Raw genomic sequence first — 57,407 nt, 5'->3', positions numbered from 1 at the left:
GGATTGACCTGCTTCAGCCGGATCGCCGCCGCAAGACCGGCAGGCCCCGCCCCGACGATGACAACGTCGAACTCCATGCTCTCGCGTTCGGGCAGATCAATCATCTCGGCCATGTGTCTTTCAAAGTGCTTTTTCGAATTCAGGCAACGCTTCGAACAGATCGGCAACCAGGCCGTAGTCGGCGACCTGGAAAATCGGTGCCTCTTCGTCCTTGTTGATCGCGACGATAACCTTCGAGTCCTTCATGCCGGCGAGATGCTGGATCGCCCCGGAGATGCCGCAGGCGATGTAGAGATCGGGTGCGACCACCTTGCCGGTCTGACCGACCTGCCAGTCGTTCGGCGCGTAGCCGGCATCGACGGCAGCGCGCGAGGCGCCGACGGCAGCACCGAGCTTGTCGGCAACCGGCAGGATCACTTGCCTGAACTTTTCCGAGGAACCGAGCGCGCGACCACCGGAGATGATGATCTTGGCCGAGGTCAGTTCCGGGCGGTCGGACGACGACAGCGCGTCGGCGACGAAGGAGGAAACACCCGGGTTGGCGGCAGCCGCGACGCTTTCGATCGCGGCCGAACCGCCTTCAGCGGCGGATGCGAAGGAGGCGGTGCGCACGGTGATGACGCGCTTGGCTTCCGTCGTCTGCACCGTCTGGATGGCGTTGCCGGCATAGATCGGGCGTTTGAAGGTATCGGCAGAGACCACCTCGATGATTTCCGAGACCTGGGCGACGTCGAGCAGCGCTGCGACGCGCGGCAGGACGTTCTTGCCGACCGAGGTCGCGGCTGCGACGATCGTGTCGTAGTTGCCGGCGAGCGAGACGATGAGGGCTGCCAGCGGCTCTGCGAGGTTGTTGGCAAGCGAGGCGTCGTCGGCGACTAGCACCTTGGAGACGCCAGCGAGCTTGGCGGCCTGCTCGGCCGCGACCTTGGCGCCGGCACCGGCAACGAGGATGTGCACATCGCCTCCAGTCCCACTGACGATCTTGGAGGCTGCGGTCAGCGCCTTGGCGGTCTGGTCGGAAAGGTGGTTGCTGGCGTGGTCAGCCAGAAGAAGAATGGCCATGATGATGTCTCCCTTTCCTGAACTTAGAGCACGCCGGCTTCGACTTTAAGCTTTTCGACGAGCTCGGCGACCGACTTGACCTTGATGCCGGCCTTGCGGCCCGACGGCTCCTCGGTCTTCAGCACCTTGAGGCGGCCAGCGGTGTCGACGCCGAAGTCCGCAGGGGTGTGTCTGTCGAGCGGCTTCTTCTTCGCCTTCATGATGTTCGGCAGCGAGGCGTAGCGCGGTTCGTTGAGGCGCAGGTCGGTGGTGACAACTGCCGGCAGCTTGATGTCGATGGTCTGCAGACCGCCGTCGACTTCGCGCGTCACCCTTGCTGTGCCCTCTGGTGCCTTGCCATCGCCGATCTCGACCTTGGAGGCAAAGGTGCCCTGGGCCCAGCCGAGCAAAGCCGACAGCATCTGGCCGGTCTGGTTGCTGTCATCATCGATCGCCTGCTTGCCGACGATGATCAGGCCCGGCTGTTCGGCCTCGGCAACGCCCTTGACGATCTTGGCCACAGCGAGCGGCTCGACCTGGTCTTCGGTCTCAACCAGGATGGCGCGGTCAGCGCCCATGGCAAGGGCCGTGCGCAGCGTCTCTTCGGCCTTGGCCGGACCAACGGAAACGACGACGACTTCCTCCGCCTTGCCGGCTTCCTTCAGCCTGAGCGCCTCTTCGACCGAGATTTCGTCGAAGGGGTTTATCGACATCTTCACGTTGGCGAGCTCGACGCCCGAACCGTCTGCCTTCACGCGGATCTTGACGTTGTAGTCAACGACACGTTTGACGGTGACCAGGATCTTCATGCATGCCTCCCATATCGTCAGCAGAACGTGCGGAAGCGTTCGACCATCACGTCGAGGACTTCGCCTGGGTCCCGCTTCCACCAGTTGTTTGCAGAAAAAATCTCCACTTCGCAGGGACCGGTATAGCCCGCGTCTTCGACGCTCCGCCGCAAAGCCCTTAGATCGGCTACCCCATCGCCCATCATGCCGCGATCGAGCAACACATCGCGCGTGTCGGGAAGCCAGTCGCAGAGGTGATAGCCGAAAATGCGGTCGGCGCCCGCACGCTGCAAGTGTGCCGCGATCTCACTGTCCCACCACACATGGTAGACATCTATGGCGACGCCGAGGTTGGCCGCGCCGACTGCCTCGCAGATATCGACGGCTTCGCGCAGTGTCGTCAGGCAGGAACGGTTTCCTGCATAAACGGGATTGAGCGGCTCAAGTGCCAGCTTGACGTTTCGGCCCGCGGCATAGGGCGCGATCTCGCCGACACGGTCGGCGACGATCTTCAGGCTCTCGCCGGTGCCCTTGGTGCCCGGATGCACGCCGCCCACCACGATCGTCAGCACCGATGCTCCAAGGCCCGCAGCCATGTCGATCGAGGCCTTCGCCTCGTCGATGACCCTTTGTCGATCGACGGCTTCCGTGCCGACAAGAAACGGCGTCCGGCAGAGACCGGCAACCGAAAGGCCGCTTGCGCGCACTCGTTCGCCAATTTCAATCGCCCGCGAACCGATTTCGCGGCGCCAGAAAACGATCGAGCCGAAGCCGCGCTCGGCGCAAGCATCGATGATACGGTCAGGCGACCACCCTGCCCCGTGACCTTCGAGATTGTGTCCCAGGCTTGCGGTGTTGAGCGCAAGGGCGGAATGGTCCGTCTTGAATTCACGCATGGCTACACTCCATAGAGCGCAAGCAGCTTCTTCATCCGGTCCGCGGCGAGCGTCGGATCGCGCAACAGGCCGCACTGGTCAGCGAGCCGGAAGAGCTCGACGAAATGCGGCAGCGGGCGCATGGCCTGCGCACCGTTCAACATCACGAAGTGATCCTGGAAGCCGTTTAGCCAGGCAAGGAAGACGACGCCGGTCTTGTAGTACTGTGTCGGCGCCCGGAAGATCAGCCGTGCGAGCGGAACAGTCGGATCGAGCGTCGCGCGGAAGCCTGCGCGGTCTCCTTCACCAAGCCGCTCCACCGCGTAAGCCGCAGCCGGCGCCAGGGGATCGAAGATACCGAGCAAGGCGTGCGAGAAACCTTCACTGTCGCCCTCAATCAGTTCAGGGTAGTTGAAATCGTCGCCCGTATACATCTTCACGCCGGCCGGCAGCCGGCGGCGCATGACGATCTCCTTGTCCTTATCGAGGAGAGAGATCTTTATGCCGTCGACCTTGGCCGTATTCTCGTCGATGACGGCAAGTGCGGTTTGCATAGCCGGTTCGAAATCTCTGCCGCCCCAATAACCGGCGAGCTGCGGATCGAACATCTCGCCGAGCCAGTGCAGGATCACAGGCGCGTCGCAGGCGGCCAGCACATCGCAGTAGACCTTGATGTAATCTTCGGGTCGCTGCGCGACCCGCACCAAGGCGCGAGACGCCATGAGGATAAGGCGCCCGCCGACCTTCTGGATCGCCTCAACTTGCTCCAGGTAGGCTCTTCGAACGTCATCGATGCTGGTGACGGTCGCTGGATCGAGGTGGTCCGTACCGCAGCCATTGGCGACAAGGGCGTCCGGCAGCTCCTCACGCGTGCGACGGATGAGTTCCAGGGCGCCTGGCCAGTCGAGGCCCATGCCGCGTTGCGCCGTATCCATCGCCTCGGCGATCCCGAGCCCCAAGCTGGCAAGATAGCGGCGGAACTCCATCGTCTTTGCCCAGTCAATCGCGGCTCTACCGGACGGGTCATTGGCGGCGAATGGGTCGGCGACCACGTGAGCTGCGGAATAGACAACGCGCGCCGGGTTCTTGCCAAGTGTCGCAGCCGCGATCGGCTTGCCACTCAGGGCATAGTCAGACAGGCGGCCATCGGTATCGGGAAGCGCGATTTTCATGGGAACCTCAAAAGCGCGGGACGAGCATGCCGGCATCGGCCGGGATCGTCATTCCGGTGGTGTAGGGAAGACGTCCCGTCGCAAGCGATGCGATCAGGGCGCCGACTTCTTCAGGTCTTCCGACACGCGGAAAGAGCGTGAGCCCCCGTTCCGCCCGCTCGCGATAGGCATCGATGACGGGTGCCGTCATCTCCGTTGCAATCAGACCCGGCTGGACGTCGTAGACGGCGACCTCCTCCCGTCCGAGCCGGACGGCCAGCGCCTTCGAGACCATCGCGGCGGCGGCTTTCGACGCGCAGTATTCCGACCGCTGTTCGGCCACGGCGACAGCGTTCGACGAGGTGACGTTGATGATCGCGTGGAAGAGCGGCCCTTTGCTGCGGGCAAGCAGCCGCCGCGCAAAAGCCTGGCTCAGAAAGAACATGCCTTTGGTATTGACGGCGAAGCAACGGTCCCAGCTGTCCTCCGACACCTCCAGCATGTCGCCACGCCGGAGAACACCGACACCCGCATTGTTGACAAGCGTGGTGATCGGACCGAGTTCAGCCTCAATAGCCGCAAGTGCCGCGCCGTGGCCAGCGATCGCGCTGACATCGAACGCCGCAGCCATGACCGGAACCCCGTGGGTGGCTAGGCGCTCGACCGCCGAGGGCAGCTCTGCATCGCCCGGCGGTCCGTTGACCGCGACAGCGAAGCCTTCGCGCGCCAGAGCTTCAGCTGCAGCAAGCCCGATACCGCGCGACGAACCGGTCACGAGCGCGACCGGGCGAAGGTCAGACCCGGTCATGCCCGTGCGCCCTTCTTCAGCAGTTCGCGCGCGATTATCATGCGCTGGATCTGGTTCGTGCCCTCATAGATCTGCGTGATCTTGGCATCGCGGTAGAGGCGCTCGACCTCAAAGCCGCGAATGTAGCCGGAGCCACCGAAGACCTGCACCGCATCTGCCGTCCGCTGTACGGCGACATCGCCGGCAAAACACTTGGCGATCGAACACGCTTTCGTGGCGTCCGCGCCGCTGTCGATCTTGGAGGCGGCCGAGTGGACGAGCAGGCGCGCAGCCTCGATATCCTTCGCCATGTCGGCCAGCAGCCACTGCACGCCCTGGAAATCGGCAATGGCCTTGCCGAACTGCTTGCGTGTTCCGGCATAGTCCAGAGCCGCCTCGAGGCCCGCCTGAGCGATACCGACCGCGAGCGACGCGATGCCGACACGACCCTTGTCGAGCACCGACATCATCATGTGGAAGCCGCGCCCTTCCGTGCCCAAGAGAGCATCGGCCGAAAGCTTGACGTCGGCGAAGTTCAGCGCGCCGACCTGGCTCGCCCGCTGGCCCATCTTGTGTTCCTTGGGCCCCTTCTCGACGCCCGCCGCGTGCAGGTCGACGATGAAGATCGACATGCCGCGGTTTCCCGCCTCCTTATCGGTGCGTGCCAGCACGAAGCCGTAATCGGCGACCGGCGCATTGTGGATCCAGATCTTGCCGCCATTGAGCCGCCAGCCGTTACCATCGCGTTCAGCCGTTGTGCGGATGCCCGAAACATCGGTACCGGCCTCCGGCTCGGTGATGCAATAGGCGACCTTGGCGCGCATACCGAGGATATCCGGAAGCATGGCCTGCTGGCTTTCGGTCCCGTGGCGGACGAGCAAGGTCGAGATGAGCTCGATCAGGCCGCACTGATCGGCAACCGAAGCGTAGCCACGGCTGAGCTCTTCCATCACCAGCGCGTAGGTGAGCGTATCGAACCCTGGCCCACCAAGCGCTTCCGGCACGCCAATACCGAAAAGCCCCAGCTTTGCCATTTCGTCGTAAAGCCCTGCGGGGAAGCGCTCCTCACGATCGAGCTCCTCGGCCATCGGGCGGATCATTTCGTCGGCAAAGGCACGCGCCATCTCGCGCACCTGCTCCTGCGTTTCGGTGAGATACATCTGCCTCGCCTCATCTCTAGTAACTATCTAGTTACATATATTCTGAGGCCAGATGTCGTCAAGACGAAAAACTTGGAGACCGGAAAGGATGCTGCTTGCACAGCTGGTTAGGGGCATGCATAGTATTCACCATTCAGTTACTTAAGGAGGAAAACATGCACCCTGGCCAAAAGCGAAAATTCGGGCGGACCGATCTGGAGGTAACCGCGTTCGGCTTCGGAACAGCACCGCTCGGAAACATCTTTCGCGAGATCGACGAGGCGACCTCGGAAGCGATGTTCGCACGCGCCTGGGAGGCCGGCGTCCGCTTCTTCGACACCGCACCGATGTACGGCCACGGCCTTGCCGAACTGCGCACGGGGCACGCGCTACGCTGGAAGGAGCGCGACGAATTCGTTCTTGCCTCCAAGGTCGGACGACTTCTGCGTCCGGCGCGACGCAATACCATCGATTTTGCCCCTTGGACGAATGCCGCACCCTTCACCATGCATTTCGACTACAGCTATGACGGCACCATGCGCGCCTTCGAAGACAGTCTGCAGCGGCTGGGGCTGGAGCACATGGACATGTGCTTCATCCACGACATCGACGTCTTCACGCGCGGCAGCGAGCAGCCGGAAGTATTCGAACAGGCTATGGACGGCGCCTGGCGGGCGCTGGAAAAGCTGCGAGCGGAAAAGGTCGTCAAGGCGATCGGCGTCGGCGTCAACGAATGGCAGGTCTGCCATGAAGCCTTGCTGCGTCACGACTTCGACTGCTTCCTGCTTGCCGGACGCTACACGCTCCTGGAACAGGAAGCGCTCGATACCTTCCTACCGCTCTGCCAGGAGCGCGGCGCAGCCGTCGTCGTGGGCGGTGGCTTCAACTCGGGCATTCTGGCAACCGGCGCCAAGGAAGGCGCCAAGTACAACTATGCGCCGGCACCGCGCGAGATCCTGGAGAAGGTTACAAAGATCGAGGCCGTCTGTGCCGACCATGACGTGCCGCTGGCCGCGGCCGCGCTGCAGTTCGTCGTCGCACATCCCGCCGTCCCATCCTTCATGGCCGGCACGCGCACGCTCGCGCAACTCGAACAAAACCTCGCCTGGTTCTCGCATCCGATCCCGTCAGACTTCTGGGCGGACCTCAAGCGCAAGGGCCTGCTGCGAGAAGACGCACCCGTTCCAGCCTGAGCAGCAACCGCACCCGCGCCGGCGACGGCGCGGGCTCTCTTATCGGATCAGGATTGCCCGGAAGTCGTTCACGTTGGTTCCGGTCGGCCCAGGCACGAACAGATCGCCCAGGTGATGGAAGGCTGTCCAGGCATCGTTGTCGGCGAGCAAGGTCGAAGGATCGCGTCCCAGTTTCCGCAAGCGTTCCATGCTCTGCCCATCGGCAAAAGCACCGGCATTGTCTTCGGAGCCATCGATCCCGTCGGTATCGGCAGCGATTGCCGAAAAGCCAATTCCTTCAGCCGCAAGGGCAAGGGACAGCAGAAACTCCGTGTTGCGCCCGCCTTTACCACTTCCCTTGATCGTAACGGTGGTTTCTCCGCCCGAAAGAATAACGATAGGGCGCGCGAAAGGGCGGCCGCGAGCAGCGACTTCACGCGCGATTGCCGCGTGAACGCGGGCAACGTCTCGGGCCTCGCCCTCGATGGAATCCGACAGGATAACGGCGGGCACGCCAAGTGACGCGGCGCGCTCAGCAGCGGCCTCCAGTGAAAGACTGGCCGAGGCGATCACCCGAACCTCGTTGCCGGCGAAGACCGGATCGCCCGGCAACGGTGCCAGGCCTTCGTTGCCTTCCAACCACGCGGCGACCCGCGCCGGAAGGTCAATGCCCCAGGTCTTGACCAGTGTACGCGCGTACGCGCGATCCGCCGTGTCGGGGATGGTCGGTCCACTGGCAACCTGCGCCGGGTCGTCACCCGGCACATCCGACACCACCAACGTCACGACCTTTGCCGGATGACAGGCGGCGCCAAGGCGCCCGCCCTTGATGCCCGAAACCTGTTTGCGAATGGCGTTCATGACCGAGATCGGCGCGCCACTCGAAAGCAGCGCTTCGTTCAGCATCGCTTCGTCTTCCAGTGTCAGCGGACCCGGCGGAGACGGCAGCAGGGCCGAACCACCGCCGCATATCAACGCGATAACGAGGTCGTCTTCCGTAAGATGCCGCACAGCTTCGAACAGCGCATTGGTGGCCTCCAGTCCAGCGGCATCTGGTACGGGGTGAGCGGCCTCGAGTACGCGGATGCGCTCGCACGGGACGGCATATCCATAGCGCGTCACGACAACACCTTCGAGTGGACCATGCCAGAGCCTCTCGAAAGCGGCGGCGAGTTGCGCCGCGCCCTTGCCCGCACCAATGACCACAGTCCGTCCCCGCGGCTCGCTCGGGAGATTGGCGCGCAGGGCATTCTCCGGATCTGCGGCTTCGATCGCCGCGTGAAAGAAGGTTGTTAGGAGTTCTTTGTCGTCAGGTTCCATGAGACACCGCCATGAAGGGCCGGGTTGCCGGGCTGGCGAACGGCACAGGTCTATCTGTCAAACTGGGGCGAACGCTTCTGGCGATAGGCCGCCAGGCCCTCCGTCAAGTCGCTCGAAGCCGCTGCCACAGCACCCGCAAGCGCTTCGACCACGCGTTCACTTTCCTCACCTTCCGCAGCATTGATCAACATCTTGGTGAGTTCCGTCGCACGGGGTGAACGTTGCAGCACGCGCGCGGCGGCGGCATCAGCCGCAGCAAGCCCCTCGCCCCTTGTCACGACCTTGTCGACGAGCCCAAGCGCCAGTGCCTCCTCGGCGCCGTAGACTTCGCCGAAGAGCGCCATGCGTCGCACCAGCTGCGCACCGAACCGCCGGGAAGAGCGCTGCGTGCCTGACCAACCGGGGATGATACCGAGGCCCGGCTCCGGTTGGCCGATCTTCACATGGGCCTCCGCGATGCGCAGATCGGCGCAGGCTGCGAGCTCCAGTCCACCGCCGAGCGCGTGGCCGTTCAGCACGGCGATCAGCGGCACGGAAAGGCGCGCCAATGCATCGAAGGCGTCGTGGCCGTCACGCAGCCAACGGCGAGAGAACACATCTGGGTCGAGACTGCTCCACGCGTCGATGTCGCCACCGGCGCAGAAGGATCTCTCGCCTTCGCCAGAGAGGATGGCAACGCGTGCATCCGAACGTTCGATGGTGCGACACGCCTGCATAAGCGCTTCCACCATGTCGGCGTCGATCGCGTTCAGCTTTTCCAGGCGACGGAGCGTCAGCCGCGCGACGCGGTCATGAACGACGAGTTCAATCCGCGGATCGCTCACAGCACGAGGCCCATGGCTTCGGGGCGAAACAACGCGCTGTCCATCCTCTTGAGCGCATTGGAAACGCGAAGGGGCGTAGCGGCTTGGTCAAGGACATCCCGTTGAAGGTCGAGACCCGGGGCGACCTCGGTGACAATCAGCCCTTCGCTGTCGAGGCGGATGACACAACGTTCCGTAACGTAGCTGATCTCCTGCCCTTGGGCCCGAGCGCGCTTGCCGGAGAAACTCACCTGGTCCACCTTCGGCACGAACTTGGCGATACGGCCTTCCTTGTCGATGACCAAACGGCCATCCTCGACACGCATCTTCGCACCGGCATTGAAGTTGCCGGAGAAAACGATCTTCTTCGCACGAGACGTGATGTCGACGAAGCCGCCGGCACCGGCCGTGCGGTGCGGGGTGGCCGCAAGACGGCTGACGTTGACCGAACCATCGGCATCGATTTCGAGGAAGGACAAGAGCGAGCAGTCGAAGCCACCCGCCTGGAAATAACAGAACTGGTGCGGCGAGGCGACGAAGGCCTCGGCGTTGGAAGCACAGCCGAACTTGAAGTCGAGCAATGGAACACCCCCAACGGCCCCCTGTTCGATCACCCAGGTGACCTTGCCGTGATTTCCTTCCTCGATCAGGATGCGCGGCACGTTCGCCGAAATGCCGAAGCCGATGTTAACCGCCCAGCCATCCTGAAGCTCCTGCGCCACCCGGCGAGCGATGACCTTGCCGACGTCAAGCGTCGGCATACGGAAGGTTTCAAGGGGTCGGAAAAGCTCGCCCGAAATAGCCGGATCATAAGGCGTCGCAGTCGTTTGCAACTGATCCGGCGCCTCGACGATGATGTCTACGAGAATGCCGGGAACCCGCACGTCGTGGGGACGCAACGTCCCGCTTGCCGCTACTCGTTTGACCTGCGCGATCACCAGGCCGCCGGAATTGCGGGCGGCGAGCGCCATTTCCATCGCCCCGAGCGTCGCGCCCTCCTGTTCAAAGGTCAGGTTGCCCTTCTCGTCGGCGGTCGTTGCCCGGATGATCGCCACATCGGGGCGGATGGCCGGGAAATGCAGCCAGTCCTCGCCCTCAAATGACACGCGCTTGACGATGGGCTCGGCGCGCGCCCGGGCGTTCATGGCACAGCCGTCCTGCTCAGGATCCACGAAGGTCTCCATGCCGACTTTCGTCAACACGCCTGGACGCTTGGCAGCCCCTTCGCGCAGCATGTCGAAGACGATGCCGGAGGGCACGTTAAAGGCGGCGAGTTCCTCCTTCAGGATCATCTGCCAGATGAGCGGCGGCTCGGCATTGCTCGGCCCCGAGGGATAGGAACCGCCGATGATCTTCACCAGCATCCCAGGCTTGGCGATGTGATCGACGCCGCGGGTGCCGAAGAAGTCGCCAGCGGCGATCGGATGAATGGAGGTAAGCCCGCGCGGATGGCCCTCGCTATCGAAGCGTTCGCCGAGCGCCTTCAACACGGCATCGGGGCAGCACAGACCCGAGGAAGAGTTCACGGCGACGACCGAGCCATCCTTGATGAGCCGGACCGCCTCCTGCGCGCTCTTCACCTTCTTCATCGCCTGACCCTCCGTTTTTCATTGCCTGAAGTAACTAACTAGTTATATGTTAATTACGGACAAGACAAGCCGGTAAGCGCGATTTTCGGGCCGCCGGCAAATGACGCCGGCTCATCACCAAACAAGGGGGAGGCATGAACATCTACTTCCAGAAGACCTTTCAGCGCGGCTTCGGCACCTATCCGCTGAAGGGGAGCGAACTTCGAAGCGCAATCGACGCCGCAATCGACGTCGGCTATCGGGCATTCGACACGGCGCAGATGTATGCCAACGAGGCCGACACAGGCGAGGCGCTGGCCGAATGTGGTGTTCCCCGTCACGAGCTTTGTATCACCACCAAAGTGCATCCCGACAATTACACGGAAGAGAAGTTCGTCTCTTCGGTCGAGGCGAGCCTTGAAGCGCTCAAGATCGATTGCGTCGACATTCTTCTGTTGCACTGGCCGCCGGCGAACGGAGAGATCGCGCCCTCCCTTCGTTTGCTTCGATCCGCGTTCGCGAAAGGGCTGGCGACGTCGATCGGCGTGTCAAATTACACGGCGGCCATGATGCGAGAGGCGCGGTCCATCGTCGATGTTCCGCTTGTGACCAACCAGGTGGAATTCCACCCGCTTCTCAACCAGGAAAAATTGCTCGCGGCTGCCGCGGAAACAGGCATCCCGATCTCTTCCTACGCATCGATTGCACGTGGCGAGATCTTCAAGCACCGCCTTTTCGCCGACATCGGCGAGACCTACGGCAAGTCCGCGGCACAGGTGGCGCTACGCTGGATTCTCCAGAAAGGCGTGCCGCTCAACACCATGTCCACGAAACCGGAAAACATCCGCGCGAACTTCGAGATCATGGATTTCACCCTCTCGTCGATCGACATGAGCAGGATCGACGCGACGACGGCCACCGGCTACCGCATCATCAAGCCAGGGCAACTGCCCTGGGTTCCGGAATGGGACTGACGTAAGAAGGGCGGCTCCAGAGCCGCCCTTTCTCGTTGTCGATCAACGACTATCAGGCATTGCCGCGGATCATGTCCGCGGCTTTTTCGCCGATCATGATCGTCGCCGCATTGGTGTTGGAGCCCACCAGGCTCGGCATGGTGGAACTGTCGCAGATGCGAATGCCATCGAGGCTATGCACGCGCAACTGCGGATCGACCACCGACATCTCGTCGCGCCCCATCTTGCAGGTGCAGGTCGGATGATAGGACGTGCGGCCGTATTGGCGGGCATAGGCGACGTAATCCGCTTCCGTACGGACATCGCGGCTCGGGAAGTGCGTCACCTTGATGTATTTCTGAAGCGACGGCTGGGCGAAAATCTCCTGGCTGATCTTCACCCCTTCAACCGAGACCTTCACGTCTTCGGAGTGGGCAAGGAAGTTCGGATCGATGATCGGAAGATCACGCGGATCCGCCGAACGCAGGGTCACAGTCCCACGAGACTTGGGACGCAGCGTGTAGGAGTTGAGCGTGATGCCTGAAGAACCCTTGGGCACGCTGGGCACACCGGCTTCCGCGCCTGCACCTGCAAGGAAATGGAACTGCAGATCCGGATAGGGGCTACTCTTGTCACCGTACCAGAATGCCCCGCCCTCCACCACGTTGGAGGTGATGGGACCGGACTTGAACAGGGTATATTGAAGGCCCGCCCAGATCGACCAATGCAGCTTGTTGTACTTGTCGAGACTGTCGTGGTCCTTCAGCTCCGCAACGATGTCGACACCGAAATGATCCTGCAGGTTCTCGCCAACGCCGGCCAGGTCCTGGATGATGTCGATACCATGTCTGCGAAGCGTTTCGGCCGGGCCGACACCTGAAAGCATCATCAGCTTCGGCGTGCCGATTGCGCCCGAAGTCAGCAGAACCTCACTATCCGCCCGTGCAGTCACCCGCTTGCCATCGACCTGATAGTCGACGCCGACGGCACGTCGTCCTTCGAAGACGACGCGAAGCACGAGCGCTCCGGTGATGACCGTGAGGTTCTTGCGCTTTAGAGCCGGTCGCAGGTAGCCGACCGCCGCAGAGCAGCGGCGATTGTCCCGCGTCGTGGTCTGGTAGACGCCGGAACCTTCCTGAACCGGGCCATTGAAATCCGGGTTGTAGGGTATGCCGCGTTCCTGGCAGCTTTGCACGAAGGCACGCGTCATGCGCTGCGGGTCGGGAATGTTCGATACCCCGAGCGGACCATCCGTTCCGTGCCATTTACCCGAGAGGATCGAATTGCCCTCGGAACGCAGGAAATACTTCTGGATGTCCTTGAAGCCCCATCCTTCGGCACCCTCTTCGACCCAACGGTCGTAATCACCTGGATGCCCGCGCGTAAATACCTCGGCATTGATCGACGAGCCGCCACCAAGCACTTTTGCCTGAGCGTAGAGGATTTCGCGGTTGTTGGCGTGCTTCTGGGGCGCCGTCTTCAGCCCCCAGGTCAACGGGCCGGCGGTCATCTTGGCAAAGCCGACGGGCATGTGGATCAGCGGGTGGCTGTCGCGCCCGCCCGCCTCGATGAGGCAGACGCGCGCCGACGGATTTTCGGAAAGCCGCGCCGCCAGTACGCAACCGGCGGAGCCACCGCCGACGATCACATAGTCATAGCCTTTCGACATCATGCGATCCAATGCGAACGCTTGCCGATCTCGACGTGAACGGACTTCACCTGCGTGTATTCCTCCACCCCGTACATGCCGGCCTCGCGGCCCCAGCCGGACTGCTTGAAACCGCCGAGCGGCATTTCGGGGCCCCCCGCCATGATCGTGTTGACCCAGAATCGGCCTGCACGCACCTTCCGCGTCACTGTCAGCGCCTTGTCGATGTTCTTTGTCCACACGCTCGCCGCAAGACCGTAGACCGTATCGTTTGCGAGCTGAATGGCCTCCTCCACCGTATCGAAATGCATTGAGCACAGAACCGGACCGAAAATCTCGTCTCGCGCGATCGCCATGTCGCGGGAAACGCCGGAAAAGAGTGTCGGCGCGATATATTGGCCACGGCCAAGGTCGATCGGCTCGCCGCCGGTGAGGAGCTTGGCGCCCGCAGCCTTGCCCTTGGCGATATAGTCTAGGATCGTGGCATTCTGGGCGTCGGTGGTGATGGCGCCGACCTGGGTGCCATCATCAAGTGGGTCGCCGACGCGAATCTTTGCCATCTTCTCGACCAGCAGTTTCTCGAACTGTGCAGCGACCGAACGCTCGACGATCAGGCGCGACGACGAGACGCAGCACTGCCCGGTATTGAAGCTGATGCCGAAGGCAGCGCCGTCAGCCGCGTCCTCGAGATCGGAATCGGCAAAGACGATGATGGGGTTCTTGCCACCGAGTTCGAGGCCAAGCTTCTTGAAGTTGCTGTCGGCAGCTGCGTGGACGCAGGAGCGGCCCACAGCCGTCGATCCCGTGAAGGAGAGCATGTCGACATCGGGATGTTCGGCAAGCGCCTGACCGATCGAGCGGCCCGAACCGGTGACGACATTGTAGACGCCGGCAGGCAGGCCGGCTTCAGCCAGTACCTCGGCCAAAAGCAGCGTGGTCACAGAGGTGACTTCGGATGGCTTCACCACCATCGTGCAACCGGAAGCCAGGATGAAAGGCACACGCTCGCACAGGATCAGGAACGGGAAATTCCACGGCGTGATCAGGCCGATGACACCGATCGGCTCGCGCAGGACCATGCCGAACAGATCGTCACCGAGCGAATTGAAGCTGTCGCCGTGCAGAAGGCGCGCAGCACCGGCGCCGACCTCGAAGCAGGCTATGCAATGGTCAATCTCACCGCGTGCCTGCGAGATCGGCTTACCGTTTTCGAGCGTCTCCCAGTAAGCGATCTCGTCCCTGCGACGTCGCAGGATTTCGGCGACGCGCAAGAGCACGCCGGCGCGCGCGGCACCGGAAAGACCGGACCAGCGGCGGTCTTCGAAAGCGTGGCGCGCCGCGGCGACGGCGGCGTTTAGATCATCGACCGTGCAACGAACGGTGCGGGTCACCGGCGTGCCATGGCCCGGCGACGTGCGCTCGAAGTGGTCGGTTCCTTCCTTCCACTGCCCGTCGACGAAGAAGCCGAAGCTGCGCGCTGCGGTCGGGGGAGCAAGAAATGTGTTCGTCTGGTCCATCTGGTACCTCCACTTCGATAGTTTACGCCGCGATGGCGATCTGGGTCTTCAGGTGTTGCGGCCGCTCGGCGATCGTTTCGAAGGCCTCCTGGATGGCCTCCAGCGGATAACTTGCCTTTGTGAAATCCTGCGTTCGGAACCGGCCATGCGACAGAAGCGTGAGCGCGTCGTGCATGTCCTCACCCATGCCGGCAACAGAGCCTTTGAGGCTGCCTTCTTCCAACACGGTCCGCAGACTGTCGAGGGCAACGGTCTCTCCGGGTGGCGTGATGCCGAAAAAGGCGACATGGCCGCCGCGGCGCATGAGATCGAACGCCTGTTCGTAGAGCTTTCGACTGCCCACACTTTCGATTACCAGATCCGCCCCGCGTCCGCCGGTCATCTTGTGAACCACTGCCTTCAGTTCGGCGGGATCCGAGACGGCCGCATCGGCCCCAGCCTCGGCCGCCATCCGGCAACGTTCTGGCGAAAGATCAGCAACAATGATGGGCGCTGCGCCAACGAGCCGCATCATCTGCACGTGCAGGTTTCCAATCGGTCCTGCACCGAAGATGAGCACCGACTGGCCGAATGTTGCTTGCGCCTTGCGCGCCGCGCGAACGACACAGGCGACCGGCTCCGTGAGCGCAAGCACAGCATCGGCGATGTCAGCCTCAACCGGGATCGCCAGTCTTGCAGGTACGGCGACATATTCGGCAAAGGCGCCATCCCGGCCGATACCCACCTGCGTGACCTCGGCGCAGTTGAGAACCTCGTTGCGACGGCACCAAAAGCAGCTGCCGCAACCGATGTTGATATCGACCACCACCCGCGTTCCGACCGTAAGATGGCGAACGTTAGCACCACGCTCGGCAATCGTGCCGCAGAACTCGTGGCCGGGAACCAGCGGAAGCCGATCGGCAGCGTAGTGGCCGTTGAAGATGTGAATATCGGTGCCGCATATGCCGGTGCGTGCCACCCGGACGAGCACATCGTCCGGCCCGATGATCGGCATGGCGACCTCTCGGACCTCGAAACGTCTCGGGGCGGTCAGAACGGCGGCGCGCATGGTCGTCATGACTGCCCCCTACTTCACGGTGCGCAGTTTGGCGCGGTCGATCGTCAGTGCAATAGCGACGATCAATACGATGCCGAAGACGATCTGCTGGCGGGTCGCGTCGATCTCGAAATAGAGCATCGAAGCACGAATGACCGCAACGATGAGGGTGCCGACGACGGTGTTCATCACGCCGCCGACACCGCCCGTCAAAGGCGTACCGCCGACCAGCACGGCAACGATTGCCGGCAGCAGGAACCCATTGGCGATCGTTGGCGCGCCGCCGGAGAGCTTTACGGCGAAGAGTAGGCCGGCGATCGAAGCAAGCGCACCGGAGATGGCGAAGGCGAGAATCTTGTAGCGCGCGACGTCGAGACCGGACGCGGCGGCGGCAAGTTCGCCAGCACCGACCGCCTTCAGAACGCGGCCGAGCGTCGTGCGCCGCTCGATGAAGAGGCAGAGAGCCACAAGCCCAGCGGCAATCAGGAGCTCATTGGGAACGCCCCAGGTATGACCGATCATCCAGCCGAAGGTTTCGTTGCGCTGGACGGCATCCATGTTGAGTGCGCGCTGACCGGAAAGCCATTGCGCGACCGAGAAGGCAACGCCTCCCACGGCAAGCGTGGAGATGAACGACGGCACGTAAAGCCGTGTCGTCACGAATCCGGACAGCATGCCAAGCAGAAATCCTGCAGCAATACAAAGCACGGCAACCCAGGCACCGAGCGAGGCGAGGTAGATGGAGGCGATTACGGTCACCATGTTCGCCATCGACTGGGCCGACAGATCGATGCCACCAATATAGATGGCGAAGGTGAGCCCGAGCGCCATGATGAAAAGCGGCACGATATCGCCGGCGATCCCAAGCAGGTTTGTTGGTCGAAGGAAACCGGGATCCGTGATGCCGACGATTGCGACGAGCACCAGGAGCGTTATCCAGGGAAGGTGCGGTTTGAGGCGCTGAATATCCATTGGTCCCTCAGATCATGTAATGCAGAAGGTCATAGGGCGTGGGCTTGGAACCCGGCTCGCAGGCAAACTGCTTCTGAATGCGCCCGTCCTTGACGACGATGATGGTGTGCGAGAGGCCAATCGCCTCTTCCAGCGTATCGGCGACCAGCACGATACCGACGCCGGCCGCATTCATGGCGCGGATCATGTCGTAGACATCCTCCTTGGCGCCAATGTCCAGGCCGCGCGTCGGATGGTCGAGAAGCATGATGTCGGAGCCGGCCGATCGCCACTTGGCCAGAACCACCTTCTGCTGGTTGCCACCTGAAAGATTGCCGCAATCCGCTAATTCGGAATGCGCCTTGATCGACAGTTTCTTGATCCATTCGCGGGCAAGCGCCCGCTCCTCCCCGACGCGCAGCACGCCACCCTTCGAGCGGCTCTTCATCTGCGAAAGGGTCATGTTTTCGTAGACGTTCATCCCGGCGACGATGCCCTCGATCTTGCGCTCGCGGGGAACATAGCCGACGCCGCGGGCGACCGACTGTCGCGGAGAAAGATCGGTCGCGTCCTCGCCCTTGATGCTGAGACGACCCGTGGTCGGCGTCAGCATGCCGTAGATCGTCCTGAGGATTGCCTCGCGACCGGAACCTTCCGTTCCGACCAGGCAGAGCACTTCGCCGGCGTGCAGCTTGAGCGAGATATCCTGGATGCGGCCGGGAAGGCCGACACCGTCCAACTCGGCGAGCACCTTCGAAGCGTCGAACGGCTTTTGCAGATGCTCACGGTAATATTGCTTGTCGACATTGCGGCCGACCATCTTGTGCTGGATGGCCTCGGCTGGGGCGGCGCCACGATCAACGACATCCACGACCTCGCCGTCTTTCATCACGTAGATCCGGTCGGATAGCTCCATCACCTCGTCCATGCGGTGCGAAACGAAGATGAAGGAAGCTCGCGCCACCAGTTCCCGCACGAGCTTGAAAAGCAGCTCCACCTCTTCCTTCGACAGGACCGAAGTCGGCTCGTCGAGCAGGATGACGAGGTCACCTTCCACCCGCTCCTCCAGCGTCAGCACCTTGGCAAGTTCGACGAGTTGGCGTTGCGCAAAAGAAAGCTTCGACGTCACCATTGCCGGGTCGATATCGAGTTTCACCTTGGCAAGCTGCGCCTTCGCCGCTTTCGCCATGGCCTTCCAGTCGACGACACCGAAGCGGGTGAACTGCCGCTCGTAGCCGAGAAAGATGTTTTCCATGACAGTCAGGTTCGGGATCAGGGACTGTTCCTGGAACACCATCCCGATCCCCTTCTCCATCGCCTGGCGCGGATTGGCGAAGCGAACGGGCGTTCCATTGATCAGCACACGCCCGCCATCCGGCTGGTAGGCACCGTAGATGACCTTCATCAAGGTGGATTTGCCGGCGCCGTTTTCCCCCACAAGCCCGACGATTTCGCCGCGCTTGATGTGGAAATCGATCGCCTTCAACGCATGTACGCCCGGGAATTTCTTGTCGACGGCCTTGAGCTCGTACATGGCGTGCCTCACTTGACGAAGGAAAGCATCTTGCGATCGGTCGAAAGCACGACGGCAAGAATGACGAGCAGGCCGAGCATGCCGTCCTGAATGAAGTCGGGCAGCCCAATGACGACCATCCCGTTGTCGATGACGTTAACGATGAGCACCCCGACGAGTGCATTCCAGACACCGCCGATGCCGCCCCAGAGGGCCACACCACCGACGACGACCGACGTGATCGAGACGAACATGAAATTCGCGCCGGTCACCGATTCCGCCTGACCGATACGGGCCACCACGAGGATCGCGGCAATCGCATAAAAGATGCCGGCAAGCGCGAAGCCCGTGACCCGGACACGGGTGACATTGAGACCGGATGCGTGAGCGAGATCCTCGCCGCCGCCGACGGCATAGAAGTTACGGCCCAACGTCGTATGGGTCTGAATGAACCAGGCGACGAGGAGGAAGAAGGCGGCGATATAGACCATCAGCGGGAAGCCGAGCCAGCGCACGGTCAAGAGCCCGCGGAACGTTGCATCGCTTACCTTCACGATGTCGCCACCAGTCAAAAGGATCGCAGCGCCCGTGCCGACGAAGCCCATGGCAAGGCTTGCCATGAAAGACGGTATCTTGAGCTTCACATGGACCAGTCCGTTGAGCAGTCCAATGAGGCCGCCGAGAAGGAGTACCAGCGGAATGGCGACCCAACCGGAAGGGGCGAGCGAGCCGCCGAGGTAGGCAAAGATGAATGCAAAGGCCACGGCCGTCAGGGAGACCGTTCCTTCCATGGAAAGGTCGATCGATCCCATGACGATGATGAAGGTAACGCCGACGGCGACCATGAGCGCCGGGGCCGCCGCAATCGCGATGCGGGCGAAATTCCGCTGGGAAAAGAATGTAGGGTTGAGCGCGGTAAAAAAGATCACGAGCGCAATCAGCACCAGGAGCGGCGCCCATTTAATCAAGGTTTCGCGCGATAGGCGACGTGTCACGTCAGACACCCCTCTTTTTGAAGGTCACAAGGGGAGGAAGCGGCAGCCTCCAGGCTGCCGCCTTACCGGTCGAAGGTCAGTACTGGATCTGCCCGTTCGACGGGCCCCAGAAATCCTTCCAGTCGTAGGTCGGGACTGAGTCGAGGTATTTGGCCTTGAACTCGGCAGCGTCCTTGGCGGTGACCAGGATCGTCGGACCGTAGAACTCGCGGTGTTCCTTGGGCTCCTCGGACGGCTTGAAGCTGCCAATTGCCGCATGATAGGCGAGTGCTGCACTGATGCCGCCACCCCAGTGTGGGTTGGTGAAAACGGTCGCCAACAGTTTTCCGTCCAGCACCATCTGCACTGCTTCCGGATTGCCGTCGTAGGAAACGATCGGCATGTCCTCGATGCCTTCGGCGCGCAACGCCTCGATGACGCCATAGGCGATGTTGTCGTTGGCGCAGTGGACGCCCTTGATCTTGTCGCCGTAGCGGGTCAGGAACGATGCCATGAGGGCTGCACCCTTCTGTGTATCCCAGTCGGCCGGCTGCGCATCGAGCAATTCAATGTTCGGGAAATCCTTGAGCGCATTCTTGAGGCCGTTCAGGCGTTCGACCGCAGGGTTGTTGGCGGCGATGCCGCCGAGATGAACCACGCCGCCTTCGCCGCCCATGGCTTCAAATAGAATGCGCGCCGTCTGCTCGGCCGGCTTTTCGTCCGACCAGGTCATGTGGGAGACGTAGTTGTCGCCGAAATCCCAGGGATGCAGGTCGTCGGTCTTGTTCCAGATCGTCGAAATATAGGCGCCGGCGGCCTGAGCCGCCTCGACGACGGGTCTTGCATTGGGGCTGTCGTTGGCATCGCAGGCGATCGCGCAATTGCCGTTGTTCTTGGCGAGAAACGCCTTGATGTCTGAGAGCGATTTCTCGGTCGACCCCTCGTTGATCAGACTGACGAGCGCGCTTTTCGGCTTGCCGAGGGATTCTACGAAGGCCTCACCGCCCGAGACGACCGAATTCCAATAGGCAGACGCCCTGTCGCGATAGCTCCACGCAATCGCCGGATCCGTGAGCGCAGCCTGTGCCGTGCCACGGCCGAACGCCATCGGCACTGCCATGGCGCCGACGCCGGCGGCGGCGGCAAACAAGAAGTTGCGACGGCTTACCGTCTCGCGTTCGATAAAATCCTTAATAAAGGTCGACATGCCAATCCTCCCATATCCTCGGTGAGCGTTCCCCGTCCCACACGGGTTGAAAATGCAGGCTCGCAGGTGGCGGCGAACGCTTGTCGCCCTGGCCTCCTCCGGCCTCGTCAATCCCACTTAACGCACTAACTAGTTACTTCTTTACAAAACCCCGAGTCAAGTGCTTTTAATAGGTGCACGCGCCGACCGATCCGACGAACCGCTTTGACGGATCAGCTTTCCGGCGTGTATGACTTCAAGCGCAGCAGGCGCGAGGGCGATGGAGGAAGGGCTTTGAGCATCACGAACGAAGACACGGAGAAACCAGCCCGAAAGCCACGCACCAGAGACGCCGAGGCAACGAAGGCTCGCATTCTGGAAGCGGCAAAAAAAGAGTTTTCGAAGAATGGCTTAGGTGGCGCACGGGTCGACGTGATCGCCGAGAAGGCCAATGCCAACAAGCGGATGATTTACCACTATTTCGAGAGCAAGGAGCGCCTGTTCCAGACCGTTCTTGAAGATGCCTATATCGACATCCGCACGGCAGAACAAAAACTCAAGCTCGACGACCTGGAGCCGAAGGCAGCGCTTGCCAAGCTCGTCCAGTTCACCTGGGAATACTACTTGAAGAACCCGGAGTTCATTACGCTGGTCAACAGCGAGAACCTTCACCGCGCCAAGCACCTGAAGAAATCCGAGGTCATCAAGGTCGCCAGTCGCAAGTTCGTCAATATGGTCGGCGACATTCTCGAGCGGGGCGCCTCTAAAGGTGTGTTTCGACCCGGCATCGACCCGGTACAGTTGAACATAACCATAGCGGCAATCGGCTACTACTACCTGACCAACCGCTTCACCGGATCGATCATTTTCGAACGCGACCTCATGGCCAAGGAAGCGATCGACGAGCGACTGCAGTTCAACGTCGATACCATCATGCGTCTGGTGTGTGCCTAGCGCATCGCGCTAGGCATCAGTATCGACGACTGTAGGGCGATGCGTCAGCCCCTCGCGAACGACTTACGTCCAATCGATAACGATAAAGGGCTCTTCGATTTCCCGTCGCGAGATCTCCGAATAGAGCGACGCGGGATCGTCTGGCCTCACATGGCGTATCAAGCCTTCACTGTCGATCAATCCCTCGGACAGCCAGTCGAGCGCACGCGAAAAGCCGCCGAAGATGCTGTGCGGCGCATTGTTGTATCCTTCGAGGAGTTCCTCCCAAACGAAGTCGCGACCATGCAATGGAACTTCCCATTCCCAGCCGGAACGCAACGTCACCAGGTTGAAGAAGACCGCCTGCATGAGTTCATGTGCCGAAATCTCCGTTGCCCGCTTCCAGGGAACACCGACCATGACGACCTCGCCGAGTTTGTGAACGACACGGCAGGCGTCGATGATCGCGCCCTCGTGGCCTGAGCAATCAACGACGAGGGAGACATTTCCGACCAGTTCCGATGCGTCACCGACCGACGCCCGGCAATCCGCGATTCCGCTTCGCATGATCTGGGTGCGCCTTACCGGATCCGGATCGACCACGGTGACCCGATATCCACCGATCCTGAAGAGATGCGCAGCGAGGAAGCCAACCGGACCGGCCCCCGAAATCACGACACGGTCCCCGGGGCGGGCCTTCGTTGTCATCAGGCTCGTCATCGATACGCCCATCAAGCGGGCAAGCACCGCGCGATCCGGAGACAATCCATCCGGCAACGCCAGGGTATACTGCACATTATGGGTCTGCGTGCTGCGGTGCTGCCCCATCGCGAAACGCCGGTCGCCGACGCTGACGCCGACGACACCCTGTGCGACCCCGGTCACCTCAAACACGGCCGCATAACCGGGCCGGATGGGGAAGACGTCGCCATTGGCCCAGCCAAGCTCCGTGCCCTGACTGATCAAGGTGCAGAGCGTTCGTCCACGGATCTGTCCGGGCTCAAGTGGACCGTCTTCGTAGTCGCCAAGCTCAAAGGTCTGCTTTGAGCTTATCAGGATTTCTTGAGGCACGGCTCTCCTTTCCGGCCCCTTGGGCCAGTGGTTGCGTGTATTTGCTTTGAGATGACCACGGGACCAGATGCCGCGATCTACGAGTGGGAATTCAGCTGCCGCTGACGGGCGACCACTGCCGTGGACCGCCGGCGCTTTCGTATCCGAGTGGCCCGGGCATGCTGACGATCTCCAGGAATTGTCCCCAGGGAGCCTTCAGATAAAGCCACGTGAGTCCGGCCATCGCACCGCTCTCGACAAGGGTGGGACCTTCCAGCACCTCAACGCCGGCGGCGCGCAACCGCTCTGCTGTGCGCTCGCAATCATCGACCTCGAAGGCCATGTGAAATCCGCCGGGCTGGCTGTTGCGTTTCAGCGGCTCCGGATCGCCTGTCTCTCCGGAATACTGGAATATCTCGAGGTTCGTGCCGTTCCCGATTCTCAGAACCTTGATGTTTTCTATCCGTCTGCCCTCAGGAACACCCAGGCGTCGAAGCATGAACGCATCGTCAGCCTCCACTCTGCCGGTTTCGAGACATGTTACCGCACCGAAGATTGTCACGAAAAAGCCGACCGCCTCGTCAAGGTCAGGCACGGTGAAACCCACATGCTGCATCCCGTATATCTTCACTCGAACCTCCCAACTCGCGATGAATGCCGATTATCAATTATGTAACTAGTTAGTTATTATCAAGTCAAGAGATGGCGGACCGGACGTTGGCGAAACCCGGCCCGTGACGGGGACTTACCACTCCGGGCGGTCTCAAAACTCTCCGCCAGCACGACACGATCGCAAAGCGTGGTTCTTAGGCCATGGTCACGCAACCATCAGGCAGGTGCGATAGAAGCTGCCCCCAATCACCTTCCCGCTACGCTTGGTTTGGGCTAGTACCCGGTCATCTCCAGGTAACCCCTGCCACTGACACTGCCCTCGAAGGCGATCGGGCCTTCCCAGTACGGGATGGACGTTGACATCCACGCATGGTCGTTCAGAGGCTGGGTCGTGACGTCAAAGCCGCGACTGGGAATCTGGACGTTCCAGGAAACAGGAATTTGACGCCCTGCGACTTTGGCGGTTCGCACGGGAACGATCTTGAGAGCTGTCGCGGGTAAAGGGTCCGGTCGCCCGTCGGCAGTGATCCAGGTGGCGGAGGTATATCCCTCCCCTTCATCTCTGAGGCGGAAGCCCATGAGCTTCTCCCCTGTATCGAGATGCAGCGAGAACCAATCCCAACCGGTCTGGTCCTCCGCGAGCGGCTGTGACGACCACTCGCGGTCAAGCCAAGCCTTCCCCGTCACCTCTACATTCCCGCTCGGTAGCGAAAGCGAGCCGACCACCGCATAGAACGGTTGCGAATAGTAGTAGCTGGCCTGTCCCTTCGCTGATTTCACCGAATAGCCGTTAATGCCCTGCGGCACCAGCGGGCCGGTAGCCGATAGGCGGAGTTCATAGCCGAATTCCTCGGCCGTCGCAGTCAGGCTGAGATCGGCCAGTTGATCCGCTCCCGGGGCGGCATGTCCCTCCATCTGCCAGTCATCGATCCAGGCCGAGAACGGCGCCGCGACAACACCAGCCTGCCCCACTCCCCCGCGTGAAATACGTTCTGCGACGAAGTGGTCTTCTGAAGTGGTGACGGCTGCGTGACCCATCCAGAGCTGTGGGCTCGACCACGCGTTGGTCTCACCCGGAGCAAGCGCTGAGCGGAAAAGGGTCCACTGCGCCCCGTATTGAGTTCCGTCGGGGGCTTCAAGATTGGCCGTTAGATACCACCACTCTATCCGGAAGTCCGGATGTGGGCCGTGGTCGGCGGGGAAACGGAACAGCAGGCCAGGCTGCGGCACCGAAAACCCTTCGACCGTCGAGCCAAGGCCACCAAAACCCTCGGAGGCCGCTTGGCTCCCGGACAAGCTGGCCATGGTCGTCACCGCAAAAGCGATCGCAATCGATCTAACGCTCATTGGCGAATACCTTCAGAAGTTCCGATGGCGTGACTCGCGCCAGCCGGCGAAGCGGGATGAATACGGAAACGACAGCAGCGCCGAGCGCGACTAGACCGAGGCGAAGCCACTCGTAAGGAAAGAAATACATGGGCAGACGCCAGCCGAAGGCTTCGACGTTCACCACCGCGAGAAGCACCCACGCCAACGCCAGGCCGAGGGGCAAAGCGGCAATAAATGTCGCCAGCCAGAGCACGAGCGCCCTTAGAACCTCAAGAAGAGCGAGATCACGTCTCGTGACCCCCGTGGCCCACACAGGCGCAAGCTGGGGGAGGCGCATTTCCGACAGCGTGAGGAGGCTTGAGAACATCGCCAGTGCTGCAACCCCGAGCGTGAATATGTTCAACGCGCCAGTAACCAGGAATGTGCGATCGAAGATCCGCCGTGACTGTTCCTTTAATGCCGCTTGATCGACGACGTTGTCGGCTGGTAGTCCGAATTCGTCCGTGAGCCTCGATCGTAGGTCCGCAACCTGATCAGGCTGGATCCGCAGACCGTAGCGCAGGCGCGAGACCTGCGGGTAACGAGAGGTCAGAGCGTTTATTCCGGCGATGACCTGGCCCTTTGGGTTTCCGTAATCCGAATAGACCCCGACAACCGCCGGCTTCCAGTCACCCGGCAGATCCAGCTGATCGCCGATGCGGAGCCGGTCCCGCCTCCAGAACTGTTCGTTGACCAGCACCCCTTGACTGGACGCCACCTGATCCCAAACGTCCGGCATGCCAACGATCAGGGGCCAGTGCATCCTGTAGGTCGGATCGTCAGCGACACCGAAGATCTGCATCGGCTGCCCCCGGATCTCGGCGTCTACGCTCAAGATCGGCAACACCGATTCCACCTTCGTTGCGAGCCATGTCCTGAGCCTGTCTGCCTCGCCCTCGTTCCGGGCAGCGACGTAAAGCTCGGCGGCGAGACGCTGGTCGAGCCAGCCGACGAACGTGAGACGGAAGCTCGAGACCATGGTTCCGACGCCGACGTTTGCCGCCAGCGCAAGAAGCAATGCCATGAGCGCAAGCGAAAGTCCGGGGAGTTGCTGCCGCGCGTCGGCCCAGAACCACGTGACGAGCGCGCGCGAAGACGCCCGCTGCATCACGGTAAAGAATCCAGAAAGTACGGTGGGAAGAAGTAGCGACGCCCCGAGCAGAAGACAGCCAAGAACGCCAAAGCCCGCCTCAAGTCCTTCAGCCCACAGAAGAAGAGCTCCCGAGAGGGCTAGCAAAGCCGCTGCGGCTAGCACCTGAAACCGCCGCCCCGCTTGCCACGATCGTCCCCAGGTCTGGGGTTGGGCCGCCGCGAGCAAAGGCACCCTCCTCAAGCGCAACAGGCTCTGTGCCGACGACACCAATGTGCCGGCCACCGCGATGGCAAAACCAGAAACCCACCACTCCGGACGCAGGGAAAGCGTGCCAGGCACGCTGGCTCCGTAGAGTCCTTCGAGGGTTGCGGCCACTCCGGGCAGCAGCAGCGACGCGACCAGATATCCTATCGCGACGCCGACCGCCCCGGCGGCAAGGGCGAAAAGGACAAGTTCGGCGAGCAGCAGAACCGCAAGCGCACTTAACGAAACTCCAAGGCAGCGAAGCGTTCTGAAGGTCGGCCGCCGTTGCTCGAAGGCGAGACCGATCGTCGCGTACACGATGAACAGCCCCACCGCGAAGGCGAGAAACCCGAAGGCGGTCAAATTGAGATGGAAGCTCTCGGTAAGATGCTCGACGTCGGTTTCTGCATTCGGCTCGCGAACTGAGAGCGTTGGAACAAGCTTTTCAAGCGGCTCCAGACCGGAACGTTGGTTTTCGGCAATCACAATCCGACTGAGTTCGCCCTCTCTTCTTAACAGCTTCTGGGCCAAGCCAATGTCGATGAAGGCGGCGCCGTCCAGCATCCGATCCGAAACACGCAGTGCGAGGTCCGTCTGTCCTCGCATTTTTTCCGCTGTTCTGGGAGAGACAAACAGCATGCCAGGAGGCGTGATGAAGGAAAGCAAGTCCCCGGCATTTCCCAGGTCGACGGTGTTAGTCTCCGCGGGCATCGTCAGTGGCTCGATGCCGATCACCCTTAACCGGATGACTCCGAACCGATAGTCTCCCTCCAAAACTGGTGACACGTTCCAGCCCGCCCGCCTGAGCCGCACGAAGGCGGACTGAGGAATCGAGCTGCCGTTTGGAGAAACGAGGTTCGCCAATCCGTTCTGGTCGAGCACAACCGCGGCGCGGGTATAGCTGGCGCGAGCTTCTGCGTTGATCGCCTGCACTCCGCACCACAGGGCCGTCGCCAGCGCCAGGCCGGACAAGAGAGCGCCGAGCTGCAGCGGTCGTCGTCGCCAGTGGGACAGAAGTGCCGTGGCTGCGGTCCACATCTTCATTCGATCTTCCCGAACCGCAAATGCACCTGCCGGTCGAGCCTGTCCGCCAGTCTTTGCGAGTGTGTCACCAGGAGAAGTGTCGATCCGCTTCCCTTCGATAGCGAGAGCATCAGTTCCAGGACAGCGTCTCCGTTGGCCTCGTCCAGGTTTCCTGTGGGCTCATCCGCCAGAACTAAGCCGGGACGCGCGGCAAGGGTTCGTCCGATCGCCACCCGCTGCTGCTGTCCGATGGAAAGTTGTTCGGGATACCTGGTCAGCAACGTCCCGATTCCGAGGCGCTCCACGAGTTCATTTTCCCACTCTCTGTCGTGGCGTCCCGCGAGCTTGGCGTGGAAAGCGATGTTCGCGGCCACGTCTAGTGACGGGACAAGATTGAACTGCTGAAATACGAGACCGACTTTTGTCCGTCTGTAGGCAGCGCGTTCCCGGTCGTTCAGCTTGGAAATGTCTCGCCCCCCGATCGTGATCTCGCCTGAGTCCGTTCGGTCGAGGCCGGCTACGAGATGCAGGAGCGTGCTCTTTCCGCTACCGGACTCCCCCATCAGGGCAACTCTGTCTCCCGCGCCGAGATCGAGATTGACCCCTCTCAGCACTTCAAGCCGCCCTTCGGCAGTCTCATAGGATTTCCTAAGATTGCGGAGAGCGATCACCGTAGCGGCCAAAATTAGGACGATGGAACATATTTAACTCTCCACAGCCGCTTGGAAAGGCCTGCAGTGAGAAGATGCGAATACTGACGTCGAACGTCACATGGCGACGCGCGAGCCCGGTGATTGCGAGCGTTGATATATCGTCAGCGCCCACTGCGTTCGGAGTACGTCCAGATACAAAATGTAAACGTCACCCTCGCTGCCCCTGACCTTGAGGTATCGGTAGTCGGCCCCATGCCACTGATCGAGGTTTTCGACCACTTCGACCTTCCGGCCGTTGAGGTAAAATCGGCGGATCTTTTCGACCCCACCTTCGTCCACAAAGGTTTCGACCTGAACTCGCATGACGCGCTCGCTGTTCTTCTCGGCCGAAAGGCGGCGCACCGCGCCTCCTGCCAGTCGGAGCAGGATTGTTCTTGGATAAATAGCTGAGGGTGGACGAGAAGAAAGGGGCACGGCGCCCCTCGCCGCATGTATGGGACGCCGCACGGCTGCTTGGGACGCCCTCCCCCTGTTTGCACGGGTGCCGACATCAATTGCAGGATTGCCCGTTTCGCCTATCTCGCGAACAGTTCGATCTGGATTAACGTGTTGCGACGTGATCCCGCGACCCGGCGAGTAAGGCCGGCGCGGCAAGATAGAGGATCACGGCCATCGTCACGACGCCAGTGAACCCGATATGCATTGCAAGCAGTGCGGCGAGGATCGCGCTTAGCACCGACGCACAGCCATTGATCCCCCACGCCCAGGGAAGAAATTCCTCCGAGCGCGCGCCGACGTGGCCGAGGCCTAGGGGGAACGGCATACCCATGAAGACAGCGAGCGGTGCTATGAGGAGGAGCGCGATTGCGATCTTCGCGGCATCCGGGAGTGCCAGCAGCCGTTCGAATATCGAAGGCAGCGCGAGCAGGTAGGTCCCAGCCAGGAATGCGATTACCACGACAGCGAGGGTGATGCCGCGCACCGCGGATCCGCATCCGACCGCCGCCACCCAGCGTGCAGCCAAGGCGCTACCGAGACCTGCGAAGGCGAGGAAACCCGCAAGCACGACAGCGACGGCGTAGAGCGGATGGCCGAGGAACAGCACGAAGCGCTGGATGAAGGCGATCTCGATGAAGAGGAAGGCCAGGCCCAAGGCAAGGAAATAGAGCCCGAAGCGCAGCCGGGGTATGGCTCTCCCGAGTGCGCGCCGGCGAAGCCAGAGCGGCAGCAGGATCAAGACGGCACTGAGGATCACGGCCTGGACGAGCGTCGTCACCAGGATCAGGTAGCCCCAGTCGAGCATCGCTGCCCCACCTTGGGTGCGTAGCGTCAGGAGCTCGGGCAGCGCACGCCAGCGGAAAAAGTCGAAGAAATATGGTCGATTGTCCGTGGCCGGCGCAATATCGAACTTGTAGCGCTCCGTGAAGTCGGCTCGTTCAGGGCCAAGGAGAGCGAGGGCTCCCTCGTAGAGATATTCGCGGTCGAGTTGATTGTAGCGGTTCACGTCGCTCGCGGAGATGCCCGGCGCCCAGGAGATGTCGAAGAAATTCTCGTCCGCGAAGCCGCCGATGGCTGCGACGTCCTCACCAGTGAACGGCGACGTGGCGACGAGCAGGGTTGCGGTATTCCAGCTCCGGATCAGCGCCAGGTGCCGGCCAGGCTGGGCCACGCCGTCCGCTTCAAGCGCTTCGGTAGCCGTGGCGAACAGCTTAAGGATGTCGCGCGGCGGCACCCGCAGCCATCGCGTGATGGCGACGACGCCATCTGGTTTCAGTACCGCCAGGTAATCCCGCAGTGCCTCCACGGTGTAGGTGTAATTCTCGTGCATGCTTTGCACGCCGGCCGCGGCCGCGCTGAAGGAGTCAAGGAGCGGCATCTGGATCAGGTCGTAACGCTCGCCAGCGGTCGCAGCGAAGGCGCGCGCCTCGGCTAGATGCAGATGCACGTTCGGTCGGCTGAAGATGCCGCCGACGAAGTTCGCGAAGCGATTGCGAGCCAGGTCGATCATCTGCGAGTTGACCTCTACAGCGTCCACGAGTTCGGCTCCGGAGCGCAGCGCCAGCAGCACCTGCTCGCCGCCACCAGCACCGAGGACCAGCACTCGCGGCCGTGCAAGAATGCGGTACGGGAGCGCCGCCGTTGTCCGGTCGAGATAAGCGACCGTCGCCGGATCGCCGCTATAGGCAGTCATCGCTGTAACACTATCGCCATCGCTGAAGACGGCGAGTTGCGTGGGGGGCTCTTGGGTGTTGGCGAGGCTGAGGCCCGGCGCGTGCCGGAATGGGACGCTCGGGCTCTCCACGACTGTCAGTAGTCCGAGCGGGCTTGATCGCTCCTCGACCACCCGCGCGTTGGGGACGTCGAGAGCCATGCTTAGGCCCTTGTATTGCGACATGTGCGGGCCGGTGGCCGTAAAGGACGGTGGCAGCCACACCGCGATGACCGCGGCTGCAAGCCCGAGGCTGCCCGCGGCGAGCCGCCGATGGCGAGCCATGCCCGTCGCGGCAAGGGCAGCCGCCGCAAATCCCAACGCCGCGACGAAGCGCAGTGCCGCAGCGGGAAAGACCAGGAACAGGAGTCCGACGATGCCCAGTGCACCGACCCCAGCGCCGACCAGGTCGAAGGCATAGACGCGTCCGATCTGGCCGGGATGGCGGCTGAAGGCAAGGCCGATACAGGTGGCACCAAAAAAGAACGGCAGGACCAGGAGAGCATAGCTAGCCGCGAGCCAACCAAGCTGGCCCGGATTCCAGACGACCTCGAGCGCGTTGAACGGCAGGCGTTCGGCACCGGCGAAGCTGGCAACCGCAGTGATGCCGAACAGCGCTGCCGACGCTGTGAAGGCGGCCGGGTACCGTTTCACCAGAGGGCGGCGGGCCAATGCAACGAACGTACCGCTCGCGCCGAAGCCCAGGAGTGCTATGCTTATGATCATATAGGCAAATTGATGCCACTGAATGATCGAAAAGAGCCGCATCAGCAGCACTTCGTGAGCAAGGGTTGCCGCCGATATGAGACCAACCGGCAGCAGGCGCCCCGCTCTCATTGGGCTCTACCTCCCCTCAGCGGCACAAAGGCCACCGGCAGCAGCTGCCGGGTCGTGATGCTTCCGTCCCGTCGCTTCTCGACCAGCATGAGAAACTGGGTCGCGAAGGGGCCTCCAACGGGGACGACCATCCGGCCGCCCTTGGCGAGTTGCTCGACCAGCGGTGGCGGGATGTGACTTGCAGCGGCAGTCACCACGATACCGTCGAAAGGCGCGAGCGCAGGCCAACCATAGTAGCCGTCGCCCACCCTCACCTCGACATTGTCGAAGCGGAGCTCCGCCAATCGGGCGGCCGCCCTTTCGCCCAGCTCCGGTATGATCTCAATCGAGTAAACCTTCGCTGCGAGCGGCGACAAGACGGCTGCTTGATAACCCGAGCCAGTGCCGATCTCAAGGACAGCGTCGCCAGGCCCAACGTTGATCAGGTCCGTCATCAGCGCGACGATGAAGGGTTGCGAGATGGTCTGTCCGTATCCGATCGGCAATGGCCGATCTTGATAGGCCGCGCCACGTTGCACCTCGGGCACAAAAAGGTGGCGCGGCACCCTTCCCATCGCCTCCAGCACAGCCGGATCGACGCCCTGGCCCTCGACCGCTGACGGCGCCGAACGGGCGTGAAATTTGATCGTCTCGATCATCGCCGCACGCTCGCCGAGTCGATCCTGAGCGGGCGCGGATGTCGAAACCACGGCGGCCGCACTTGCGAGAACCACCGCCATTAACGCTTGGCACTGGGCTAGAGGACGCATGAACTCTCTCCCGGTTATATCGCCGGAGTATAGTGGCGGCAGCGGGGCAATTTGTTGACCATTGAACGCCCGCTTTATGTCACACAGGACGCTGAGGGCAGTGTTCGCGAAGCTTTCGCACTACATGGGCCTCTGCGTATGGCGCGCGACACTTCCAGAGCCTTTCGCGCCAAAATACTTATGAATTGTCGCGGAGGTCGCGTCGTTTCTGTTTGAATGGTATGCCGCGTCCAATTGCTGCCACCCTCAACTTCACCTACATTGACCAAGTGGTAAAAAGACGCGTTCCAAAACGCGCAATCAATCAGAGGGGAAGTTCATGCATAGCAATTCCTTCAATTTCGCCATTTCCAGAAGAAATCTGATCAAAATTGCCGGCGCCTCCGCCGCGGTGGCTGCAGCGGGTATTCCAAGCCGCCTGCTCGCTGCCGACCCGACAAAGGTGGCAGCCGTTTATACCGTCCCGGTCGAGCAGCAGTGGGTTAGTCGTATTCACAAGGCGGCCAATACCGCCAAGGAGCGCGGCGACATCGAATATGTCTATTCGGAAAACACCGCAAACAACGATTACGAGCGCGTCATGCGCGAATATTGCGAGGCGGGCCACAAGCTGATCCTGGGCGAGGTCTTCGGCGTCGAGGATGCCGCCCGCGCCGTCGCCAAGGACTATCCTGACGTCGCCTTCCTAATGGGCTCGAGCTTCAAGCCCGATGCCGCCGTGCCGAACTTCTCGGTGTTCGACAACTATATCCAGGACGCATCCTATCTGTCTGGCATCATCGCCGGCGCGATGACCAAGTCCAAGAACATTGGCATGGTGGGAGGCTACCCGATCCCGGAGGTCAACCGGCTGATGAACGCCTTCATGGCCGGCGTGAAAGAAGTTGCCCCGGACACCAAGTTCCAGGTCGCCTTTATCGGCTCGTGGTTCGATCCGCCCAAGGCCAAGGAGACGGCGTTCGCCCAGATCGATGGCGGTGCGGATCTGCTGTATGCCGAGCGTTTCGGCGTGTCCGATGCCGCCAAGGAAAAGAAGATCCTGGCGATCGGCAATGTCATCGATACCCAGGCAGACTATCCGGACACCGTTGTCGCCTCCGCGCTGTGGCATTTCGAGCCGACGCTCGACAAGGCGATCGCCGAGGTGAAGGCCGGCAGTTTCAAGGCCGACGACTACGGCGTCTATTCCTTCATGAAGAACGGCGGCTGTTCGCTAGCACCTCTCGGCACCTTCGACAGCAAGGTTCCGGACGACATCAAGGCCAAGGTCGCTGAGAAAGAAAAGATGATCAAGGACGGCGCGTTCACCGTCGAGATCAACGACGCCGAGCCTAAGTCGAGCTAGCCTGTGCTCCCGTTCATGGGAGAGGTGGGCAACCTTGCCGGAGGGGATAACCCTTCGCCGGAAGCGACCACTCTCTCCCTGGACGGGAAAGAAAGCCTTCCCACATCGCCACTTCCGGTCACCGCCGTGTCAAGCAAACCTGCCCTTCGTCTTTCCGGCATCAGCAAGCGCTTCGGCCCACTCAGGGCAAACGAGGCTATTTCCTTCGAGCTGAAGCGGGGCGAAATCATAGCACTTCTCGGGGAGAACGGTGCCGGCAAAACGACGCTGATGAACATTCTCTTCGGCCACTATGTCGCTGACGAGGGAACCGTCGAGGCCTTCGGAAAGCCGCTTCCGCCGGGAGATCCGCGCGCGGCTCTCGATGCCGGCATTGGCATGGTCCACCAGCATTTCACCCTTGCTGACAACATGACGGTGCAGGAAAATATCGCGCTTGGCACGCAGAGCCTCTGGCGCATGCGGCTCGACAGGGCCGCAGCGCGGCGGCGCATCGAGCAACTGTCGGCCGATTTCGGCCTCGCCGTCGAACCCGCCGCCACCGTCTCCACGCTCTCGGTCGGCGAACGTCAGCGCGTCGAAATCTTGAAGGCACTCTATCGCGAAGCCCGTCTCCTGATCCTGGACGAGCCGACGGCCGTTCTAACACCCGCAGAGACCGATGCGCTGTTCCGGACACTGAAGCTGCTCGTCGCAAAGGGCCTGTCGATCATCTTCATCTCCCACAAATTGCACGAAGTAATGTCGGTCAGTGATCGGGTGCTGGTTCTGCGCTCCGGCCGGCTCGTTGGCGAGCGTGAAACGGGTTCAACCGACCGCAAAGAACTAGCCGCCCTTATGGTTGGCCAGGAGGTCAAGCCGGCGGAGGTCAACCCGGTAAAGCGGGGTGCACCGCTGCTGGCGCTCGAAAGGGTCTCCACGACGCCGTATAACGGGGCCGGCCTCGATCAAGTGTCGCTCACGCTCACGGCCGGCGAGATCACCGGCCTTGCCGGCGTTGCCGGCAATGGCCAGGCTGGCCTTGCGGCCCTCATCGCCGGCATCCGGCGCCCGACCACCGGGAGCATCTCCATCGCCGGGAGGGAAGTCGCCGACTGGTCGCCGCGCGCAGCACTCGCCCACGGCGTGGCCCGGATTCCAGAAGATCGCCACGCTATCGGCAGCATCGGCGACATGAGCGTGACGGAGAATGTCATCGGCGAACGCTACCGCAGTCCGCGGTTCAGTCGCATGGGCTTCCTGAACTGGAGGGCTGCCCGCGGCTTCGCCGAGAAACTCATCACCGACTACGAGGTCAAATGCCCCTCGCCCGAGGCTCGCATGCGCCTGCTTTCGGGCGGCAACATGCAGAAGCTAATCCTCGGCCGGGCCCTTGATCCCGACCCGACGGTCATCCTTGCAAGCCAGCCGACCCGTGGCCTCGATGTCGGCGCCGTCGCATATGTACACCGCATGCTGCTCGAAGCACGCGACAGGGGCGCGGCTATATTGCTGATATCCGAAGACCTCGAGGAGGTCCTGGCATTGTCCGACCGCGTCATCGTCATGTCCAAGGGACGCCTTTCGACGCCGTCTTCGCGCGGCGAGCGCAGCATTCGGCAACTGGGAGAGCTGATGGCGGGCCACGACGGGGAGCGCGGCGACCATGCGGCTTGAGCCAAAGCTTGCACCGTCCTTGGCGGTCACCTTGCTGTTTCCGCTGGCAGCCATCGCCACAACGCTGGTGTTGACGTCGATGCTCGTTCTCGTCGCTGGCGCTTCGCCGCTGTCCGTCTTCTATCTCGTGGCCAAGGGAGCGGCCGGCTCACAGTTCGCGCTTATGGAAACCCTGACCCGTGCGACGCCGCTGATCTTCACGGGCCTGGCGATCGCCGTCGCCTTTCGGGCCAAGCTCTGGAACATCGGCGCGGAAGCCCAACTCTACATCGGTGGCGTCGTCACCGTGGTGCTGGGAACCGGCACACTACCGCTACCTTCGGTCGTTCTGATCCCGGTGATCATGGTCGCCGTCATGGCCGCAGGCGCGCTGCTTCTGCTCGGCCCGGCCGTGCTGAAGACCCGCTTCGGCGTCGATGAGGTGGTCACCACGTTGCTGCTCAACTTCATCGTCCTGCTGTTCGTGTCGATGCTGCTTGAAGGTGTACTCAAGGACCCGATGGGGCTCGGCTGGCCGCAATCGCAAAAGGTCATCGCTGAAGCCCAACTGCCGCGCCTCATCCAGGGCAAGCGCCTGCACTACGGCTTCGCCATAGCGCTTGTTTCGGCCGTTCTCGTCTGGGTCGTCATGAAAAGGACGGTTCTCGGCTACGAAATGCGCGCCGTCGGCCACAATCCCGAGGGGGCACGTTTTGTCGGCATTCTGGTCAACCGCACGCTGATGAAGACGGCCTTGCTTTCGGGCGGGTTGGCCGCACTTGCAGGCTTTTCCGAAGTCTCGGGGCTCAAGGGAAACCTGACGCTCGACCTGTCGCCAGGCTACGGTTACACCGGCATCGTCGTCGCGATGCTCGCCATACTCAATCCGCTCGGCGTCATCGCATCGGCCATCTTCGTCGCCGGCATCTTCGTCGGCGCCGATGCCATGAGCCGTGCCGCCAAAGTGCCGAGTTACATAGCCGACGTCATGGTTGCGACTTCGCTTCTGTCGATGGTTGTCGCGATCCTTCTGGCGCGATTCCGGATCAGGTGGAGGTGACATGGACGCGCTTGAAATCCTCTTCACCGCCTCCTTCTGGGTTGCCGCCATCCGGATCGCATCCCCGCTGATCTTCGCGACCATGGGCGAGTTGATATGCGAGCGCGCGGGCGTTCTCAATCTGGGCATCGAAGGGATCATGACGGCCGGGGCTTTTGCCGGCTGGTTCACCGTCTATTCTGGCGGCGATCTTTGGGCCGGCGTGCTGGTCGCGGCCATTGTCGGCGCCATGTTCGGCTTGCTGCACGCCACGCTCACCGTACCGCTCGGCCTGTCTCAACACGTCGTCGGCATCGGCATCACGCTGCTTGCCACGAGCTTGACCTACTTCACCTATCGGCTTGCGCTGCCCGAGGTGACGTCGCCGCCGAAGATTGAGCCGTTCCAGCCGTTGCCGATCCCGGGTCTTTCCAGCCTTCCCGTCATTGGCGAGGCGCTGTTTTCCCAGACGCCGCTGACCTATCTCGCGTTCGTGTCAGTCGCAGCCGTCGCCTGGATCCTTTACCGCACGCCCATTGGCCTTGCCGTTCGCGCTGTCGGCGAAAACCCCTCGGCGGTCGAGGCCCAGGGCATTTCCGTGACCGGCATCCGCACGGGTGCCGTCGCCATCGGCAGCGCGCTGATGGCGGTGGGTGGCGCCTTTCTCACTACTTCGGCCTTCAATTCCTTCTTTTTTCAGATGATCAATGGGCGCGGCTGGATTTGTATCGCGCTGGTCGTCTTCGGCTCCTGGCGGCCAGGGAAGGCGCTGATCGGCGCCATACTGTTTGCCGCCTTCGATGCCTTTCAGGTTCGCCTGCAGCAGATATCGGGCGGTATCGTTCCCTATCAGGTTTTCCTGATGATGCCGTATGCGTTGTCGATCCTGGCGCTGATCCTGGTCGCGCGTCGCGCCACCTATCCCAAAGCTTTGATGATCCCGTACCAGAAAGGCGAAAGATGAGTTTCGACTTGATTGTAAAGGGCGGCACGCTGCCCGACGGAACCGTCGCCGATATCGGCATCAATGGCGACAGGATCGCCGCGATCGAGCCCAGCATCGATGCCGAGGCCGGTCGCGTCGTCGATGCCTCGGGCAACCTCGTCAGCCAGCCTTTTGTCGATCCGCATTTCCATATGGACGCAACGCTGTCCTATGGCCTGCCGCGTATCGCCTCGGGCACGCTCCTCGAAGGCATCACGCTGTGGGGCGAACTCAAGCCGGTCCTGACCCATGAGGCCGTAAAGGAGCGCGCGTTGGCCTATTGCGATTGGGCGGTGTCGATGGGGCTCCTGGCCATCCGCACCCATGTCGATACCGGCGACGACCGCCTCCTGGCAGTGGAAGCCCTGCTCGAAGTCAAGAAGCAGATCGCGCCCTATATCGACCTTCAACTCGTCGCCTTCCCCCAGGACGGTCTCTATCGCTCGCCGAATGCGCGCGAGAACATCATTCGCGCCCTCGACCTGGGAGTCGACATCGTCGGCGGCATCCCGCATTTCGAGCGGACCATGTCCGAGGGCATGCGGTCCGTTACCGAACTTTGCGAGATCGCGGCCAAGCGTGGCCTGATGGTCGACCTGCATTGCGACGAAACTGACGACCCGCTTTCGCGCCATATCGAACAGCTTGCCTATGAAACTAAGAGGCTCGGCCTGCAGGGCCGGGTGGCAGGTTCGCACCTCACCTCGATGCATTCGATGGACAACTACTATGTCTCGAAGCTGCTGCCGCTGATTGCGGAGGCCGGTGTCTCGGCAATTCCCAATCCGCTCATCAACATCATGCTGCAGGGGCGGCACGACACCTATCCCAAGCGCCGCGGCATGACGCGCGTGCCCGAAATGCTCAAGGCCGGCATCCGCACCGGCTGGGGCCAGGATTGCGTGCGATCCATGGTACTCCCTCGGCACAGCCGACATGCTCGACGTCGCCTTCATGGGATTGCACGTCGCCCAGATGTCCTCGCCCGCGGACATGCGCACCTGCTTCAACATGGTCACCAAGGTCAACGCCGAGATCATGGGGCTCGATCATCTCGGCCTGGCCGTTGGCAAATCCGCAAGCCTGGTGGTGCTCGATGCGGGCAATCCGATCGAGGCGGTGCGCTTGCGCGCCGAGCGGCTTTGCGTCGTGGCGAATGGGAAGGTCGTGGCTGAACGCGAAAAGCACGATACGACCCTGTCCATCAAGGGCCGCCCGGCGACCATCAACCGCCGCCACCTCGTTCCACGGTTGGCGCGTTGACCGGACTGGACGAGAACAAGCTTCAACAGCTGATCAAGCCGGATTTGAACTGGCACCAATGCCGCGAAAGGCTCTCTTTCTGGCAAGCAAGGTTTTCACACGATATCGCAAAGCAGGGGAACGAGAACTGGCGTTCTCCCAGACTTCTTCATCGGTGCGCATGCGGCGGTCAGCGGGCTGCCGTTGCTCACGCGTGACGTTGGTCGCTATCGAACCTATATCCCGACATTGACATTAATTGCCCCGGATTTGCCGACTTAGTGGCCCTGGCGGATCGGGATTTTAGCAACGGTCGCACCAGGCAACCCACTCCACCTTCGTCGCGCTCGGAAGCGGTAATGGGAACGAAACTACGCACGACCTGTTGGGATCAAGGAACGCGACGGCGAGTTTCATATCGCCGAACCGAGCCGCGCAACATTCGTGGATCCCCGGGCGATGGCAACGACTAGAAACAGTCCAGAACATTCGGCCACGCAGGGGCCGGCTCTTGAGAACCCCCATATGAGCGGTCTTTCGCTTGGTGATATCCGACAGCAAGCCGAGGATTGCCGCCGCTGCGACCTCTACAAGCATGCGACCCAGCTTGTCTTTGGTGCGGGTCCGGAAAACGCGAAACTTATGCTTGTCGGTGAACAGCCTGGAGACAAGGAAGATCTAGCGGGAAAGCCCTTTGTCGGCCCTGCAGGCACCGTATTGACCGAATGTTTGGAGGGAGCCGGCATCGAACGCGAGGCCTGCTATCTGACCAACGCGGTCAAGCACTTCAAGTATGAGCAGCGTGGCAAGCGCAGACTGCATTCGAAGCCCAATGCCGGCGAAGTTCAGCGTTGCTCCTGGTGGCTCGGCGCCGAACTCGCCCGCCTGCGACCAGCCGTAGTCGTGGCGCTCGGCGCTACGGCAGCAGGAGCACTGCTCGGAAGATCGATCAGGGTGACCAAGGATCGTGGGCGGCCGCTGGAAGATGGTTCCCGGTTTCTGATCGTCGTAACAATCCACCCATCATACCTGCTGCGAATTCGCGATCGATTGAATGCCAATCGCGAGCGGGAGCATTTTGTTGCCGATCTGCGCCTTGCCAATGAACTGCTGTCTGGGAAAATTGAGCCGGCTGCGCGGCGACAAACAAGGTGAAATTCGCGTCCTGATCGTCGCACTATGGCCGGCCTCCAAAGGAGGAGTTTCGGAACCATTTGAGCATCTGCCCGTTTTTCGTTCGTCCTTCGGGCCGCATTGATGGGCGCGGGGTACTAGTCCGAATGAATACCGAGTGGATCCAATGGCCGATAAACTGGACGAGCGCGGCGAGCCGCTGTCAGCAACGCACGATGCCGAAAGGACTACCTTCTCTGCCAGGGAAACGCGCCAGGCGGGAATGGGCAGGCGCGTTTTTTTGGTTCTTGCGGCGAGCCTAGCCCTCGTCCTGCTTGCGTGGGGAGCGGTAGAACTGACAAGCCGTGCCACCGGAGACCAGTCTAGTAGCGAAGGCAGTGTCACTGCGGCGCAACCCAAGTAATCGAGCCGCAGGTGCCAGGTTAGAATTTCACAAGGTTGGTAGCCAAGCAGGCGCGATCCGGGAGAATCGACGCCGCGTTGCTCGTTGCCGAAGATGGCGAAGCTGAAGCAGCTCGAGAATGAGAACGCGCGGCTTATAAAGATTGTCGTGGACCTGACCATGGACAGCTAGATGCCGCAGGACGCCATTCGGCTCGAGGGCATGAACAGAACGAAAATTCCACCGAAAAGCAGGAAGGAATTCGCCATTCCATTTTCTCTTGCAGGTTCGTTCCCGTTCGTTTTTAATCCGCCTACTTTCGCCACGAAAGTCAGTCGCGTTTGATCGAGGAGGGTCGACGCGATCAAGACAGACATCGTCGTCTTAATAATCGGAGGAACAACCATGTCAGCTTTCAAATGGACTCTTGCGGCCACATCCACGCTTTCACTCCTTGCTGCTTCCAATGTCTTCGCGGCGACGGAACTTCAATGGTGGCATGCCATGACGGGCGCCAACAACGAAACGGTTGAAAGGCTTGCGAAGGAATTCAACGAGAGCCAGTCGGACTACAAGGTCGTTCCAGTGTTCAAGGGTACCTATGCTGAAACATTGAACGCGGGCATCGCTGCTTTCCGTTCCAAGCAGTCGCCTGCAATCCTGCAGGTGTTCGATGCCGGCAGCGGCGTGATGCTGGGCGCCGAGGGCGCTGTGGTGCCGGTGGCGGACGTTCTTCAGAAGGGCGGCTACGAGTTCAACAAGGATCAGTACCTGCCAGGCATCGTCGCGTACTATTCCAAGGCTGACGGGACCATGCTGTCCTTCCCATTCAACTCGTCCTCGCCGATCCTCTATTACAACAAAGACGCCTTCACGAAGGCCGGCATCGATACCGCAAAGCCACCGGCCACATGGCCCGAGGTCTTCGAGGCGGCCAAGAAGATCAAGGCGAGTGGGGCGGCAAATTGCGGCTTCACATCGACCTGGCTGACCTGGATCCAGACCGAGAACTTCTCCGCCTGGAACAACGTGCCCTACGGCACGAACGAGAACGGCCTCTCTGGCCTCGAAGTCGAACTAAAAATCGACGCTGCGCTCTTCGTCGAGCATTTCCAGTCGATTGCCGACCTCGCCAAGGATGGAACGTTCCGCTATGGCGGCCGCACATCGGAAGCAAAGCAGCTGTTCATGTCGGGCGAATGCGCCATCCTGACCGAATCATCCGGCGGTCTCGGCGACATCGTGAAGTCGGGGATCAACTATGGCGTCGGCCAGCTTCCCTACTATGAAGGCCATGGTCCACAAAACACCATCCCCGGTGGCGCAAGTCTCTGGGTCTTCGCCGGCAAGAGCGACGGCGAATACAAGGGCGTGGCCGAGTTCTTCCACTTCCTCTCGAAAACGGAAACCCAGGCCCAGCTACACCAGGTTTCGGGCTATCTGCCAGTGACGCTGGCAGCCTATGAAGAAACCAAGAAGTCCGGCTTCTACGAAAAGAATCCGGGCCGGGAAACGCCGATCAAGCAGATGATGGGCAAGGCTCCCACCGAAAATTCGAAGGGTGTTCGCCTCGTCAACCTCCCGCAGGTTCGAGACATCCTCAACGAAGAGTTCGAAGCGATGCTTGCTGGCCAGAAGGATGCAAAGACGGCGCTCAGTGAAGGTGTAACGAAGGCAAACGCGGCAATCAAAGCAGCGATCGGAAACTGAACCTCTAAACGAAATGTCCGCACCGCAAAGCGGTGCGGACTGGTATTCCCTGGAGGGGACGTTTCATGCAGTCCGTCGTGTTTCCCAACAAGGTGCTGCCGTATCTTCTGCTTGCGCCTCAGATCGTCCTGACGATCGTCTTCTTCTTTTGGCCCGCAAGCCAGGCTCTCTACCAGTCGGTCCTGCGCGAGGATCCGTTCGGCCTGAAATCCGGTTTCGTCGGCCTCGCCAACTTCCAGGCGATCCTGTCCAATCCGGACTACCTGCATTCGCTGAAGGTCACGGTGGTCTTCAGTCTCGCGACGGCCCTGTTGTCTATGGCTCTCGCTCTCCTGCTGGCCACGTCGGCAGACCGCGTGGTGCGGGGGCGCAACATCTATCGTACGCTTCTGATCTGGCCCTATGCGGTCGCCCCCGCCGTTGCCGGCATGCTCTGGCTCTTCATGTTCAATCCGGCGATGGGAACGTTCGCCTACATTCTGCGCCGGAACGGGTTTGTTTGGGATCCGCTCCTCAATGGCAACCAGGCGATGTGGCTGGTCATCGTTGCGGCGGCCTGGAAGCAGATCAGCTACAACTTCCTGTTCTTCGTCGCCGGCCTGCAAGCGATACCGAAATCGCTGATCGAGGCCGCCGCGATCGACGGCGCCCGCGGCAGCAAGCGGTTCTGGACTATCGTCTTTCCGCTTCTTGCGCCCACGACGTTCTTCCTGCTGGTCGTCAACACCGTCTACGCCTTCTTTGATACCTTCGGCATCATTCATGCCGTCACCGGCGGGGGACCGGCAAAGGCCACCGAAACGCTCGTCTACAAGGTTTACAACGACGGTTTCGTCAATCTCGACCTCGGCAGTTCGGCGGCCCAATCAGTGATCCTGATGATCATCGTCGTTGCGCTGACGGCCTTCCAGTTCCGCTTCGTCGAGAAGCGGGTCCATTACTCGTGAGACCCCGATGATCGAAAATCGCCCCATTTCCACCCTGATCAGCCACCTGGTGCTCGTGATCGGGATCATCATCGTTGCGCTTCCGATCTACTACACGTTCGTCGCGTCGACGCACACGTCGATCGAGATCGTGCGCCCGCCGATGTCGCTCGCGATCGGCGACCATCTCGTGGAAAATTACAAGGAAGCAGTCGGTGGCGGCGTCGAGCGCGTCGTCGGCGTCAGCCTCGAGCGGCTGCTTTTCAACTCGACGGTCGTGGCGATCGCAATCGCGGTCGGCAAGATCGTGATTTCCTTTCTCTCCGCCTTCGCGATCGTCTTTTTCCGCTTTCCGCTGAAGATGCTGTTCTTCTGGATGATTTTCATCACGCTGATGCTTCCGGTCGAGGTGCGCATCCTGCCGACCTACAAGGTGATCGTGGACCTAGGCCTGATCGACACCTATGCGGGCCTGACGCTGCCGCTGATGGCTTCGGCGACGGCGACCTTCCTCTTTCGCCAGTTCTTCCTGACGATACCGGGAGAACTGGTGGAAGCCGCGCGCATCGACAATGCCGGGCCGTTTCGCTTTATGCGGGACATCCTGCTGCCACTCTCTGCAACGAACATCGCCGCGCTCTTCGTCATCCTCTTCATCTACGGCTGGACTCAGTACCTCTGGCCCCTGCTCGTCACCAACGACGCCAAGATGAATACGATTATCATTGGGCTCAGGCGGATGATCGACTTCACCGACGCCTCGACCCCCTGGAACTATGTCATGGTCACCGCGATCCTGGCGATCATCCCCCCTATCCTCGTCGTGGTGCTAATGCAGCGCTGGTTCGTCAAAGGTCTTGTGGAGACAGAAAAGTAATGGCTGAGATTACCCTTAAAGACGTCCGCAAGACCTACGGCACGGTGGAAGCGATCAAGGGCGTCTCGCTCGACATGACGGATGGCGAATTCGTCGTGCTGGTCGGTCCGTCGGGCTGCGGCAAGTCCACGCTCCTGCGCATGATCGCCGGGCTCGAAAGCATCACCGGCGGCGATATCCTCATCGGCACGCGCCGGGTCAACGATGTGGAACCGGCCGAACGCGATATTGCCATGGTCTTCCAGAACTATGCGCTCTACCCGCACATGAGTGTGCGCCAGAACCTCGCCTACGGGCTGAAGAACCGCAATACACCGGCCGCCGAGATCGACCGGCGAATAGCGACCGCCGCCAGGACGCTGGAGATCGAACCCTACCTGGACCGCAAGCCGCGCCAGCTATCGGGCGGCCAGCGCCAGCGTGTCGCGATGGGGCGGGCCATTGTCCGGCAACCGGCCGCCTTCCTCTTCGACGAACCGCTCTCCAATCTGGACGCAAAGCTGCGCGGACAGATGCGCATAGAGATCAAGCGGCTGCAGCGGTCGCTCGGAACGACGAGCGTGTATGTCACGCACGATCAGATGGAAGCGATGACGCTCGCCGATAGGCTGGTCGTCGTGAATGCCGGCCGGATTGAACAAGTCGGTACACCGCTGGAGCTCTACGAGAAACCCGCGACAACGTTCGTTGCCACTTTTATAGGCTCGCCCTCGATGAATCTCTTGCAAGGCAAGGACATGTCAGCGGGGTGGTCGCTCTCCCCGGATGTGGTGCGCCCGAATGCCGACTATACGCTCGGCATCCGCCCCGAGGATCTTTCCCCGATACCCGCCGATTCACCAGGTTTGCCATTCGCGGCCACGGTCCGGATCGACGGTATCGAACTAGTCGGGGCCGAGAGCCTCCTGCATGGTCGGCTCAAAAACGGCAGCGAATTGATCTTCCGAGTTTCCGGGCGAGCACACAACGAGATCGGCGACGAGGTGAAAGTTGGCGCCGGTGCGGAAGCTCTCCATATGTTCAGTGCAAACGGCGGCCACCGACATGGATAAGTCGCTCGCAGATTGCAATCGAGCCTGACCGCCACCCCCGCTCATATATTAGTAGTTGGAAAGGTACGATTTCGCCATCACGTTTGACCTTTGAAGCGCACATGGTCTGAACTTCAGCAGCCAGCGGCACCAATGAAAATGGCGGACATCTGTGCTCAGGAAAAGCCAAGGTCCCCAACGATGACATTATGCGATCCTCAGGATGGAGTGCTCTGCTGAGCTTTCAAACCGACGCCCTGACGAAGAGAAGTTCCAATGAAAACCAGGATAGAAATCGCAGCGGACCTTCAAAGACTGGGCATCCAACCGGGCGACCTGGTGATGGTCCATGCCTCTTTGAAAGCCATCGGTGGTGTCGAGATAGGCGCGGCCACTGTCGTCGGCGCTCTTGTCGACGCTATCGGGCCAACGGGCACCGCGATGGGATATGCCTCATGGGACCGATCACCGTATGAGGGACACTGAACGGCGCTAAGATGGATGAGAAACTGCGTCGTAACTGGCCACCCTTTGATCCTGGGACCTCGGCAGCATATCGCGGTTTCGGCATGCTCAATCAGTTCCTCGTCCAAAATCGCAGTACGCGACGAAGCGCTCACCCGGACGCATCAATGGTCGCGATCGGTCCTCTAGTGGAAATACTCACAGAGCCACAATGTCTTGGACAGGCGTTGGGAAAAGGCTCGCCTCTTGAACGTTTTGTCCGCCTGGGTGGAAAAGTTCTGTTGCTTGGTGCTCCGCTCGCCTCCGTGACCGCGCTGCACTATGCCGAGGCTATTGCCAATATCCCCGGTAAACGCCGCGTGACCTACGAGATGCCGCTCCTAGGTCCAGACGGTCAAACGATCTGGGAATTGACGGAGGATTTCGACTCAAACGGCATCCTGGATTGCTTTGCGGTCGATGGACAGCCGGACGCGGTGGAAACGATCGCGCGCGCATACATTGCCCTCGAACGGCACCAGATTGGCCGAGTAGGAGACGCATTCAGCTATTTATTTGATGCGCAGGACATCGTTTCCTTCGGCGTTTTGGCGAGAGGCCATCGTCACAAGTTCGGGCCTGCGCAGAAGAGCGTGAGGACGACTTCGTCCAACGACGTCGCAAAGGCGAGCACAGCGCCAGAGAGTACGCCCGGCATGGCGAGCGGCAGGGTAATACGGCGGAACACCGTGGCCGGCGAAGCTCCGAGGCTCTGGGCCGCAAGCTCGACGCGTTCGCGCTCACCACCGCAAAAGGCACCGCCACGACTGTGTGGGCGATGATCAGCCCATGTAGGGGGACGATCGGCCAACCCTGCAGCTTAAAAGCACGAGTCTAAATGATGACCTTCCAAGCGAAGATCATCAATCTGCAGCTCAGTTTGTTCCGAACCGTTCAAGCATCTTTCGCAACTGGACGTTCTCTTGTTGAAGCCGATGCGCGAGCAGCCCTTTCAGCCGACGGTTCTCTACCTCGAGCACGGCAAGCTCGTCGTAAAGTGCTTCGGGAGCAGCGGTAGTCGTCCTGCTACCAAGGGGACGACCACGGCGCGATGGCCCTTGGCGCTTCGGCTTATCTTCTGGTGGAATCGTCTTCGTGCGGTTTGCTTCCATCGGCGAGATAGAAGCAGGACCGGAAACATCCTCGGTGCGAATGTTCTCTTCTGTCGGGGCCGCCGGATCTGAGGTCCGCTCAACGGCGCCGGTCCCAGCGCTCTCGTTCGGGCAAACCTCCGCACTTTGCCCCGGAGAAGGCTCGTCGGGGCACTGAGCCGGTTCGAACAGTTGCGGCGCTTCGGTCTCCGCCTGGCGCACGAGGGCTTTCAGGTCCGTATCGCCCCAGATGGAAGATGGATTGGTTGTCGTCCGCCGCCGGGCCGATTTGACTTCGACGATAAACTTGCGCTGCTGCGGTTTCATAGGGATCCAACGTTGAAGGCGCGCCATCAGCTTACGACGCGTCAAAGCGCTCAAGCATTTTCTTGAGCTGCATGTTCTGCAACAGCAACTTCTCTGCCAGCCGGCGTCTAAGTTGCCTGATGTCCTCGTCCAGTGTGGTCATCTCATCGGCGAGTGTCATCGGCGGCTGAGGAGCACTGGAGTCGCTATCTCCATACTCGACGGCATCGGCCACGGCAACATCGCTGGCGCTCGTTTTCCGGCTGCGCCTTTGCCTTTTCGTCGGCGGTGGTCGCGTTGGTCCGGCGGGTTCCAGAAGCGCCACGCGATCGTCGGGACTTGACCGGTCGACCGTTGTGGTGGGCGCCCGTTCACCGCCGACAGTCGCGGCGTCGAGATTACCTGCAGCCTCGTTCGGGGCTTCCACTATCGGTTCGTCAACTTCGCCGAGCGGTTCCTCGATCGCGATTTCACGCGGGCTTTCCGGCTCCTTGACCGTTCGCCCCAAAGACGCCAGTTGGACCAGATATTTCCATGGTGATTTCATATGTGCCGCCACCTCGAGCAATGGCACCGAATCCTCCGCTGCAGCTCTCGACGAACGGCAGCGAGAATGTGATGAGGAGGGCCGATCGCTTAAATCCAATCAGCCCTTCACCGATGATCAGGCAAGACCCAGTCGCTTGCGCAGATCGGCGTTCTCAGCTCGGAGTTTTTCGGCCAGCGCCTTGCGGAGCCGAGCGTTCTCTTCTTCAAGCTGACGAAGATCAGCAATGTCGTCGAGGACTGGGACCGGAGCCGGCGTTTCGATCGTTTGCTTTGCCCCACGGGTTTTTCCGGTGCCCTTGCCGACCTTCTTTCCCCTGGTTTTGGCAACGGCCGGCGCCTCTGCCGACCTGTCTGCGCGCTTCCTGCGTCCTCTCATGGGCTGGGCAGCAACTGCCTCCGGTGTTTCAGCAGTTGCGTCTGAAACGACATTTTTCGGCCGCGGTCCTCGGCGCTTCCTGGGCGGCGCTGCTTCCGCCGGTGGCGCCGTCTCTGTGGTCTCGGTATTGCTCTCGTCTGCCATGAGTGTTTTCCCTCTCGAACTGATGATCTTTTCCAATGAGTAGCGAGCAGAGTCAACAATCACACCTAGCGAGGTCATCCCTACTTTAGCGTGAAGCCGTCGCCAGCAGCGGGAAAGCGTACCAGGTACCGGCCGCGAATGCGGCCAGGGGCGGTCCGCGCTGTTCCGCTGGCAAACCCATTTTTTTTTGCGGCAGCGTACCGGAATCGGGGAAGCAGACCGTCCCTCTCTCGAGCTTGGCGGTTAGCGTACATGAGCAACTTATGTTGGATTGCGATCCCTGCCCGCGCCCAGTGAACCATCGGGCTGCGCTATTCGCCCCGCCTACGGCACATTGGATTAGCAAGCCAAACGTACACTGTGACCCGTAATCTGCGGTATGACTTCCTGCGCCTCCCGACCGCGCGCGGCCGCCATTCTCAGTTTACTTATTGCAATGCATTGGCGCCGGATCGCCCTAGCGATACGGCAGACGTGTCGAAAAGGAGGCCGAAAGCAATGCCAATGAGTAGGAGCAGAGCCACTTGAGAAACCATCTCAGAGGAGAAGTCCTCAAACACCTGGCCCTCCCGTCGCTTTCGGGACTTCGACTGCGCAAGCGCCTGAATTGTCCCGATTGGCGTTCACGAAGTCGTTGCGAGATCGTTAGGCGTTTGATTTCGCTCGAATGTCCGCCAGCAATATATTCGCGAGATCGACGAACTGGCCCTGCGGAAACTTTGACAAATACGCTTCAATCATCTCGACGTTACCGGTGTCTCGAACTGTTTCCCAGAATGAAACCTCGATACCAGGGTCGGCGTCGCCAGCCCCTCCTTGCGCAACGCGTGCGGCTGCCAGTTCGGCGAACTGACCCGTCGGGAACCGCTTCAGGTAAAGGAGATACTCGGCCGGGTCGTCGCTCTCCTGTACCGCCTCCCAAAAGGCCACCTCGACTCGACGCACCTCGTCGCTTTTGTCATCTACTGAGAAGGGCTCTTCGACAGACGAGGATCGCTCGGCGGTGTCGACGGACGATAGCTCCACATTCAGGCTTGGTTCGGCCTGCGGGTCGAACAGGACGCGGAAGACCCGGAGTGGACGCGCAATGTTCTTGACTTGGTGCTCACCCAAATCCTCGAAGGTGGTATCCACGCGATCGCGCAGATGATCTCGTACCCCTCTTGTCACGCAGATACCGCCGGCATCAGCGAGGCCTTCGAGCCGGGCGGCGATATTGACGCCATCCCCGAAGATATCGCCGTCTTTCACCAGAACGTCGCCGATATTGATCCCGATGCGGAAGTTCATCTTCCGGTCGTCGGCAAGCGCCTGATTGGCACGCCACATCGCCTGCTGAATGGCGACTGCGCAGTTGAAGGCATGGAGGATCGATGGAAATTCCGCCAACACGCTGTCGCCGGCGGTCCCGAAAATCTGACCATGGGCGCTTTCGATAAGACCGTCGACAATAGTGCGGTGCGACGTCAAAGTCGCAAGCGTCTGCTCTTCGTCGGCATTCATCAATCGAGAATAACCTTCGATATCGGCCGCAAGGATCGCTGCAAGCTTTCTTTCAAGTGGTGGCGCCTCCATGTGAACGGTCCAATCCAACGCCTTCGTTTCCACTGTGCAGTCGAACCATCAACCGATGGGAATGCAGCTTTGTTCCCTTCCGCAGGCGCTGGAAGCCGGCTATGTTCGGCATGAACCGATCCGAATGACACGCGCCGCCAGACGCTCGTGCTTACCGCCAAGGCTGACGAAGTGCTGCGGCGATCGCGCACCATTCACCAGACCGAAATCCGTGACACGGCCCAGCGCCTGATAGAGCCTCTCAGCGATCTCCGAGAGAACGGCCCGCGTCAGCCGCTTGAGCAAGCCAATGTCAAAGACACCTTTCCCTATGAAGGCCGCCAGGCAGCATCGACAAGGAGACGATGCGGACCTTCGATGAGGCCTGCCTGTCCGTCCGGCAAGAGCTGACCCCAGGCGAGATCAAGGCGCTGCGCGAGTAAAATCACGTTAGCCAGCCAGTCTTCGCGCGCTACCTCAATACCAACGAGTCGACCGTACAAAAATGGGAAACCGGCGCGATCATTCACTGGGAACCGACTTGCTGCAGCACAGCTGCGGCATTCCTGCCATTCGGGGTCGGCGCGAAGTATCGATTGAGATCATCTTCTGTGCGTGGGAGCCGGCGCACGCGCATGTTTGACAATCGGCTTCACGCGGAGGCTTGCCGCTGCATCCAGCGAAGCAGGGCTTCCAAGGCCCCGCGCCTCGGGTGCTCGGCCCGATAGACAAAGTAGAAGCCGTAGCCGGGCAGAACGATATCGCTGACTCGCAGAAGACGGCCATCGCGAAGCTCCCGTGCAACGAGCACGTCACTACACAGCCCAAGACCCTGTCCGGCTACGATCGCTTCGATCCCGTGGTGCTCTTCGTGGATTTTCAGTTGCGGTGGCCGGACGGTGCCGCTGATTCGGTAGCCTGCCGCTCGGGCCGCAGTTTCCCAGTGACGCCAAGTGGGCGCACCTACGTCGGTCAGGGGCCAGCCGACCTCGACACGTGGCAGATCGAGGATCGCCTGAGGCTCGATCATGCGGACGCCTCCCTGAAGAACCGACGGCGCCGCAACGACGTGGAAGGTATCGCGAAGTAGCTCCACCGCGACTCCGTCTGTCGGGGATCGCCGCGCATAACGGATCGCAACGTCAACTTCGCCCGTGCGAAGGTTCAGTACCGTATCCGTTCCCACAAGGTCGAGTGTCGATCCCGGCGCTTCCGCTCGCCAGCTTTCCAGGCGCGGCAGCAGCCAGCGCGCGGCGAAGGCACTGGTTGTCGTCACCCGAAGATGGCCGATCGGGCTGCCAGGGGTAAGGCGCGCAAGCTCGTCCGAGATCGACAGAAAAGCGTCCCGGACAACCGGCAGAAGCTGTGCGCCCGCAGTGGTGAGCTGCAACGGCCTCGGCTGGCGCTGAAAAAGGGGCTGGCCGCAATAGCGTTCCAGTAGCCGTATCTGGTGGCTGACGGCTGTGGGTGTGACGGACAGTTCCTCGGCCGCCTTCCTGAAGCTCAGAAGGCGGGCCGCGGATTCGAAGGCCTGAAGCTCTCGAAGAGGCGGAAGGCGGTGCATGCATCGAATTCTAGATGAATTGTACTCACCTTGCCTCGAATTCTTTGCTGTTGCCGCGCATCTCATCGAGTCCGATCATTCCGGCATTCTGGAAGGAGATCATCATGCTGGACGGACAATCGGCATCGACCGCTGCAACCATGATCGAAAGGTTTGAACAGATCCGCCCTTTGCTGGCAGAGCAATCCGGGCGCTTTGACGCGGATCGAAGGCTGTCGGACGAGGTGTTTGGTGCCTTGAGCGAAGCGGGGTTCTTCCGCCTCCTGCTGCCAGCTCAACTGGGCGGATGCGGGCTTTCGCCCCTCGACTTCATGGCCGTGGTCGAGCATGCCGCAGCAGTTGATGGAACAATCGGCTGGCTCGTCGGAAACGGAGGCGGCATTTCGCGCGCTGGCGGCTATCTGCCTTTGGACGCCGCACAGAAGGTGTTCGGGAAACCGTCGGCCTTCGTCGCCTCAAGCACAGGCGCGATTGGCAAGGCGGTCCCTGCTGAGGGTGGATACCGAATCACTGGCCGGTGGCCTTTTGCCAGCGGCGCGCCACACGCCACGACCTTTGCCCCGCTTTGTGAAGTGAACGAAGGCAGTGGGCGGATCGTTCTAGCGTTCTTGCCCCGTGAGGCCGTCAATCTGATCGACAACTGGCATGTGTCAGGGATGAGAGGCACCGGAAGCTGGGACTTCGAGGCAGACAACGCGTTCCTGCCAGCCGAATTCGTTTGCGACTTTCAGCCAAATCCTACCCACGCCGGTGTCGTCTATCGCCTTCCGGGCATTTCCGCCTTTGTCTGGACTGTTGCCACAGTGCCGCTTGGGATCGCGAAAGGCGCAATCGACGCGCTCATCTCGTTAAGCTCCGGCCACCGTCGTCAGGGCATGACCGTCCCCGTCGCAGAACGCGAACTGGCTCACGCAGAGATCGGGCGCTGCCTTTCGCAGTGCAGGGCGGCTGGCGCCTACATGCGGTCAGCCATGTCGGCCTTGTGCGCGTCCGTCGAAAGCGAAGGCTCTGACCTGGTTGCGGCCCGGATCAACTACCGGCTTGCCTGTTCTCACGCCGCTGAAGTCGCAGTGAGCGTCGTACTGCGGGTGAACGATCTGATCGGAGCCCGGGCCCTTGCCGAGTCCCAGCCCTTCGAGAGGCGCGAACGCGACGTTCGCGCGGCGGCCAAACACATCGCCATGAGTGCCGAGCAGTTTGTGATCGGTGGCCGCTACGCTCTTGGCGGCGATATCAGCGGCGCAAGCTTCTAACGATCAGCGCGCGCTGGTCCCGACGTAATCCGCCGCGTCGGTCCGCTGTAGAGATGCCGGGGCCGGCCGATCTTCGGCGGCGGGTCCGTGATCATCTGTTTCCACTGGCTGATCCAGCCCACCGTCCGTCTGATCGCGAGGATCGCCGTGGGGAAGCGCATCGCCTCAGGCGGCCGCTCCGCCTCAGAGGCTTTGCCCCTTACCCGGAAGCGCCCAGCGGCCGCGAGCGGCGAGCCTATGGGCGCTAAGCTGATGTCATTGGTTCGTGGTACCGAATGGCATATCCTGGAATGACGATATTCCTGGATTGGCACGGACTGCGATGCGTCAGAAGTCACCGAAGACGAAATCTCCGCGAGAGAACTCCGACCCGGTTCTCGCCCGTGAACGAGAGGTCGCCAAGACCGTGGCAATCAATGCTCTTCTCACCCGGCCGATCGCAGTTCTTCCAGCCAAGATTGGCGACCCGATCCGACCCTTTGCACTCGGGCTCTGGGATGAAATCCGCCCTCTCCTGAAACCGGAATTCAGCGTCACGGCTCTGCGCAAGACGATGGCAACTTATGTGCATTCGCGGAGCTATCAGATCGCGGTCGCGCGACCCGGATCCGTCCGCCATGACATCAATGGTACACCGGTCGGTCCTGTATCGGACGCCGACAGGTTGGATGCACAACAGAAGTACGAGGGTTTCAAGGCGCGCGATGGATCACGCAATCCAAAGTCGGCACCTCCCCTCCCCACCCCAGCGTCAAAGTCGGACGTGATCCGCGCTGGCCTCCTCAAACGGAAGGACACCCCGCGCTAGACAAGCGGCGGCCTCCCTGACGGCCGAGCAGTGAGAAAGTGACGCGCAGTCGAAATAGGAAGCCAGCTCCGTTGTGATTCCTCTGGACTTATTTGCTACCAGCAAGCATGCGGTTTTCAACACCGGAGCTACGGCGCGAAGGCCCCGGGGTTGCCTGCGGGGCCATTCGTTAGGGCTGCCTGAACCCGTCACATAGGGTCATTTCCCTTCATCGCGTTCGACATATGCGTCTTGCATTTGTCGTTGTCGTTTGAGGCAAGTGCTTCCTTCGCCATCGCCAATTCCTTATTGGCGTAGTCCTTCTTCATCTCGTCTGTCATAGCCTTGACGTCAGTTTCGAGCTTCGACATGTTGGCTTCATCACACACGATATCGGACAAGGCAAAGGCAGAAGGCCCAGCAAGCGCGAGTAGCACAGTCGCCGTCAGTAGTGTCTTCAACATCGTTATTTCCTCTTCGACGCGTGGAATGTCGGGCCAACCATCGAGCGAGAGTGACGTTCCGTCGGGCGAGAACACATCGTCGTGATCTGACCTGCCGCCGGTCTCCTTCCTGATACGCCAATCGCAGTCGGTAGGTGGATCGTTGTCGTTGGGACTGCCCCTGTCTTCTGATCCGAAATGGCGACACAACCGGTGGCGAGGACACCTATGATTGAGACGATGATCGAAGTCGCGGGATCCCGGTATTCATCGGATGTCCTCCGAACGGAATGCATTTTTCGCCGCTTGTAACTTAGACACGAACCTTGCGTGGTTTTTGTGATCCGAGGTTCGCGCCCTGCGCGGCCAATCCACCCTACCCTTGCGGAGCAAGGCTCGTCGTGAACCGCGCGGCCGCTCGCCGTGAGCTTTTCAGCTTCCTTGAAGGCGTCTTCAAAACTGACAGGTATTGCATCACTGGGCGTAGGGGGATCGTCCGGTTCCAACACGTAGAATGTGGCGTTTCGGATGTCTGTCATCGGTGCGCTCCTTTCGCGCAACAATAGCTGGCGAGCGCGATAGTTCCGGATCATAGGAGATTTGGCGGTCGCTGCATCATCGATGGCAGACCAAAACAGTCTCAGGCCGGTGATACGGCAGGGCGGCAAGGAACCGGCAGACACGCCGGCGACCGAAGCATCCGCCGCCAAGGCTGCGCCGTCGTTATTCGCATCGTCCGCGTCGGAATCCGCCTCGCCACAACAGGGGCACATCCAGCGCCGGAGGCGGTTCGGTCGGATGCGGACATCTTCGACAGGATCGAACGCCTCGCGGCACTTCACGCGAAAGGCATTCTCACGGCTCAGGAATTCGAGGCCACGAAATCGGAGTTCCTCAGCCGACTATCGCATCCGATGAACGGGGCTTGCCACGGAGATCAATTGGAGGCTTCCATCGAGCGGCGCCGGGCGATGACGGCCGTCAATGAACTGCAACCGGGTCAAGGCGTCGCCGACTAAAGTCCCGATTGTGGTAGGGAATCGAAGGATCACGACAGTCCCTACCAAAGAAATGAGCCCTTCCATCTTACCGCACCCCCTGCCCTTCTTCGATGGCAGGTTTATGAGGCGAAGGCCAGAACGATTGCGATAACGAGCAGCAAGGGGCCCAACCACTTGAAGTGGCGGGCCAGCGGCAGTTGGTTTGCCGGGTTTCTCGACAAAGTCACATACCCAAAGCCCACGGACGTCATCCACAGGCCGGCGCAAAACATGATGAATTCGTCAATATAGTCTGCGACCATGACTCTCCTGCTTTCTTCGAGGCTTTGCCATCAGTCCTTCTCAACCTCGCCAGTGTCTTCGCAGTGGCAGTGCGCATATCCCTCACGTCGGCGGGGCACCGTCGCTTTGGGGATTGTCGTGCTGGCTTCACACGGGTGACACGCCAAAAGCCCGTCTCCATAATTCCGATCATACCAACAAGACCGAGACCCATTAGCAAATTATAGAAGGTCATGGATATAGACCGCTCGTGCCTTACAAAAGCACATATGTGCTCCCCTCGGTGTTGCAAGCGGATAGTACGGTCCAGATTGCGGCGCCAGAACCCGCTTAGGCCCTTGCTTGAAGGCTGGGACCGCACCTCAGCCGTCGGGCGAAATGAAAATGCATGAAGCCGGGAAGCATGCTGACAACGCGAGCAAGGTTGACGCCCTGAAACAGGCGTAGCCGCAGTCCCTGCTCTTACGCCAAAGCCGCCACCCTTCCGGATGACGGCCTTTGATCACCAGCAATTTACAAAGATTACTGTGCAGCCTCTTCGATTAGGTCCGCGACGGCTTGGGGCTGTGACACCATCACAACATGGGATGCACCCTTGATCACGACAGTGTGCTTTGAGCCTGCCCGTTCGGCCATGAAGCCGAGTGCCTTCGCTGGGATGTTCTTGTCGCCGTCCCCATAGATGAAGTAGGAGGGCAGCGTTTTCCAGGCCGGCGAACCGGACTTTTCCGTCAAGGCAGCTTCGGTGATCGGGCGCTGGCCGGCGGCCATCAATGCCGCATCCTCAATTGAAACGTCGTGGGCGAACTGGTCGTGAAACTTCGCCTGGTCGATGGAAAGATCGACGCCGCCATCTACCAGCTTGACCGGAGCGGCGAGCGCTTGGCCAAGTGTTCCGCCCGGGAACTTACCGGCGAGATCGGCAGCTGCTTCCCCTGCTTCCGGAGCGAACGCTGCCACATAGACCAGCGACTTGACATTGTCCTTGCCGTTGGCAGCGGTCGAGATCACCTGGCCTCCGTAAGAATGCCCGACCAGGACGACGGATCCTTTGATGCTCGATATGATGTCTGAAACATAGGCCGCATCACCGGCGACACTGCGCAGGGGATTGGCCGCGGCAACGACCGTGTAACCGTCCTTCTGAAGGATCTTCGTCACACCATTCCAGCTCGACGAGTCGGCGAAAGCGCCGTGGACGAGAATGACTGTGGGCTTTGCGGGCTGGGCAATTGCACTGCCGGACAGGAGAGCGGCGGCAAAGGCAACGGTGGCGGCGAGTTTGAACATGACGATATCCTTCGTGGCTCGGGATCTAGGTTCAGGCGTGAAGCTGTTAATTTATTTGTGTGCGATTTATTTGTGTGCAACATATATGTTTCCGGAATGAGTATGTCAACTGCTTGCAAATAGATCGTGGGCGAATTATTTGTGCGGAAAGGAGATCGCGATGACGAAGCCAGACGACCATCGCGGCGTCGCCGGAATGCTCTGCTTTTCCCTCTATTCCGCGAGCCACGCATTCACCCAGCTTTATCGGCCATTACTGGACAAGCTAGGCCTGACGTACCCGCAATACCTGGTCATGGTGTCGCTCTGGAATCGCGACGGCCAGAACGTCAAGGAGCTGGGTAACAATCTCTTCCTTGATTCCAGCACGCTTACGCCGTTGCTCAAGCGCCTGAACGTTGCCGGCTTAATCACGAGAACGCGCAACCCCCAGGACGAACGCGAGGTGCTTCTGCACCTGACGGAGAAAGGCCGCGCCCTGCAGGGTCAGGCCGATGATGTCATGCATTGCATCGGCGATGCGGTTGCGCTGGAAGCGGACGCTCTCGATACCCTCCGCGCCACGATCGACGGCCTACGCAACAGGCTTCAGGCACGGGCGAGATAGTTCGAAACCCTCCTCGTTGAACGCTTCGCGATAGCAAGCCGGTGGCGGTCCAACCCCGTACCAAACAGGGGTCCCGCCAGCGGACGCGCTCACCAACGTTTCGTTCGATTCGCGGCACCGCAGGCCGCTATCGACCCCTGATGTAGGAAACGCACCCGCTTCCCTCTTCTTTGTTAACTAAGCGAGTGAGTCATTTAACAAAATAGCTGTTTCGTTTATTTCGAAGAGATCTGTCAGGCCGAGGGCGGATATCATTGCTCGCCCGCGTTACTCACGCGGGCGCTGTGTCCAGGCTCTACCGGTCGGCCGCGACCGCTCTTATTCGCTGCAGAACAGCCTCCACTTGGTGGGCCTGAAGGCGATTCGGCTTCTGTGTGCAAAAGACGCGCGCTCCGGCGGCAACTCGATTTCGACGGCCGCATGCGTATTGCCCAGATCTAGCTCGAGATGGCGCGTACCGGCAACCCGCCGGCTCCCGATGATGAAGCCTTCAAGGCTGCCCCGAGAGCCATCGACGAGTTCTATGTCGTGCGGGCGGAAATACAGTAAAGCCTCGCCATCGCCTTCGGTTGCAGCACGCAGCCCTGTGGGCAGATCTTCGAACCGGATTTCGCCGTTTGAAAGCATGACCTTTAAGCAATTCGACTGGCCAATGAACCCGTAGACGAAAGTAGAGATTGGGTGATCATAGATTTCGTCCGGCGTACCGGATTGCTCGATCATACCTTTGTTCAGCACCACCACGCGATCAGCCAGTTCGAGCGCCTCCTCCTGGTCGTGGGTGACAAATACGGTCGTGTATCCGGTCCGATCATGGATTTCACGCAGCCACTGGCGCAATTCCTTGCGCACTTGAGCGTCAAGCGCACCGAAGGGCTCGTCGAGCAACAAGACGGTCGGCTTAACCGCCATGGCCCGGGCAAGCGCCACGCGCTGGCGTTGGCCGCCGGAGAGATGAGCGGGGTAGCGATTTTCAAATCCTGACAGCTGTACGAGCTCGAGTAACTCGAGTGCCATCTTGTGAAGTTCTGCCGGTGGTTGCCGCCGATTGGAGCGGCGAACCTTTAGACCGAAAGCCACGTTCTCCAGCACAGTCATATGCCGAAAGAGGGCATAGTGCTGAAAGACGAAGCCGATATTTCTTTCCTGCACCGTCTTCATCGACGCGTCCTCGGCATCGAAGAAAATCGTGCCATCGGTCGGGCTCTCGAGGCCGGCAATCAACCTAAGCAACGTCGTCTTTCCGGAGCCGGAGGGTCCAAGCAAAGCGATCAACTCACCAGAGTGGATGTCAAGAGAAACGTCGGCGAGCGCAGGGATGCGGTCATATTCTTTGCGTAGGCCTTGGATTCGTACTTCCATATACCCAGGTCCAAGTGAGTGCCATTCATTGCATCATTTGAACGCGCCAGCACAGAGTTGGTTCGATGTGCTCTCAGGGGAGCTGGCGACTTCGCATTGGAAACCGGAAGCGGAGACATGGTGCAACTGCTCGCGGCTGCCGCGTCCGCGTAAAAAGGCTCTGGCACGTCTCTCAAACTCAGCCCTGATCCTGCATGGAATGAGCGGGGTCCGCGGCGCAACGAGAGGGATTGGCGCTTGCCCGTCCGGATTCGGCCACAACGCTTCAGCCCCCAAGGGCGCCGAAGGGATACCAGGCGCAGTCGGCAGCAGACAGCGAGGCCATGAACAATCGTGTGAGCCGCGCGTTACCTGTCAAATGATGAGGTAAAGTCATGGCTCGAACCTCTCGAAACAACGGCCGCCGAGCGGAACTACTCCACATTGGGCTCGTGGTATTTGCAATGTTGATTATCGCGGCAATGGTGGCGCTTCTGTAAGGCGATGACCCAAGCAAAGAACTCGCTCGCAACAAGCCGTGCTCAGCGCTCGTAAAGAACGGCTCGGTTGTGAGTTGTTAAATTTGCAGCTTTGCAGATTTCCTGCAGGCAATCCTGAGTCAGCCGAGCGTCGGCTGCCACCGAGACTATGTTTGCCATCCGCCTCGTTTCGTGGCGGCCCTCTCGCAGCCGGCTTCGGGCCGCGTGCTTGGAACTAATGTAAGCGACAAGCCGGGGCCGTTCAGGCGGCGTAGTTCCACGGCATGAGCGCGTCAATATCGCTGCTGGGCCATCCATTTGCGAGGCGCTCAAGTGTC

The 57,407-nt window shown here is 60.9% G+C and carries 50 protein-coding genes and 6 pseudogenes; 20 read left to right on the top strand and 36 right to left on the bottom strand.

Annotated features, from left to right (window positions below):
• From ASE60_RS34590 to ASE60_RS15120, 7 genes are all read right to left on the bottom strand, one after another.
• On the bottom strand, positions 1 to 113 hold a 113-nt coding region (locus tag ASE60_RS34590), incomplete at its 3' end, for an FAD-binding protein (RefSeq protein WP_156414648.1).
• A gap of 7 nt (positions 114 to 120) precedes the next feature.
• The gene (locus ASE60_RS15145) at positions 121 to 1,062 is read right to left on the bottom strand and encodes an electron transfer flavoprotein subunit alpha/FixB family protein (protein ID WP_057251393.1); all 942 of its coding nucleotides are present in this window, start codon (positions 1,060 to 1,062) and stop codon (positions 121 to 123) included.
• Positions 1,063 to 1,085: 23 nt separating this feature from the next.
• Positions 1,086 to 1,850, bottom strand: a complete 765-nt coding sequence (locus ASE60_RS15140; protein ID WP_057251392.1) for an electron transfer flavoprotein subunit beta/FixA family protein — start codon at positions 1,848 to 1,850, stop codon at positions 1,086 to 1,088.
• Positions 1,851 to 1,867: 17 nt separating this feature from the next.
• The gene (locus tag ASE60_RS15135) at positions 1,868 to 2,725 is read right to left on the bottom strand and encodes a sugar phosphate isomerase/epimerase family protein (RefSeq protein ID WP_057251391.1); all 858 of its coding nucleotides are present in this window, start codon (positions 2,723 to 2,725) and stop codon (positions 1,868 to 1,870) included.
• A gap of 2 nt (positions 2,726 to 2,727) precedes the next feature.
• A complete protein-coding gene (locus tag ASE60_RS15130) occupies positions 2,728 to 3,876 on the bottom strand; it encodes a dihydrodipicolinate synthase family protein (protein ID WP_057251390.1) in 1,149 nt (382 codons plus the stop codon).
• A gap of 7 nt (positions 3,877 to 3,883) precedes the next feature.
• The gene (locus tag ASE60_RS15125; protein WP_057251389.1) at positions 3,884 to 4,663 is read right to left on the bottom strand and encodes a 3-ketoacyl-ACP reductase; all 780 of its coding nucleotides are present in this window, start codon (positions 4,661 to 4,663) and stop codon (positions 3,884 to 3,886) included.
• A complete protein-coding gene (locus ASE60_RS15120) occupies positions 4,660 to 5,802 on the bottom strand; it encodes an acyl-CoA dehydrogenase family protein (RefSeq protein WP_057251388.1) in 1,143 nt (380 codons plus the stop codon). Before ASE60_RS15120 ends, ASE60_RS15125 begins: the two co-directional genes overlap by 4 nt.
• A gap of 155 nt (positions 5,803 to 5,957) precedes the next feature.
• On the opposite strand from ASE60_RS15120, the gene ASE60_RS15115 reads away from it, so the two are divergent.
• Positions 5,958 to 6,974, top strand: a complete 1,017-nt coding sequence (locus ASE60_RS15115; protein ID WP_057251387.1) for an aldo/keto reductase — start codon at positions 5,958 to 5,960, stop codon at positions 6,972 to 6,974.
• Between the two features lie 39 nt (positions 6,975 to 7,013).
• Here the strand turns inward: ASE60_RS15115 and ASE60_RS15110 are convergent, their stop codons facing one another.
• Genes ASE60_RS15110 through ASE60_RS15100 form a run of 3 tightly spaced genes read right to left on the bottom strand, consistent with a single transcriptional unit; the run spans position 7,014 to position 10,665 of the window.
• On the bottom strand, positions 7,014 to 8,273 hold the full coding sequence (locus ASE60_RS15110) for a glycerate kinase (RefSeq protein ID WP_057251386.1): 1,260 nt from the start codon (positions 8,271 to 8,273) through the stop codon (positions 7,014 to 7,016).
• 50 nt (positions 8,274 to 8,323) lie between these two features.
• Positions 8,324 to 9,097 carry an enoyl-CoA hydratase/isomerase family protein gene (locus ASE60_RS15105; protein WP_057251385.1) on the bottom strand — a complete coding sequence of 258 codons (774 nt, stop codon included), beginning with the start codon at positions 9,095 to 9,097 and terminating at the stop codon, positions 8,324 to 8,326.
• Positions 9,094 to 10,665: an acyl CoA:acetate/3-ketoacid CoA transferase gene (locus tag ASE60_RS15100; RefSeq protein WP_057251384.1), complete on the bottom strand. Its 1,572-nt coding sequence runs from the start codon at positions 10,663 to 10,665 to the stop codon at positions 9,094 to 9,096. Before ASE60_RS15100 ends, ASE60_RS15105 begins: the two co-directional genes overlap by 4 nt.
• 134 nt (positions 10,666 to 10,799) lie before the next feature.
• Here ASE60_RS15100 and ASE60_RS15095 point away from each other — a divergent pair, with 134 nt between their 5' ends.
• A complete protein-coding gene (locus ASE60_RS15095; RefSeq protein WP_057251383.1) occupies positions 10,800 to 11,618 on the top strand; it encodes an aldo/keto reductase in 819 nt (272 codons plus the stop codon).
• 52 nt (positions 11,619 to 11,670) lie between these two features.
• Here the strand turns inward: ASE60_RS15095 and ASE60_RS15090 are convergent, their stop codons facing one another.
• The 7 genes from ASE60_RS15090 to ASE60_RS15060 form a co-directional block, all read right to left on the bottom strand.
• Positions 11,671 to 13,266: a GMC family oxidoreductase N-terminal domain-containing protein gene (locus tag ASE60_RS15090; RefSeq protein ID WP_057251397.1), complete on the bottom strand. Its 1,596-nt coding sequence runs from the start codon at positions 13,264 to 13,266 to the stop codon at positions 11,671 to 11,673.
• Positions 13,266 to 14,762, bottom strand: coding sequence for an aldehyde dehydrogenase family protein (locus tag ASE60_RS15085; protein ID WP_057251382.1), 1,497 nt, complete (start codon positions 14,760 to 14,762; stop codon positions 13,266 to 13,268). The genes ASE60_RS15090 and ASE60_RS15085 overlap by 1 nt, the downstream gene beginning before the upstream one ends.
• A 22-nt stretch (positions 14,763 to 14,784) precedes the next feature.
• Entirely contained in the window at positions 14,785 to 15,819 is a 1,035-nt protein-coding gene (locus tag ASE60_RS15080) for an alcohol dehydrogenase catalytic domain-containing protein (RefSeq protein ID WP_057251381.1), read from the bottom strand.
• Positions 15,820 to 15,828: 9 nt separating this feature from the next.
• On the bottom strand, positions 15,829 to 16,770 hold the full coding sequence (locus ASE60_RS15075; protein WP_057251380.1) for an ABC transporter permease: 942 nt from the start codon (positions 16,768 to 16,770) through the stop codon (positions 15,829 to 15,831).
• Positions 16,771 to 16,777: 7 nt separating this feature from the next.
• Positions 16,778 to 18,283, bottom strand: coding sequence for a sugar ABC transporter ATP-binding protein (locus ASE60_RS15070; protein ID WP_057251379.1), 1,506 nt, complete (start codon positions 18,281 to 18,283; stop codon positions 16,778 to 16,780).
• Positions 18,284 to 18,291: 8 nt separating this feature from the next.
• Positions 18,292 to 19,257 (bottom strand): ABC transporter permease, encoded by a 966-nt coding sequence (locus ASE60_RS15065; RefSeq protein WP_057251396.1) that lies wholly within the window; start codon positions 19,255 to 19,257, stop codon positions 18,292 to 18,294.
• Between the two features lie 76 nt (positions 19,258 to 19,333).
• Entirely contained in the window at positions 19,334 to 20,443 is a 1,110-nt protein-coding gene (locus tag ASE60_RS15060) for a sugar ABC transporter substrate-binding protein (protein WP_057251378.1), read from the bottom strand.
• Between the two features lie 273 nt (positions 20,444 to 20,716).
• On the opposite strand from ASE60_RS15060, the gene ASE60_RS15055 reads away from it, so the two are divergent.
• Positions 20,717 to 21,376 carry a TetR family transcriptional regulator gene (locus ASE60_RS15055; RefSeq protein WP_057251377.1) on the top strand — a complete coding sequence of 220 codons (660 nt, stop codon included), beginning with the start codon at positions 20,717 to 20,719 and terminating at the stop codon, positions 21,374 to 21,376.
• Between the two features lie 63 nt (positions 21,377 to 21,439).
• Here the strand turns inward: ASE60_RS15055 and ASE60_RS15050 are convergent, their stop codons facing one another.
• From ASE60_RS15050 to ASE60_RS15015, 8 genes are all read right to left on the bottom strand, one after another.
• The gene (locus ASE60_RS15050) at positions 21,440 to 22,426 is read right to left on the bottom strand and encodes a zinc-binding dehydrogenase (protein ID WP_057251376.1); all 987 of its coding nucleotides are present in this window, start codon (positions 22,424 to 22,426) and stop codon (positions 21,440 to 21,442) included.
• A gap of 91 nt (positions 22,427 to 22,517) precedes the next feature.
• Complete coding sequence (locus ASE60_RS15045) at positions 22,518 to 23,021, bottom strand: VOC family protein (protein ID WP_244495624.1); 504 nt, start codon at positions 23,019 to 23,021, stop codon at positions 22,518 to 22,520.
• Positions 23,022 to 23,290: 269 nt separating this feature from the next.
• Complete coding sequence (locus ASE60_RS15040; RefSeq protein WP_057251374.1) at positions 23,291 to 24,364, bottom strand: lipocalin-like domain-containing protein; 1,074 nt, start codon at positions 24,362 to 24,364, stop codon at positions 23,291 to 23,293.
• Positions 24,354 to 26,765: an ABC transporter permease gene (locus ASE60_RS15035; RefSeq protein ID WP_057251373.1), complete on the bottom strand. Its 2,412-nt coding sequence runs from the start codon at positions 26,763 to 26,765 to the stop codon at positions 24,354 to 24,356. The genes ASE60_RS15040 and ASE60_RS15035 overlap by 11 nt, the downstream gene beginning before the upstream one ends.
• Complete coding sequence (locus tag ASE60_RS15030; protein ID WP_057251395.1) at positions 26,762 to 27,415, bottom strand: ABC transporter ATP-binding protein; 654 nt, start codon at positions 27,413 to 27,415, stop codon at positions 26,762 to 26,764. The genes ASE60_RS15035 and ASE60_RS15030 overlap by 4 nt, the downstream gene beginning before the upstream one ends.
• A gap of 96 nt (positions 27,416 to 27,511) precedes the next feature.
• The gene (locus ASE60_RS15025; protein WP_057251372.1) at positions 27,512 to 27,799 is read right to left on the bottom strand and encodes a hypothetical protein; all 288 of its coding nucleotides are present in this window, start codon (positions 27,797 to 27,799) and stop codon (positions 27,512 to 27,514) included.
• A 199-nt stretch (positions 27,800 to 27,998) separates the two neighbouring features.
• Positions 27,999 to 30,443 (bottom strand): class I SAM-dependent methyltransferase, encoded by a 2,445-nt coding sequence (locus ASE60_RS15020; protein ID WP_057251371.1) that lies wholly within the window; start codon positions 30,441 to 30,443, stop codon positions 27,999 to 28,001.
• On the bottom strand, positions 30,440 to 31,192 hold the full coding sequence (locus ASE60_RS15015; RefSeq protein ID WP_057251370.1) for a protein-L-isoaspartate(D-aspartate) O-methyltransferase: 753 nt from the start codon (positions 31,190 to 31,192) through the stop codon (positions 30,440 to 30,442). The genes ASE60_RS15020 and ASE60_RS15015 overlap by 4 nt, the downstream gene beginning before the upstream one ends.
• A 319-nt stretch (positions 31,193 to 31,511) precedes the next feature.
• Between ASE60_RS15015 and ASE60_RS15010 the strand changes: the two genes are divergently transcribed.
• The 12 genes and pseudogenes from ASE60_RS15010 to aac(3) form a co-directional block, all read left to right on the top strand.
• Positions 31,512 to 32,537 carry a BMP family protein gene (locus tag ASE60_RS15010; protein ID WP_057251369.1) on the top strand — a complete coding sequence of 342 codons (1,026 nt, stop codon included), beginning with the start codon at positions 31,512 to 31,514 and terminating at the stop codon, positions 32,535 to 32,537.
• Positions 32,538 to 32,663: 126 nt separating this feature from the next.
• Positions 32,664 to 34,193, top strand: a complete 1,530-nt coding sequence (locus ASE60_RS15005; RefSeq protein WP_057251394.1) for an ABC transporter ATP-binding protein — start codon at positions 32,664 to 32,666, stop codon at positions 34,191 to 34,193.
• Entirely contained in the window at positions 34,183 to 35,232 is a 1,050-nt protein-coding gene (locus ASE60_RS15000) for an ABC transporter permease (RefSeq protein ID WP_057251368.1), read from the top strand. The genes ASE60_RS15005 and ASE60_RS15000 overlap by 11 nt, the downstream gene beginning before the upstream one ends.
• A gap of 1 nt (position 35,233) precedes the next feature.
• On the top strand, positions 35,234 to 36,175 hold the full coding sequence (locus ASE60_RS14995; RefSeq protein ID WP_057251367.1) for an ABC transporter permease: 942 nt from the start codon (positions 35,234 to 35,236) through the stop codon (positions 36,173 to 36,175).
• Positions 36,172 to 37,459, top strand: a pseudogene (locus tag ASE60_RS14990) (amidohydrolase family protein). The gene ASE60_RS14995 and the pseudogene ASE60_RS14990 overlap by 4 nt, the downstream one beginning before the upstream one ends.
• Before the next feature lie 31 nt (positions 37,460 to 37,490).
• Positions 37,491 to 37,720 (top strand): annotated as a pseudogene (locus tag ASE60_RS35675) (type II toxin-antitoxin system VapC family toxin); the annotation flags it as partial.
• A 177-nt stretch (positions 37,721 to 37,897) separates the two neighbouring features.
• Positions 37,898 to 38,593 (top strand): UdgX family uracil-DNA binding protein, encoded by a 696-nt coding sequence (locus ASE60_RS14985; protein ID WP_057251366.1) that lies wholly within the window; start codon positions 37,898 to 37,900, stop codon positions 38,591 to 38,593.
• 766 nt (positions 38,594 to 39,359) lie between these two features.
• Positions 39,360 to 40,664 carry a sn-glycerol-3-phosphate ABC transporter substrate-binding protein UgpB gene (ugpB, locus tag ASE60_RS14970; protein WP_057251363.1) on the top strand — a complete coding sequence of 435 codons (1,305 nt, stop codon included), beginning with the start codon at positions 39,360 to 39,362 and terminating at the stop codon, positions 40,662 to 40,664.
• Positions 40,665 to 40,729: 65 nt separating this feature from the next.
• Entirely contained in the window at positions 40,730 to 41,611 is an 882-nt protein-coding gene (ugpA, locus tag ASE60_RS14965; RefSeq protein ID WP_057251362.1) for a sn-glycerol-3-phosphate ABC transporter permease UgpA, read from the top strand.
• A gap of 7 nt (positions 41,612 to 41,618) precedes the next feature.
• Positions 41,619 to 42,467, top strand: coding sequence for a sn-glycerol-3-phosphate ABC transporter permease UgpE (gene ugpE / locus ASE60_RS14960; RefSeq protein WP_057251361.1), 849 nt, complete (start codon positions 41,619 to 41,621; stop codon positions 42,465 to 42,467).
• On the top strand, positions 42,467 to 43,519 hold the full coding sequence (locus ASE60_RS14955; RefSeq protein ID WP_057251360.1) for a sn-glycerol-3-phosphate import ATP-binding protein UgpC: 1,053 nt from the start codon (positions 42,467 to 42,469) through the stop codon (positions 43,517 to 43,519). Before ugpE ends, ASE60_RS14955 begins: the two co-directional genes overlap by 1 nt.
• Before the next feature lie 255 nt (positions 43,520 to 43,774).
• A pseudogene (gene aac(3) / locus ASE60_RS14950) lies at positions 43,775 to 44,550 on the top strand (aminoglycoside 3-N-acetyltransferase); the annotation flags it as partial.
• Positions 44,551 to 44,573: 23 nt separating this feature from the next.
• On the opposite strand, the pseudogene ASE60_RS33795 reads toward aac(3), so the two are convergent.
• From ASE60_RS33795 to ASE60_RS14930, 5 genes and pseudogenes are all read right to left on the bottom strand, one after another.
• Positions 44,574 to 44,791: pseudogene (locus ASE60_RS33795) on the bottom strand (ABC transporter permease subunit); the annotation flags it as partial.
• Positions 44,792 to 44,877: 86 nt separating this feature from the next.
• On the bottom strand, positions 44,878 to 45,474 hold the full coding sequence (locus ASE60_RS14945) for a hypothetical protein (protein WP_156414647.1): 597 nt from the start codon (positions 45,472 to 45,474) through the stop codon (positions 44,878 to 44,880).
• Positions 45,452 to 45,973, bottom strand: a complete 522-nt coding sequence (locus tag ASE60_RS14940; RefSeq protein WP_113133921.1) for a hypothetical protein — start codon at positions 45,971 to 45,973, stop codon at positions 45,452 to 45,454. The genes ASE60_RS14945 and ASE60_RS14940 overlap by 23 nt, the downstream gene beginning before the upstream one ends.
• Positions 45,974 to 46,063: 90 nt before the next feature.
• Positions 46,064 to 46,468: a hypothetical protein gene (locus tag ASE60_RS14935; protein ID WP_057251357.1), complete on the bottom strand. Its 405-nt coding sequence runs from the start codon at positions 46,466 to 46,468 to the stop codon at positions 46,064 to 46,066.
• A gap of 645 nt (positions 46,469 to 47,113) precedes the next feature.
• Positions 47,114 to 48,061 (bottom strand): adenylate/guanylate cyclase domain-containing protein, encoded by a 948-nt coding sequence (locus ASE60_RS14930; RefSeq protein WP_244495621.1) that lies wholly within the window; start codon positions 48,059 to 48,061, stop codon positions 47,114 to 47,116.
• A 305-nt stretch (positions 48,062 to 48,366) separates the two neighbouring features.
• Here ASE60_RS14930 and ASE60_RS33790 point away from each other — a divergent pair.
• Positions 48,367 to 48,543 (top strand): annotated as a pseudogene (locus ASE60_RS33790) (transcriptional regulator); the annotation flags it as partial.
• A 131-nt stretch (positions 48,544 to 48,674) separates the two neighbouring features.
• Here ASE60_RS33790 and ASE60_RS14920 read toward each other — a convergent pair.
• A complete protein-coding gene (locus tag ASE60_RS14920; RefSeq protein WP_057251354.1) occupies positions 48,675 to 49,586 on the bottom strand; it encodes a LysR substrate-binding domain-containing protein in 912 nt (303 codons plus the stop codon).
• Positions 49,587 to 49,690: 104 nt separating this feature from the next.
• Between ASE60_RS14920 and ASE60_RS14915 the strand changes: the two genes are divergently transcribed.
• Entirely contained in the window at positions 49,691 to 50,839 is a 1,149-nt protein-coding gene (locus ASE60_RS14915) for an acyl-CoA dehydrogenase family protein (RefSeq protein ID WP_057251353.1), read from the top strand.
• On the opposite strand, the pseudogene gltA reads toward ASE60_RS14915, so the two are convergent.
• Positions 50,836 to 50,988: pseudogene (gene gltA / locus ASE60_RS35670) on the bottom strand (citrate (Si)-synthase); the annotation flags it as partial. The gene ASE60_RS14915 and the pseudogene gltA overlap by 4 nt on opposite strands.
• 116 nt (positions 50,989 to 51,104) lie before the next feature.
• On the opposite strand from gltA, the gene ASE60_RS14905 reads away from it, so the two are divergent.
• Positions 51,105 to 51,647 carry a ProQ/FINO family protein gene (locus ASE60_RS14905; protein WP_244495620.1) on the top strand — a complete coding sequence of 181 codons (543 nt, stop codon included), beginning with the start codon at positions 51,105 to 51,107 and terminating at the stop codon, positions 51,645 to 51,647.
• Positions 51,648 to 51,835: 188 nt separating this feature from the next.
• Here the strand turns inward: ASE60_RS14905 and ASE60_RS14900 are convergent, their stop codons facing one another.
• Entirely contained in the window at positions 51,836 to 52,090 is a 255-nt protein-coding gene (locus ASE60_RS14900; protein WP_057251350.1) for a hypothetical protein, read from the bottom strand.
• Between the two features lie 545 nt (positions 52,091 to 52,635).
• On the opposite strand from ASE60_RS14900, the gene ASE60_RS36205 reads away from it, so the two are divergent.
• Entirely contained in the window at positions 52,636 to 53,088 is a 453-nt protein-coding gene (locus tag ASE60_RS36205) for an SHOCT domain-containing protein (protein WP_156414649.1), read from the top strand.
• A gap of 101 nt (positions 53,089 to 53,189) precedes the next feature.
• Here ASE60_RS36205 and ASE60_RS14895 read toward each other — a convergent pair whose 3' ends face one another.
• The gene (locus ASE60_RS14895; protein WP_057251349.1) at positions 53,190 to 53,372 is read right to left on the bottom strand and encodes a hypothetical protein; all 183 of its coding nucleotides are present in this window, start codon (positions 53,370 to 53,372) and stop codon (positions 53,190 to 53,192) included.
• A 502-nt stretch (positions 53,373 to 53,874) separates the two neighbouring features.
• Complete coding sequence (locus tag ASE60_RS14890) at positions 53,875 to 54,642, bottom strand: alpha/beta hydrolase (protein WP_057251348.1); 768 nt, start codon at positions 54,640 to 54,642, stop codon at positions 53,875 to 53,877.
• A 160-nt stretch (positions 54,643 to 54,802) separates the two neighbouring features.
• On the opposite strand from ASE60_RS14890, the gene ASE60_RS14885 reads away from it, so the two are divergent.
• Entirely contained in the window at positions 54,803 to 55,249 is a 447-nt protein-coding gene (locus tag ASE60_RS14885) for a MarR family transcriptional regulator (protein WP_057251347.1), read from the top strand.
• Positions 55,250 to 55,567: 318 nt separating this feature from the next.
• Here the strand turns inward: ASE60_RS14885 and ASE60_RS14880 are convergent, their stop codons facing one another.
• Positions 55,568 to 56,611: a sulfate/molybdate ABC transporter ATP-binding protein gene (locus ASE60_RS14880; RefSeq protein ID WP_057251346.1), complete on the bottom strand. Its 1,044-nt coding sequence runs from the start codon at positions 56,609 to 56,611 to the stop codon at positions 55,568 to 55,570.
• Positions 56,612 to 57,407: the final 796 nt, after the last annotated feature.

The organism is Ensifer sp. Root278 (assembly GCF_001429285.1).
Taxonomy (GTDB): Bacteria; Pseudomonadota; Alphaproteobacteria; order Rhizobiales; family Rhizobiaceae; genus Ensifer.
Note: the sequence above shows the minus strand (reverse complement) of the source record. Positions and strands in the feature narration are given on the sequence as shown.

Excerpts from the sequence above, each read along its gene's own strand:
- ASE60_RS15075 (WP_057251380.1), bottom strand. The coding sequence starts at position 16,770 with ATGGATATTCAGCGCCTCAAACCGCACCTTCCCTGGATAACGCTCCTG.
- ASE60_RS15035 (WP_057251373.1), bottom strand. The coding sequence starts at position 26,765 with ATGAAGATGTGGACCGCAGCCACGGCACTTCTGTCCCACTGGCGACGA.
- ASE60_RS14880 (WP_057251346.1), bottom strand. The coding sequence starts at position 56,611 with ATGGAAGTACGAATCCAAGGCCTACGCAAAGAATATGACCGCATCCCT.
- ASE60_RS14935 (WP_057251357.1), bottom strand. The coding sequence starts at position 46,468 with ATGGCAGACGAGAGCAATACCGAGACCACAGAGACGGCGCCACCGGCG.
- ASE60_RS15110 (WP_057251386.1), bottom strand. The coding sequence starts at position 8,273 with ATGGAACCTGACGACAAAGAACTCCTAACAACCTTCTTTCACGCGGCG.
- ASE60_RS14890 (WP_057251348.1), bottom strand. The coding sequence starts at position 54,642 with ATGTTCAAACTCGCCGCCACCGTTGCCTTTGCCGCCGCTCTCCTGTCC.
- ASE60_RS14915 (WP_057251353.1), top strand. The coding sequence starts at position 49,691 with ATGCTGGACGGACAATCGGCATCGACCGCTGCAACCATGATCGAAAGG.
- ugpB (WP_057251363.1), top strand. The coding sequence starts at position 39,360 with ATGTCAGCTTTCAAATGGACTCTTGCGGCCACATCCACGCTTTCACTC.
- ugpA (WP_057251362.1), top strand. The coding sequence starts at position 40,730 with ATGCAGTCCGTCGTGTTTCCCAACAAGGTGCTGCCGTATCTTCTGCTT.
- ASE60_RS14985 (WP_057251366.1), top strand. The coding sequence starts at position 37,898 with ATGGCAACGACTAGAAACAGTCCAGAACATTCGGCCACGCAGGGGCCG.
- ASE60_RS15060 (WP_057251378.1), bottom strand. The coding sequence starts at position 20,443 with ATGTCGACCTTTATTAAGGATTTTATCGAACGCGAGACGGTAAGCCGT.
- ASE60_RS14920 (WP_057251354.1), bottom strand. The coding sequence starts at position 49,586 with ATGCACCGCCTTCCGCCTCTTCGAGAGCTTCAGGCCTTCGAATCCGCG.
- ASE60_RS15135 (WP_057251391.1), bottom strand. The coding sequence starts at position 2,725 with ATGCGTGAATTCAAGACGGACCATTCCGCCCTTGCGCTCAACACCGCA.
- ASE60_RS15100 (WP_057251384.1), bottom strand. The coding sequence starts at position 10,665 with ATGAAGAAGGTGAAGAGCGCGCAGGAGGCGGTCCGGCTCATCAAGGAT.
- ASE60_RS14955 (WP_057251360.1), top strand. The coding sequence starts at position 42,467 with ATGGCTGAGATTACCCTTAAAGACGTCCGCAAGACCTACGGCACGGTG.
- ASE60_RS14995 (WP_057251367.1), top strand. The coding sequence starts at position 35,234 with ATGGACGCGCTTGAAATCCTCTTCACCGCCTCCTTCTGGGTTGCCGCC.
- ASE60_RS15040 (WP_057251374.1), bottom strand. The coding sequence starts at position 24,364 with ATGAGCGTTAGATCGATTGCGATCGCTTTTGCGGTGACGACCATGGCC.
- ASE60_RS15020 (WP_057251371.1), bottom strand. The coding sequence starts at position 30,443 with ATGAGAGCGGGGCGCCTGCTGCCGGTTGGTCTCATATCGGCGGCAACC.
- ASE60_RS15045 (WP_244495624.1), bottom strand. The coding sequence starts at position 23,021 with ATGCAGCATGTGGGTTTCACCGTGCCTGACCTTGACGAGGCGGTCGGC.
- ASE60_RS15000 (WP_057251368.1), top strand. The coding sequence starts at position 34,183 with ATGCGGCTTGAGCCAAAGCTTGCACCGTCCTTGGCGGTCACCTTGCTG.
- ASE60_RS15090 (WP_057251397.1), bottom strand. The coding sequence starts at position 13,266 with ATGTCGAAAGGCTATGACTATGTGATCGTCGGCGGTGGCTCCGCCGGT.
- ASE60_RS15115 (WP_057251387.1), top strand. The coding sequence starts at position 5,958 with ATGCACCCTGGCCAAAAGCGAAAATTCGGGCGGACCGATCTGGAGGTA.
- ASE60_RS15080 (WP_057251381.1), bottom strand. The coding sequence starts at position 15,819 with ATGACGACCATGCGCGCCGCCGTTCTGACCGCCCCGAGACGTTTCGAG.
- ASE60_RS15085 (WP_057251382.1), bottom strand. The coding sequence starts at position 14,762 with ATGGACCAGACGAACACATTTCTTGCTCCCCCGACCGCAGCGCGCAGC.
- ASE60_RS14895 (WP_057251349.1), bottom strand. The coding sequence starts at position 53,372 with ATGGTCGCAGACTATATTGACGAATTCATCATGTTTTGCGCCGGCCTG.
- ASE60_RS15125 (WP_057251389.1), bottom strand. The coding sequence starts at position 4,663 with ATGACCGGGTCTGACCTTCGCCCGGTCGCGCTCGTGACCGGTTCGTCG.
- ASE60_RS15010 (WP_057251369.1), top strand. The coding sequence starts at position 31,512 with ATGCATAGCAATTCCTTCAATTTCGCCATTTCCAGAAGAAATCTGATC.
- ASE60_RS14885 (WP_057251347.1), top strand. The coding sequence starts at position 54,803 with ATGACGAAGCCAGACGACCATCGCGGCGTCGCCGGAATGCTCTGCTTT.
- ASE60_RS15140 (WP_057251392.1), bottom strand. The coding sequence starts at position 1,850 with ATGAAGATCCTGGTCACCGTCAAACGTGTCGTTGACTACAACGTCAAG.
- ASE60_RS15070 (WP_057251379.1), bottom strand. The coding sequence starts at position 18,283 with ATGTACGAGCTCAAGGCCGTCGACAAGAAATTCCCGGGCGTACATGCG.
- ugpE (WP_057251361.1), top strand. The coding sequence starts at position 41,619 with ATGATCGAAAATCGCCCCATTTCCACCCTGATCAGCCACCTGGTGCTC.
- ASE60_RS14900 (WP_057251350.1), bottom strand. The coding sequence starts at position 52,090 with ATGTTGAAGACACTACTGACGGCGACTGTGCTACTCGCGCTTGCTGGG.
- ASE60_RS15120 (WP_057251388.1), bottom strand. The coding sequence starts at position 5,802 with ATGTATCTCACCGAAACGCAGGAGCAGGTGCGCGAGATGGCGCGTGCC.
- ASE60_RS15015 (WP_057251370.1), bottom strand. The coding sequence starts at position 31,192 with ATGCGTCCTCTAGCCCAGTGCCAAGCGTTAATGGCGGTGGTTCTCGCA.
- ASE60_RS15145 (WP_057251393.1), bottom strand. The coding sequence starts at position 1,062 with ATGGCCATTCTTCTTCTGGCTGACCACGCCAGCAACCACCTTTCCGAC.
- ASE60_RS15130 (WP_057251390.1), bottom strand. The coding sequence starts at position 3,876 with ATGAAAATCGCGCTTCCCGATACCGATGGCCGCCTGTCTGACTATGCC.
- ASE60_RS15095 (WP_057251383.1), top strand. The coding sequence starts at position 10,800 with ATGAACATCTACTTCCAGAAGACCTTTCAGCGCGGCTTCGGCACCTAT.